Source organism: Hyphomonas sp. (genome assembly GCF_041398465.1).
In the GTDB taxonomy this organism is placed as follows: domain Bacteria; phylum Pseudomonadota; class Alphaproteobacteria; order Caulobacterales; family Hyphomonadaceae; genus Hyphomonas.
The window spans coordinates 281,533-339,203 of the sequence record NZ_JAWKUS010000001.1; the positions used below are offsets into that span (position 1 = coordinate 281,533).

Sequence of the window (57,671 nt, forward strand, 5' to 3'; positions counted from 1 at the left end):
GATTTTCGGTTCCGCCAACGACCGCAAGCTGAAACCCCTGCGAGCCCGCGTCAACCGCATCAATGCCCTCGAGCCGATGATGGAGGCGCTTTCCGACAGCGCGCTCAAAGGCAAGACCGCAGAATTCCGCAAGCGCCTGGCCGATGGCGCAACCCTCGATTCCCTTCTGGAAGAGGCCTTCGCCGTCACCCGCGAAGCGGCCCGGCGTGCCCTCGGCATGCGCCATTTCGATGTGCAGCTGATGGGCGGCATGATCCTCCATTCCGGCGCCATCGCCGAAATGCGCACCGGTGAAGGCAAAACGCTGGTGGCGACGCTCGCCGCCTACCTCAACGCACTTGAGGGCAAGGGTGTGCACGTCGTTACCGTCAACGACTACCTCGCCCGCCGCGATGCCGAATGGATGGGCCAGATTTATGGCTTCCTCGGCATGAGCACGGGCATCATCGTGCACGGCGTCACCGACGAAGAGCGCAAGGCCGCCTACGCCGCAGACATCACCTATGGCACGAACAACGAGTTCGGCTTCGACTATCTGCGCGACAACATGAAATATGCGCTGGACCAGATGGCCCAGCGCGGACACCACTTCGCCATCGTCGACGAGGTGGACTCCATCCTGATCGACGAAGCCCGTACGCCGCTGATCATTTCCGGCCCGACAGACGACCGGTCCGACCTCTACATCAAGATCGACGCGATGGTTCCGCGCCTTGAAGAGGAAGACTACGAACTCGACGAGAAGCAGCGCTCGGTCACCTATACCGAATCCGGCATGGAGAAGATCGAAACCTGGCTGGACGAAGAAGGCCTGCTGGAAGGCTCGCTGTGGGAGCCGCACAACATCTCCCTCGTCCACCACGCCAACCAGGCCCTTCGCGCCCACAAGCTCTACGCCCGTGACAAGGACTATATCGTCAAGGGCGGCGAGGTGATGCTGATCGACGAGTTCACCGGCCGCATGATGGAAGGCCGCCGACTGTCCGAAGGCCTGCACCAGGCCATCGAGGCCAAGGAACGCACCGACATCAAGCCCGAGAACCAGACGCTCGCCTCGATCACCTTCCAGAACTATTTCCGCCTCTACTCGAAGCTCGCCGGCATGACCGGTACGGCCCTGACCGAGGCCGACGAATTCGCCGACATCTACAAGCTGGAAGTCATCGACCTTCCGACCAACAAGCCGATCCAGCGGATCGACGAGGACGATGTCGTCTACCGGACGGCCAAGGCGAAATACGCCGAAATCGTCAAGGAAGTGCGCGAGTGCCATGCCAAGGGCCAGCCGATCCTGCTGGGCACCGCCTCGATCGAGAAATCCGAGATCCTGGACAACCTCCTCACCGCCGCGAAGATCCCGCACAAAGTGCTGAACGCCCGCCACCACGAGCAGGAAGCCCATATCGTGGCCGATGCCGGTGTGCCCGGCGCCGTGACCGTGGCCACCAACATGGCCGGCCGCGGCACCGACATTCAGCTCGGCGGCAATTTCGACATGCGCCTGGAACAGGAAAAGGAAAAGAAAGAAGCCGAGCTCGGCCGTGAGCTGACCGAAGGCGAAACCTCACTCCTCATCTCACAGATCAAGGCCGATATCGAGGTCAAGAAAAAGCGCGCACTGGATGCGGGCGGACTCTACGTTCTGGGTACGGAACGCCACGAAAGCCGACGCATCGACAACCAGCTTCGCGGCCGGACCGGCCGTCAGGGCGACCCGGGCAAATCGAAATTCTACATCTCCATCGAAGATGACCTGATGCGTATCTTCGCTGCCGAACGCATGGACGCCGTGATGCGCCGCCTCGGCATCAAGGAAGACGAGGGCATCACCCATCCCTGGATGAACAAGGCGATGGAGACCTCGCAGCGCAAGATCGAGCAGCGCAACTTCGAGATCCGCAAGAACGTCCTCAAATATGACGACGTGATCAACGACCAGCGCAAGGCGATCTTCGAACAGCGCATGGAATTCATGCGGGCCGACGATGTCTCCGACGTGATCGTCGAGATGCGCGAACATGTAATCGATGCGCTCGTCACCCGCACCATGCCGGAAAAGGCGTATGCGGAACAGTGGGACGTCGCGGGCCTCCGTGAAGCGCTGCGCAATGATTTCGCCATCGACCTGCCGGTCGATGAGTGGGCCGCCGAGGAAGGCGTCGCCAACAAGGAAGTCGCCCAGCGCATCCGCGATGCGGTGGAAAAAGTCTACGAGGCGATCACGGCAGCCGTCGGCGCCGACCAGATGCACCGGATCGAAAAGCAGATCCTGCTTCAGGTCCTCGACATGCGCTGGCGCGAACACCTGCAGATGATCGACCAGCTGCGTTCTGTGATCCACCTGCGGTCCTACGGCCAGCGCGATCCGCTGAACGAGTTCAAGTCCGAAGCGTTCAACCTCTTCCACAGCCTGCTGGAAGAACTGCGCGCCACCGTCACCCGCTCGCTGATGCACATCCGAGTTCAGCAGCAGGCTCCGGCAGACCAGGCGCAACAACGCCCTGCCCAACCCCAGATGGCGCAGCGGCCGGCGCCTGCGCAGATGCCACCCCCTCAAGCGCACGAAACCCACCTCGACCCGGACACCGGCGTGAACGAGATGGACCCATCAGATACGACCCAGCCGCCCGGCCCGGAACTCCATCAGGCAGAAGACGACTGGTTGAACACACCGCGCAACTCCCCCTGCCCGTGCGGCTCAGGCAAAAAATACAAGCACTGCCACGGCGCCCTCTCGCACCAGCGGGTCTAGGCGGACGCAGAAACATCCGGCCTGACAAGGCAAAAGAAATGGGCGCCAGGATTGATCCCGGCGCCCTCTTTCGTGTCGTAGCCTGATTATTTCGCAGCGACGTTCATCACGGCCGTCGTCATGGCTTTTACGCCCGTATCGATGGTAGGCGCGGGGACCGGCGCGAAGAAGGGCGAGTGGTTGCCCGGCGTTTTCATCGGATCCAACGTTTTGTTTTTCTCGCCAAAAAGGGCCGGATCATACACGCCGACCCGGAAATAAACCGACTTGTCGAATGCTTCGAGGAAGTCCCCATAGTCCTCGCTGCCTGTTGTCGGGGCCGCGAAATAGGCTTTGCCGTCCGGGAACACCCTGCTCATCGCGGCAAGCGTGCTGTCTGACAGGTCGGGGTCATTGTACACCGCCGTGCCACCGGGGCGAATGTTGATCTCCGCCTCTGGTGCACCAGCCATGGCAACAATCGCCTCCGCCGTGCGGCGCACGCCTTCCAGCAGCTTCTCGCCGATTTCCGGCTTGTACCAGCGCACGGTGCCACGCACGCGTACCGAGTCCGGAATGATATTGCCAGCGGAGCCGCCATTGATCGCGCCAACGCTGATCACGCCGAATTCCTGCTCCGGCTTTTCGCGGCTGACGATGCTCTGCAGGTCGACCACGAATTTCGACGCCATCATGACCGGATCAATGGTTGTGCTGGGACGCGACCCATGCCCGCCGACGCCATTGAACAGAATGTCGAACCCGCCTGCAAAAGAGTTCATCTGCCCCTTCACGATCTGCACTGTATCATAGGCCGACGGGCCCACATGAAGGGCAAAGCCGTAATCCGGCACGCCGAACCGGTCGAAGATGCCGTCTTCCATCATCTTTCCGGCGCCGCCAATTGCCTCTTCGGCAGGCTGGGCGACGAACATCAGCGTGCCCTTCCATTCCTTCTTCATCTCGGCGAGGGTCTGAGCGGTCGCGAGGAAGATCGCCATGTGCGCGTCGTGCCCGCAGGCGTGCATCACGTATTTCGGCTCGCCATTCCAGTCGGCCTGAACGGTGCTGGCATAGTCGAGACCGGTCTTCTCCTGCATTGGCAGGGCATCCATGTCGGCGCGTACCATCACCAGCGGGCCCTTGCCATTCTTCAGGATGCCGACAACGCCGGTCACCCCGACGCCTTCGGTCACTTCGAAGCCCAGTTCCTTCAGGCGCGCAGCGATGATGCCGGCAGAGCGTGTCTCCTGGAGGCTGAGCTCCGGATGGGTGTGGAAGTCCTTGTAGACCTCGACCCAGTCGTCGAGGTTTTCGTCGACCACGTCCGAGAGCCTGGACTGGAACTTCCTGTCGATGTCCGACGGTTTGGCGCTTGCGGGCGCCGAGACGGCGGCAAAGGCGATCAGGCTGGCCATGCCGGCCTTGGCGAGACGAGATTTCGGGGAAGACGACATACAGGCAGCTCCGGAATTCTATGGCGCAAAGTAAGACACACTCGTCGGGGAGTCGCACCGTCATGTCCAAGGGTTTCGAAGTTTCCTCGCGCCCGGATCTGACAATGCCCCCTTTTCCGGCGCGCTGGGCCGATGGCTTGACTTCGCGGGCAAGTCGGGGGAACGCCAGCATATGACGGCGATTTCCCTCCCCCCGGTTCGCGGCAAGATTCTCGAGAATGCGCCGCTGGCTCCTTACACCTGGTTCCGGGTGGGCGGACCGGCGGATGCCCTGTTCCTTCCTGCCGACGAGAAAGACCTCGAAGCCTTCTTGAAGGCTCTGGACCCTGCCGTGCCAGTCACCGTGCTGGGCGTCGGCTCCAACGTCATCGTCCGCGATGGCGGCATTCGCGGCGTCGTGATCCGCCTGATGGGCAAGTATTGGGGACAGGTCGAAGCGCTGGACGGCCTCACGATGGAGGCCCGCGCCGGTGCTCTGGACCTCTCGGTCGCGAAAGCCGCCGCGCAGAACGGCATTCGCGGACTGGAATTCCTGTCCGGCATTCCGGGCTCCATCGGCGGTGCGACGCGCACGAATGCCGGCTGCTATGGACGCGAGCTGCGTGACACGCTGGTGGCACTGCACGGCTTCCGCCGTGACGGGTCGGCGGCGGCCTATCGCGGGCCGGGTAAGCCGGGTGCCCAACCGGAAGCGCATTTCTCCTACCGTCACACAGACCTGCCGGACGATCTGATTGTCACGCGCCTCATTCTTGAGGGAACCGATACGGACGCGCCGGAAAAAATCCTCGCCGACATCGAACAGCTGCAGGCGCGCCGCGCAGAGACCCAGCCGATCAAGGACAAGACTTCCGGCTCCACCTTCGCCAATCCCGACCCGCCGGGCACGCCCGACCAGCGCTCCGCATGGAAACTGGTCGACGCAGCCGGCTGCCGGGGCTTGAGGGTCGGCGGGGCGCAGGTCTCACCCAAGCATTGCAACTTCCTGATCAATACGGGCGATGCCACCGCGGCAGATCTCGAAGCACTGGGCGAACTCGTCCGCCGCCGCGTTCTGGAAACCCAGGGCGTGGAGTTGCGCTGGGAAGTCCGCCGCATCGGCCAGCTGGCGAGCGAAACCGCCTAGAACGTACCCCGCAATTCGAACAGCAACACCGGACCGAACCTGCGCGTCCGGTCTTCGATGGACGTGATCGGCCCCAGGCGATTGCCCTGATAGATCTCCCGCCGGAAATTGTCTTTCTGGTTCAGCAGATTGCCGATTGAGAAATTACCCGTCAGGCCAAGAATATCCTTGTGCTCGACAAAGACGGACCCATAGCCCGGCGTTGAAATCTGCACACCCCGTTCACTGAGTTGGTAGTAGTGGTTACGTTCGAATCTTTCCAGAAATCCGCCCCATGCCCAGTCCGTTCCCGGAACATCCTGCCGAAACTCGATATTCAAATAGTAATTTGGGCTATCATTGATCGGGCGGGTCTGGCCGGTCAGCGGGTCGGTGACTTCAGAATCGAACCATTCGGCATAACTCGTCAACTCCCCACCAGGAATGCCCAGTTTGGCGAGCTTCAAAGTTGAATCGAGCGTAATCCCGATTTCCCGCGCGGTATCGAGATTGCCGGGCCCATCGCCCATGCCGATGGGCACACGGTCCACGATGTCCTCGATGTCGGAATAGTAGGTGTTCAGAGTGGCCGCGCCCCAGTCTCCGAAATCCTTCTCTGCCTGCAGGCTCCACTTCCAGGCCTGCTGCGGAACAATGTTGGCATTGCCGGAATCACCGCTGTCTGCGTCGAGATTCACAGAGGATATGAAATCGAAGAAATCCAGCTGTCCCACCTCCCGGTCGATCCGCGCTGTGAGTTTCAGCTTCGGGTCGGCCTGCCAGGAAAGGCTGGCAAACCCTTTTGGCCGGGTAAACTCCCGCGCATTCGCATTGTCGCCCGATTGGGTCAGTTCGGAATATTCCGCCCCCAGAGAGACCTGCAGGCGCAAGTCTGCCGACAAGGGGCGGCCATACGTGACGGCCGCTTCCCAACGGTTTTCCTCAACGCGGGAGTTAGCTCCCGGCAAGGATATGACTTCAAAGGGACCGCCGTCCATTGCGATGCTCGACCCCGTTTCGGCGTCAAGGAAATTGAACGCGTTTTCCAGCGAGACCTGCCAATCACGCCCCTGCCCTGTGTTCCAGGCATATTCGCCCCGGCCAATATATTCGCCCTCGTCTATGGTCTGACGGAACCGTGTTTCGGCGAAGTCCGCGCCATCGATTGTGCCAGCGCGGAACGTATCGTTGAACGGACTGTTTTCGCGCCGGGCAAGACCGATGATTTTCAACCGTCCCGGCCCAAAGCCGAATTCATAATCGCCACCGAGTTCGGCATTCCATTCATCCTCCCCACTGAGAAACAGGCGGCGGCCTTCTGGCTCACCGACGGGGAACGTCTTCGAGGTTTCCTTCCGGTCGAACTGATAGATGCCGACCCGTCCGTTGAGATTGGCCACAACACCGCTCGGCGGTTTCCAGGCCAGCGATCCGGACACGGAGACATTGTCGGATATGTTGGTCAGGTCCTCCTTGCGCCGTTCCAGCAGAGCGCCCTCCGGCGTGGTGATTGTTTCCCAGCCGGCATGCGCGCTGCGTCTTGGCAGGCTATTCGCCTCGACGCTCCAGCTCAGGCTTTCATCGCCGCCCGACAATGTCACGACAGCCTCGTGGAAATAGGGCGTGATGCCTTCACGGATGCGGGACCGCCAGCGCCAAGTGCCGGACACACCGCCTTCCCCGTCGGTCGTCACGTTCACGACCTGGCCGGACAGGCCGGGAATATCCAGCGTGGTTCCATCGACCACTTCAATCCGCACCACTTTCGTCGCCGAAATGCGCCCGAGCGCGGCTTCCGCGCCGTTGGATTTTCCGGAAACCCGCTGGCCATTGATCAGCACATTGCCGGTGGCCTGACCGAATCCGCGCGATCCATCATCGTCACGCTGAATGGAGAAGCCAGGAATCCGGTTCACCATGTCGAGCGCGGTCTGCGGATTATACTGGGCAAAATCAGCCGGCGCATAATCGCTTCCAGACGTGATGGGGGTGCCTGTATCCGGTTCCGCCGCCGCTGGAAGGGATGTAAGACCGGCCGCCAGCATAGCGGCGAATCCAGGCAATAGGGTATGGCTGACAGCCACGTGGCGCCTCCTGTTTTCCTTGATTTTCATGAAGAGCACCGGCTCCCCCGCCAGTGACTCGTCTTCTTGTTATTCGATAACGACTACTGTTGTAGTCAATCGAATGCAAGGCACCAATAACATGACTTTTTCGTAATCCTCTTCCCCTTAGCCGCCGGTTTGCCTCGCTTAAGCCCCTATTCACCGGCACGAAGCAGAAATGACGGTTGAAGGCAGGCAAACCCGCTCGAGGTTCGCCCGGCAGGAAGGACATTCAGAATGAAGCGTGTCGCAGTGATCTATGGCGGGTGGTCTTCCGAAAGGGAGGTGTCGCTGTCTTCCGGAACACAGATGCTGAAGGCTGCGCAGGCCGCAGGTTATGACGCGGTCGGCATCGATGTCGGCCGCGACCTTGCCGCCCAACTGACGGAAGCGAAGCCGGACGCGGTGCTGAACGGCCTGCATGGTCCCTGGGGCGAAGATGGCTGCGTGCAGGGCCTGCTTGAGATCATGGACCTGCCCTACTCCCATTCCGGCGTGCTGGCCTCGGCGCTCGCCATGGACAAGCTGAAATCGAAAGCAGTCTACCGTTCTGCCGGCCTTCCGGTGGCAGAGGATCGGCAGGTCACCCGCGCCGAAGCCGCCGCCTCCCACCCTCTTGAGCCGCCCTATGTGGTCAAACCAGTCAATGAGGGCTCTAGTTTCGGCGTCCTGATCGTGCGCGAAGGGGCCAACGGCCCGCCTCAGGAATTGCTGGGCGAGAGCTGGCATTATGGCGACTACCTGATGGCCGAAGAGTTCATTCCGGGCCGGGAACTGACCGTCGCCGTGCTGGGTGATCGCGCTTTGGCCGTGACAGAGATCACGACCTTAAGGGACTATTACGATTTCGATGCAAAATATTCAGCTGGTGGATCACGTCATGTGATCCCGGCAGACGTGCCTGAGCACATAACCGCCATGGCGATGGACTTCGCCTTGCGGGCACATCAGGTCCTTGGCTGCCGGGGCGCGACACGATCCGACTTTCGCTACGACGACAAGAGAGACCGGCTCGTGATCCTTGAGACCAATACCCAGCCAGGCATGACGCCGACCTCACTTGTCCCTGAACAGGCCGCTTTCGTTGGAATGTCCTTCGAAGAACTGGTCGCATGGATGATTGAGGACGCTTCATGCCGAAGATAAGCCGCAACCAGCCCGCTCCGAAACGCAGACGCGAACCGATCACTTTCGTCGATGAAGTGACCGGCGAGGAGGTGCGCGTTTCGTCCGTCCTGTTCGGCTTCGTCATGCTGATCGCCATTATCGTGGCGCTGGCTGCCTGGATGGGCGGGTCCATGTCGCAGATCGAAAACCGTTTCGCAGGCTTCATGGACGACTCGGCCCGCATGGCCGGTGTTTCCGTGAACGAAGTGTCCGTCCTTGGCCTCGAGCAGGATCCCGCCCTGCAGCAGGAAATCCGCGCCGCCGCCATGATCGAGCCCGGCGAGAACATGTTCCGCGCCGATCCCTACATCATCCGCCGCCGCGTCGAAGGCACCCACAAGGTGCTGAACGTGCGCGTGCACCGTCTCTGGCCGGACCAGGTCGTGATAATCGCCGACGCTGCCGAGCCGGTCGCCATCTGGCATGACGGCAAGGACTGGACGGTTGTCGACGGCCTCGGCCGCGTCATCCCCGACGAGCGCGCCAGCGACCATCCGGATCTTGTCCGCGTGGCCGGTCGCGGCGCACCGGAAGCCGCCCCTGCCCTCGTCTTGGCACTGGCCGACGCCCCGGACGTGACAGACGACCTCGCCATCGCGACACGCATCAATGACCGCCGCTGGGACATGCGCCTCATTTCCGGCGCGACAGTCCGCCTGCCGGAAGATGTCGAGCTGACCGCAGCGCTTGGCCGCCTGACCAACCTGCAGGTGCGCACGGCTCTTCTTGAACGCCCGCTGAAAATGATCGACCTGCGCAATGCCGGCCGCGTCTATCTCGGCCCGGTCAACCCGCCGAACTTCCGGGCGCGCGAAATCGCGGCGCGTTCCTGATGGCCAACGTCCAGTCCCGCCGTGCCCCCCGTATGGGCCGCTCAAGCACCGGCACGGTCGCTGCGCTGGATATCGGCTGTTCGAAAATCACCTGCCTGATCGGGCGTAATGACGGCGCCGGTCCGCGCAGCTTCCGAATCCTTGGCGCCGGACGCCAGCAGTCGCGCGGCTTCACGGGCGGCACCATCACCGACATGGAAGGTCTTGAACGGGCCATTCGCCTCGCCGTGGAGGATGCCGAGCGCGAAGCCGGAGAACAGATCTCCAATGTGATGCTGGGCATCACCGGCCAGAAACTCGCCTCGACGCTGGTCACGGCCCGTATTGAAATCGGCGGGCGCGAGATCAACCAGAAGGACGTGCGCCGTATCCAGGCGCAGGCGCTGGCGAAAATACCGGCGCGGGGAGAGGAAACGCTCGCAGCCTGGCCGGTCGCCTATCGCGTCGACGATCAGGAAGGCGTGCGCGAGCCGCAGGGCATGTATGCCCACGAACTCGGCCTGTTGCTCTCGGTCGTCACCGCGCCGAAATCGGTGGTGAAGAACCTCGTTGAATGTGTCGGCCGGGCGCATATCGGTGTGACGGCCCTGATCCCCTCCTCCATTGCGAGCGGCGCGGGCACGCTGATCGACGACGAGATCGAGAACGGCGCCATCTGCATCGACATGGGCGCAGGTGTGACCGCGGTCTCGGTTTACCTGAACGGCTCCCCGGCCTGGCTGGGCCTCGTCCCGGCGGGCGGCGCGCATGTGACCTCCGATCTCGCCCAGGGCCTTGGCACGACTTTCGCCGCTGCCGAGCGCCTGAAGAGCGTCTTCGGCACCGCCAATCTCGAAGGCCCGGGTCTGGCAGAACGAATTGAAGTGCCGCGCCTCGGCGATGACGGGCGTTTGCAAGCTACCCGCATGGAACGCGGTCAACTCGCGGCAATTATCGCCCCGAGGGTCGAAGAGACGTTCGAACTCGTGCGCAAAACGCTCGATTCCAGTGGTGTACGCAAAGTACTCCCCCAACGGATCGTGCTGACAGGCGGCGCATCCCAGCTGCCGGGCGTGCGCGACGTCGCCAGCCGCATCCTGCAGGCACCAGTGCGGCTTGGGCGTCCGACCATCGCGGAATTTCTGGGCGAAACACTGGCAACACCAGCTTTCTCCACAGCCTCCGGTCTGCTACTGTATTCGGAATTGGGGTTTGCGGACGCGGTGAGGGCAACTGCTACGCGCAATGACGGACCAGAGTCGAGAAGCGGCGTGGTGAACAAAGTGTTCCATTGGCTTGAAGAAAATTTCTGAGCCAATTTCACTCCACTTAACTGCTTCTTAGCCGCATCACGCCATCTTGCTCCACGGCAGGGGTCCGCAAGTAGAGTGAAGTGAGGGATGCAATGAATTATGAACTGAAGCCCAGGATCCTGGTCTTTGGCGTCGGCGGTGCCGGTGGCAACGCTGTCGACAACATGATCGAGGCGAACCTGCAGGGCGTCGAGTTCATTGCAGCCAACACCGATGCGCAGGCCCTTTCACGTTCCAAGGCAGACACGCGCATCCAGCTCGGCCCGGTGACAACCTCTGGCCTCGGCGCCGGCGCGCGTCCCGAGATCGGCGAGAAGGCTGCCGAAGAATCCATCGACGAAATCAAGGGCCATCTCGAAGGCGCCCACATGGTGTTCATTGCGGCCGGCATGGGCGGCGGCACCGGCACTGGTGCAGCCCCGGTCATCGCCCGCGCCGCGCGTGAGATGGAAATCCTCACCGTTGCCGTCGTCACCAAGCCGTTCGGCTTTGAAGGCAATCGCCGCATGCATGTTGCCGAAGGCGGGCTGGACCTGATCCGCACGCATGTCGACACGATGATCGTGGTGCCGAACCAGAACCTTTTCCGCATCGCCAACGACCGCACGACCTTCGCCGAAGCCTTCCGCATGGCCGATGACGTGCTGTATTCCGGCGTTCGCGGCATCACCGACCTGATGGTCATGCCCGGCCTGATCAATCTCGACTTCGCCGATGTCAGCGCCATCATGCACGGCATGGGCACGGCAATGATGGGCATGGGCGAAGCCACAGGTGAGAACCGTGCGCTGGAAGCAGCCCGCCAGGCCATCGACAATCCGCTGCTGGACGATGTCTCGATGAATGGCGCCAAGGGCGTGCTGATCAACATCACCGGCGGCTATGACATGACCCTGTTCGAGCTGGACGAGGCCGCCAACGAGATCCGCCGCGAAGTCGATCCGGAAGCGAACATCATTCTCGGCTCGGCATTCGACACGGAGCTGGAAGGCCGCCTGCGCGTGTCCGTGATCGCTGCAGGCGTGGAAGCTGCCTTTGCGGCGAAGCCTGTGGAGCCTGCCAATCCGCAAGCCACTGTTCGACAGCCGATTGCCGCTCCGGTCGAGGCGCCGGCGCCTGAACCCGAACTGGAAGCCGAAACCGAAGCCGCCGAAGACATCGTGGAAACGGCGGTCGAGGACGTGGCAGAGGCAGCTCCCGCCCACGACGAAGACCGTCCGACCATCATTACCCATCGCCCGACTGGCGCCGAAACCGAGACGGCTCAGCTGGACGACGATCACTACGAAGGCTCAGAAGGAGACGAAGAAGTGTCAGCCGATTCCGTATTCTCCGCCCGGCGCGAAGCCCCGGTCACCGACAAGCCTAAAGCCGACCAGAGCGGCTCAGGGTTTGCCAATCTGTTCGGATGGCGCCGCAACACGCCGCAGGGCGAAAACGATGATGCGGCAGAGCCAGCCCCGATCGTCTCGTCACCGGACGACCATCCCGAGCCTGCCCCGTTCGACGATGCAGACCTTGAAATTCCTGCCTTCCTGCGCCGGTCCGCCAATCACTGAGGCGCTCGTCATACGCGGGTCGCGAAGACGTAAAAAATCAGTCTGCCATGGTTAACTTGTTACAATAGAAATCCAATATAAACAGGGCCGTATCTGATGATGCGGCCCGTTTTGTAACACGGCGAAACAAGCCGTGTTTTGCCCCTTCATCCCCCTGCCCCCAAAAAGGGGGTCAGTATCCATGGGGTAGTTGCGAGTAGATTTGACATGGAAATGCAGCAGACCATCGAACGGCCCGCAATGTGCGCTGGCGTCGGCGTCCACAGCGGCGAGAAGGCCAGGCTGGTCCTGAAACCGGCCCCGGTCGGCACAGGCATCGTTTTCCGCCGTACAGACCTTGGCCTGCCGAAAGCTGAAATCCTTGCTCATGCCGCGAACGTCTCCGACACCCAGCTCGGCACGACGATCGCGAACGAAAACGGCATCACCGTCGCTGTGGTCGAACACCTGATGGCCGCCGTCTGCGGCCTCGGCATCGACAATCTGCTGATCGAGATCGACGGGCCGGAAGTCCCGATCATGGACGGCTCATCCGCCGTTTACTGCGAACTGCTGCTGCAAGCCGGCCTGAAACAGCAAACCGCGCCCCGCCGCCGCATCCGCATTCTGGAGACCATCGAAATCGTCGATGGGCCGAAACGCGCCACCCTGTCGCCGTCGGACGACAATCACCTCACACTGCGCGCGCGCATCGAATACGACAACAATGTCATCGGTGTGCAGCAGATGGCCCTGCGGCTCGCGCCCGGCATGTTTGCCCGCGATCTGGCCTTTGCCCGCACCTATGGCTTTGCCCGTGACGTTGAAATGCTGCGTTCCATGGGCCTGGCCCGCGGCGGCTCGCTCGACAATGCCGTCGTGATCGATGACGACGAAGCCATCATGAATCCGGAAGGCCTGCGCATCGAGGATGAATTTGTGCGTCACAAGATGCTGGACGCGGTGGGTGACCTGATGCTGGCTGGCGCTCCGATTGCCGGAGCCTACGACGCCGTGCAGCCGGGCCACGCCCTCAACAACAAGCTGGTGCGCAAGCTGCTGGAATCGCCGGAAGCCTGGTGTTGGGAAAGCGACGCAGACACCGATCTAGTCGCCCGCACCCTCCGGGCCGGGGCTGCACTTTAAGCGCTTATCGGCGCGCTACCCTAAAAAGCCTGTAAGACTCCCCCATCCCGGCCCGTTTAAGGTTTCCGGCATGTGAAAGTTCCTTGGAATTCCGGCGGGGTTCGCGCTAATCAAAGGGCGACAAGAATTGCAGAAAGCGCGCCGGAGCCCATGAAGCCTGCCAAGCCCCTCGCCCTCGCCCTGATTGCCGTGGCTGTCAGCCTTACAGCCTGCCAGAGCCGGGAAAAGCGCCAGCGCGAACTGGCCTATGTCGAACGCCCGGTCGAGCAGCTCTATAATCAGGCCGCCTCCGAACTGGACAGCCGCGACTATGATACCGCGATTTTGCTGTTCAATGAGGTCGAGCGCCAGCACCCCTATTCCGAGTGGGCCCGCAAGGCGATGGTGATGACCGCCTATTCCCACTACAAGCGCCGGAACTATGACGAAGCCATCTCCGCATCACAGCGTTATATCTCGCTGCACCCCGGCGGCACTGAAGCCGCCTATGCGTACTACCTGATTGCCATCAGCCAGTTTGAGCAGATCGTCGATGTCGGCCGTGACCAGGGCATGACCGAACAGACCAAGGTCTCGCTGCAGGACGTGTTGCGCCGCTTCCCGGACAGCGAATATGCCCGCGATGCCCAGCTGAAACTGGACATGGTCAACGACCAGCTGGCCGGCAAGGAAATGGAAGTTGGCCGCTGGTACCTGCGATCCAACCAGACACTGGCGGCAATCAACCGGTTCCGCACCGTGGTGAAGGAGTACGGCACGACCTCTCACTCCGAGGAAGCGCTCTACCGTCTTGTTGAGGCCTATCTCTCGCTCGGCATGCGCCCGCAGGCGACCGAAGCGGCCGCGACGCTTGGCTATAACTATCCGAATTCGGACTGGTACAAGATGGCCTACAATTTGATGACGAACGAAGGCATCCTGCTGGATACGTCGGCACCGAAGCGCACTCTGCTGCAGAGAATCATTCCCGGCGGAAAGTAACCGGCAGGCCGGGGCCTTATGCGCCTTCGATCAAGTCGAACCATTCATCCTCGGTCATCGTCTGCACGCCAAGGTCCTGGGCTTTCTTCAGCTTTGACCCTGCGCCCGGCCCGGCGACCACAAGATCCGTCTTGGCGGACACCGAGCCTGAAACCTTCGCGCCCAACGCACTGGCCCGTGCCTTTGCCTCGTCGCGCGTCATGCGCTCCAGCGTGCCGGTGAAAACGATTGTCTTGCCGGCGACCGGACTGTCGGAAGCGGCTTTGGCCTCATCCTCTATTGTCAGCTCCGAGAGCAAGGCGGCAAGCATCTCGCGATTATGCGCCTCGCGTTCGAAATCGCAGAGCGCATTGACCGCCGTCGCGCCGATCCCGTCGATGCCGGACAGCGCCTCCCAGGCTTCACTGCCCTCCCCTTCCTCGGTGGCAGAGACCACATTCGCCCAGAACACATCCCACTTCAGGAAGGTACGCGCGAAAAGCTGCGACGTGGTCTGACCGACATGACGAATGCCGAGCCCGTTCAGGAAACGCGCGAACGGCACGCTCCGGTGCGCATCAATCGCATCGAACAGTTTCTTCGCCGAGACCTTGCCGAAGCCTTCCCACGCTTCCAGCGGCGGCAGGCCGGCAGTCTCGATCGCATCGGCGAGCCGGAAGATATCCTGCGGGCCTTTCAGCACGCCTTTGTCGTGGAATAGCTGGATCTGCTTCGCCCCGAGGCCATCAATGTCCAGCGCCTTGCGGGAGACGAAATGCTTCAGCCGCTCCACGGCCTGCGCCGGGCAGACGAGGCCGCCCGTGCAGCGGCGGCGCACATCTTCTTCGCCCTTCGCATCGATCTCGCGCACGGCGTCAGAGCCGCAAATCGGGCATTGGTGCGGCATCTGCCAGGGTGTGCCTCCGCCATCCTTCACCACACGGAGGACTTGTGGGATCACATCGCCGGCGCGCTGGATCTCCACCGTGTCACCGGGCTTCACGCCCAGGCGCGCAATCTCGTCTTCATTGTGCAGGGTGGCGTTGGAGACGACCACGCCGCCCACCGTCACTGGCTGCAGCCGTGCCACGGGCGTCAGCGAGCCCGTGCGGCCGACCTGGATGTCGATGTCCAGCAGTTCGGTCGTCGCCTTCTCCGCGGGGAATTTATGCGCAATCGCCCAACGCGGCGCGCGGGAGACGAAACCGAGGCGCTGCTGCCAGTCGAGCCGGTCCACCTTGTAGACGACGCCGTCAATATCGTATGGCAAGTCTGCCCGTTTGGCTTCGATATCGCGATAGGTGGAAAGAAGCTCCTCCACCGTCCCGCCACGGATCATCATGGGGTTTATTGAAAATCCCCAATCGGCGAATTTCTGTACGGCTTCGTGCTGCGTTTCCGCAAACGGGGCGCTTTCGGCTGCCCAGGCATAGGCAAAGAAACGCAGCGGACGGGATTTCGTGATCTCGACATCCAGCTGCCGCAGACTGCCTGCCGCCGCATTGCGCGGATTGGCGAAGATCTTCCTGCCCGCTTCTTCCTCGCGCTTGTTCAGCGCCGCAAAGTCCGCCTTGGTCATGTAGACTTCGCCGCGGATCTCGATCTTTTCGGGCCAGCCCTTGCCGGACAGCTTCTCCGGAATATCGTTCAGCGTGCGCGCATTGGCGGTGACGTCCTCGCCCACTTCGCCATTGCCGCGGGTTGCCGCACGCTTCAGCTTGCCCTTTTCATAAGTGAGGCTGAGGGACAGCCCGTCGATTTTCGGTTCTGCCGTGATCGCGACTTCTTCGTCAGCGCCGAGCCCGAGGAAACGACGGATCCGGTCGGCAAAGTCGCTGACGTCTTCATCCGAAAATGCATTGTCCAGCGACAACATCGGCGCGGCATGGGACGCCTTGGCGAAGCCATCATGCGCGGCCGCCCCCACCCTGTCCGAAGGGCTGTCTTCGCGCTTCAGATCCGGGAAGCGGGCTTCGATAGCCGCGTTGCGCAGACGCGCGGCATCATATTCCGCATCCGTCATCAGCGGGGCGTCTTCCTGATAATAGGCCGCGTCCGCCTCGGCGATCAGACTGGCCAGGCGCTCAAGTTCGACTGCGGCCTCTTCGCGCGTCAGGTCGTCGACCGGGGTCGCCTCGCTCATACATCCTCCAACAGCCTCCCGGCTGCTGCCCGCGCCTCTTCAGTAATCTCGGCGCCGGACAACATGCGGGCAATCTCTTCCTGCCTGTCCGACTCATCTAGCCCGCGCAGGCGCGTGCCACCAGACTTGCCTCTGCCCTTTTCCACAAGCCATTGCGACCGGGCGGCCGCCGCCACCTGAGGGCTGTGCGTGATGGCAAAGACCTGCCGCGCCCGGCCGAGCCGGATCAGCCGCTCACCAATCGCCGCAGCCACCGCGCCGCCGACGCCCTGATCGGCCTCGTCGAAGATCAGCGTGCCCGCACTGCCCGCCTCTGCGAGCGCGCATTTCAACGCCAGCGAGACCCGCGCGAGTTCCCCGCCAGACGCAATCTTCCGCAAAGGCCCGAAGCCCGCGCCGGGATTGGTCTCGGCATCGAACTCCACCCGGTCGGCGCCATGCGCTCCACCGTCTTCACCGAGCGGCGTGACAGAGACGCGGATCACTGCGCGGCCGAGTTTCAGGGGCGCGAGTTCTTTCACGATGGCCTTTTCGAGCTGCGCAGCAGCCGCCTTGCGCGCGACGGTCAGTTTCTCCGCCGCGGCGTGCCAGGCGGCATTGGCCGCGCTCTCGGCTTTTCGGGCGCGGATCAGGGCATCCTCTCCCGCCTCGACCAGGTTCAGGCGCTCGCTGAGCGTTTCCAGGACATCCGGAAGCATGTCGGGATCGACCATATGCTTGCGGGCCACGGCGCGCAGCGCGAAGAGCCGCGCCTCTGCAGACTCGAGCGCGCTCGTGTCATGCTCGACCAGGCTTTCCAGCGCCGCAATCGCCGCTTCGGCCTCGCCGGTCTCGATCAGGGCACGCTCCAGCGCTTCAGCCACCGAACGGGCCGCATGCGCCAGCGGATGATCGGCGCTGTCAAAGCCCGGCAGGCGGCAGATCCGTTCTGCTGCGCGGGAGGCCTTGGAAAGCGCCGTCTCGATCTCTGCATCGGCGAAGGCTTCTTCAGCTTCGGCGATGGCCTCAGTGACCCGCTCGGACTGCATCAGCCGCGTGCGGGTCTCTGTCAGGCGGCCCGCCTCCCCGGTCTGCGGGGCGAGCGTGTCCAGCTCCGCCACCGCTCCGGCCAGCCATTCCCTCGTGCGCAGGGCTTCCTCGGTCTCAGCCTCCAGTCGTTCCCGCGTCGCTCGCGCATCCTGCCGGGCGACATGCGCAGCGGCACAAGCGTCCAGCAAATCCTCATTGCCCGCGAACAGGTCGAGCAGCTTGCGATGAGACGAAGGCCGCATCAGCGCCGAGGCAGCATGCTGGCCATGGATCTCCACCAGTGTCTCGCCCGCCTCTGCCAGAAGGGCGGCGCTGACGGGCTGGTCATTGATGAAGGCCCGCGCCGGGCCGCTGGCCCGCACGACGCGCTTCAGGGTCAGCGTCTCGTCCGGGGTCGCTTCGAAGCCATGCTCGGCGAGCACGTCCCAGACGGGATGGCCCGGCACAGCTGCAAATTCCGCGGCAATACTCGCTTGCTCGGCACCGGACCGGATCAGCGCCCGGTCTGCCGGCGCGCCCAAGGTCAGCGCCAACGCATCCAGGATGATGGATTTGCCGGCCCCGGTCTCTCCGGTCAGTGCGGTGAAGCCTGACCCCGGCTCAATATCGAGACGGTCGATCAGCACGAAATCACGAATGGACAAAGCAAGGATCATGGAAGCACTCCCAACTCTACGGAGTGCGTTCCTAGCATGAGAACAAAAACAGAACAAATAGAATCTGCACGGACAGAATATCAGGAGTCCTTCTGCCCGGGCTCACTTTCAGTATAGCCTGCCAAAAAAGGCGAATTCAGGGAGGCCGCAAGCATGATCGATTACACAGGCACGGTAGCGCTGGTCACCGGCGGAGCATCCGGCATCGGCGCGGCGCTGGCAGCGCAGCTCAGCGACCGCGGGGCGGACGTCGTGGTGGCAGATATCCAGGCGGACCTCGCAAAGGAAGTCGCCGCGAACCTGCCCCGCCCCGGCCTCGCCATCGGTTGCGACCTGTCGGCACCTGACGCGCCCGGCGCGCTCGTGAAAGAAGCCTCCGACTGGAAAAGCCGGCTGGACCTCATCTGCGCCAATGCCGGCTTTGGCCGGCGCAAGAAGATGATGGAGGAGGATTTCGGCCCCGATACCATGAACCTCTTCGCCGTGAACATGTTCGCGCCTTTCCGCATTGCGCAGGCCTATGGCGAATTGCTCTCGCAGTCGGGCGCCCGCGGCCGGCTGATGATCACCGGATCGGAGAATTCCCTCAGCCTGCCGCAGGCCGTGAAGCGCAGCCGTCTCGGCGCGTACGGCGCCAGCAAGCACGGCGTGCTGATCATGGCCGAATGGCTGAAGGAGGAACTCCGCGGGGAGCTGATGGACGTGCACGTCCTGATGCCGGGCGGCGTCTACACGCCACTCATCGCCCGCAACGTACCGGACCCGAAAGACCTGCCACCGGAAATGGGCGTCATCATGCCGGACCGCTGTGCAGAGATCGCGCTGAAAGGACTGGATCTCGGCCTGTTCTACATCCCGACTCATGCCCATATCGGCGACGACATCCGCCCCCGCGCCGAAGGCGTCTGGGATGCTTTGAAGCAATTGGGACTCAATTGACATGACCACGATCCTCATCACCGGCGCGAACCGCGGCATCGGCTTTCACCTTGCCCGGGAAGCGCTGGAAAAGGGCTGGCGCGTCTATGGCAGCGTGCGGACAGACGCCCAGGCAGATGAGACAACGGCGGAACTCGGCTCCGGCTTCACGCCGCTCGTTTTCGATGTGACTGACCACGCAGCGGTGTCGACTGCTGCCGCTTCCCTCGAAGACCCCATCGACATTCTGATCAACAATGCCGGCGCGATCGGCCCGCCGGATGAGGACCAAACGACGCTGAACATGGATTTCGGCGGCTTCGCCCGGACGCTTGAGATTAACACACTCGCCCCGCTGGCCGTTGCGCAGGCCTTCCTGCCGCGAATCAGGAAATCGGAAAATGGACGTATCCTGACCGTTTCCAGCCAGATGTCCTGGATGGGCTATGCCAAGTCGGACCGGATTGCCTATCGCGCCTCGAAAGCGGCGGTGAATAAGGTGATGCAAGGTCTTGCAACGGATCTCGCGTCGGAGGGCATCACGGTCTGCCTGATCGATCCCGGCTGGGTTCAGACTGATATGGGTGGACCCACCGCAAACCTCACGCCAACAGAAGTCGCGCGCGGCATCATCAATGTTGCAGACGGGCTGACACTCGCCCGCACAGGCCAATTCATTGAATGGACCGGGCGGGAACGGGAGTTTTGATGCGCCGCCCTCCCCCGAAAACCGGGAGAGGGCGCCGACTCATCAGATCCGCTTCGTCGCTTCTTTCAGCCAGGCTTTCACATCGTCCGGCAGCTTGCGGTTCAGCAGCTTCCAGACCTGTTTGTGATAGGCGTTGACGTAAGCACGCTCTTCCTTTGTCAGCAGCTTCACGTCGATCAGGTCACGTGCGAGCGGCGCGAAGGTCAGGCATTCGAAGCCCAGCATGTCGATCTCGCCGCCCTCGATGGGGGCTGGCGGGGTGACATATTGCAGGTTCTCGATACGGATGCCGTAATGCCCTTCCCGGTAATAACCGGGTTCGTTCGAGACGATCATGCCCGGCATCAGCGGGACCGCGTTCCACGCCTTGGCGATCCGGTGCGGGCCTTCGTGCACGCCGAGATACACACCGACGCCATGGCCCGTGCCGTGCTGGTAGTCGAGGCCTGCCTGCCAGAGTGCATGACGCGCCAGCGTGTCGAGATGCGTGCCCGTCGTGCCTTCCGGGAAACGCACGGTGGCAAGCGAGATATGCCCTTTCAGCACCAGCGTGTAATGCCGGATCATGCCCGCCGTCGGCGCGCCGATCGGCACGGTGCGGGTGACGTCCGTCGTACCGTCCGGATACTGACCGCCCGAATCGATCAGGTAGAGCGAGCCAAGTTCCAGCGTCCGGTCAGAGGCTTCCGACACGCGGTAGTGCGGCAGCGCGCCATGTTCCACCGCGCCGGAGATGGACGGGAAAGACAGGTCCTGCAGCGAGTCATATTCGTCGCGGAAATTTTCCAGCCGAATGGCCGCTTCGATTTCCGTCACCTTGCCGCTCTGCGCGTCAGTATCCAGCCAGTGCAGGAAGCGGGTCAGCGCCACGCCGTCACGGATGTGTGCGGCCGTCGTGCCTTTCAGTTCCGCCTCGTTCTTGCAGGCGCGCGGCAGGGCGACCGGGTCGCGCTGGCGTACGATCTTGCCGCCGGCGGCTTCCACCGTGTCAAAGAACCAGGCCGAGGCGAGGTCCGGATCGAGGCTGACCGTCTTGCCGGCGAGTTCGCCGAGGCCCGCTTCAATGTCCGCCAGCGGACGGACGGTGACCGTATTGCCGAGATGCTTGCGCAGCTTCGGAGAAACTTTCGCCTCGTCGAGGAAAAGGTCTGCCGTGCCATCCTTATGGAGGATCGCGCGGCCAAGCGGCAGTGGCGTGCACATCACGTCCCCGCCCCGGATATTGAATGCCCAGGCCAGTGACGAGGGAGACGTCAGCACGGCAGCATCGATGCCGTCTTCTTCCAGCGCCTTGCCAATCTCGGCACGCTTTTCATCATGCGCGACACCGGCATATTTCACATGATGCGGCGCGACTTCCGCCATGGGCTGGGGTGGACGGTCAGCCCACGCCTTGTCGATCGGGTTTTCCTCGACGGCGACCAGCGTGGCGCCAGCTTTCTTCGCGGCGGCCTGCAGCGCCGTCACGTCATTCGGGCTCATCAGGCGCGGATCGTAGCCGACCGTCTTGCCTGACAGTTTCTGCTTCGCCAGCCAACCGAAGGCGCCCGGCTCCGGGATCGCCTGACGGTCCCACAGTTCCGGTGCGGTCTGGTCGGCAGCCTGCAGCGTGTAGCGGCCATCGGCAAAGATCACGGCCTTGTCGGTGAAAACGAAGGCTGAGCCGAACGAGCCGGTAAAGCCCGACACCCAGGCCAGGCGCTCATTCGCGTCCGGCAGGTACTCGTTCTGGTATTCGTCGTCGTGCGGCACGTAAAAGCCGTCGAGGCCCATATTGCCAAGCTCCTTGCGGAGCAGCGGAAGGTGCGCCCGCCCATCCTGGGGACCGCCCTTGATATCGAAGGTTTGTCTCATGCCGGAGTCTTACCGCTGCGCCTGACCCAAGGAAAGCGCATTTGAGCTATGCATTTCAGCATGCGTTTTTACTGATCTTCCCTCTTTTTTGTTTACCTCTGAGGCCTATATGGCGCCCTCCGAAGTCATTGTGACCTCCATTTTGAGTTCGGAAAAAGAATGCACAAATAAAATTGCAAGAACAACGAAAGCAAAACTGATGAATACCGACCTGGCGACCTCCACCCGCACCGCCTCTGACGAAATCCGCGGCACGGACGTCAAAGACATCACCCGCGCCATCATTGCCGGCGAAGCCGTGCAGATGCCGGTGAACCGTCCGCGCATCCTGGCGCGCCGTATGGCCCGCTGGGCCCGCCGCGCCGCGCACGCCTGATCACTTCCTGATCCCTGGCCTGCCCAAACCTCCCGGGCAGGCAACCTACCCTGAGTGTAGATTACCTTTCTCCCGCCCATCCCCGGATGCGGCGGGAGATTTTTATCCAGGATTGCAAATTCGCGGTATTCTGGACGGCGCCCCCGGCGAGGTTCATACTTGCAGCATGCCGGACGTTTCGTGCGGCGCACAGAACGTCCGGCTCCAGAGAGGGAGCCTGACAATGAAAAACGAACCCAATCAGATCCGCGACAAAGCCAGGCGCCGCGCCAGCAAGACTGAGCGCCCGCCGCCCCTGCCCGATCCCGCCGAAGCAGACGATGCGACCCACAAGCGCCTGCACCTGCTGGAACGCCGCGGTCATCGCTGGGAACGCCGCAACTCTCACGCCTGACAGATTGTGGACCTCAGCCCGGCTGGCGCATGACCAGCGTCGACCAACCATCCTTGCGGATACGGCGTTCGAACAGAATGCCGTGGCCTTCGAAGGCCTGACGCACCTGCATGGCCTGATGATGCAACAGGCCTGACAGGATGATCGTGCCGCCGGGCGCGGTGAGGCGCGCAATCTCCGGCGCGAGGCCGATCAGCGGCTTCATCAGGATGTTCGCGAACACGGTCTGATACGGCGCAGATTGCCGGATGCGCGGATGGTGCGCGCCCGTCACGTGCATGGCCGTAAAGCCGGTCACATTGTTCTTCTTCGCATTCTCGTTCGCCACGACGACACTGTCGAAGTCGATATCGGTGCCGAGCGCCATCGTCGCGCCGGCCTTCAGGGCGGCAATCGCCAACACGCCGGAGCCTGTGCCGAGATCCAGCACTTTCCCTATCGCGCGGCGGCGGCGGACGTCGTCCAGCGCCAGCAGGCAGCCAAGCGTCGTGCCGTGGTGGCCAGTACCAAAGGCAGGCCCCGCCTCGATCAGTACGGGGATCCGGCCCGGCGCCATCTTTGCCAGGGCATGACTACCGGCGACGAAGAACGGACCAGCAGAGACCGGCGGCAGGCCTTCAAGCGACATGGTCACCCAGTCACGCTCGACGACTTCTTCCACCCGCGCATTCAGTTCGGGGCTGGTCTCCGCGATGATGGCGACGCATTCGTCTGCCTCTTCCTGCGTCTCCGCGAAAGCATCGAGGCGCCAGACGCCCCGTCCATCTTCCTTGCAGTCCACTGCGCCCGCAGGCGACGGGTCTGCCCAGGCCAGGGCATCCCATGCTGCTTCCACCGGCGCCCGCGCGCCTCTTGCCGATATCTGATACATCCGCGGCGCTTAGCAGGACACCGGACCGAAAGGAAGACGCTGCATCAGGGCGCTGCGCCTTCGACGAGGATGAACCGCGAAACGGCATTCTCGATCCGCCCCTGGCGAGCCTCCGTGTACTCCGGCGAGTCGTAGAAGCGCTTCGCTTCCGCCATGCTCGGGAACTCGACAATGACCATCCGGCCAGCCGGTGGAGCGCCTTCCAGCGCCTCGGCCGGGCCGCCGCGCACGAGATACTTGCCGCCATAGGCTGCCACGATCGGTCCGGCCGCCGCCACATAGGCCTTGTAGGGCTCTGGGTTCACCACTTCGATTTCGGCGATGAGGTAGGCCTTCGGCACCACGGCCGCGGCCGCTTCCGGCTCGGCCACCGTGGTACAGGCCGCCGCCACAAAAAGCCCTGCGCAAAGAATTGCGGCGCCGATGCTTTTTTGAATCCACATTTTCTCGTCTCCCCTGATCGCCGGTCTTGTCCCGGTTCTTCAGGAAGGCTCGGAAAGGCCCGCCTGCCAAGGCTTTTCCAGTTCCCAGGCAAAAAATCAGGCACTCTTATCAAGCTGCCCTTGGAATCCCGTTGGAAAACACATATATTGTTTTTCGATAAGAAGGAGACCTTGGGCCATGAGCCTTACAACCGACGACATGATCCTGATCGAGCAACGGGTTGCCAATGAGCGCAAGAGCGCTGGCGCGGCCTATCTGCTCTGGTTTTTCCTGGGTTTCGTGTCGGCCCACCGGTTCTATCTCGGCAAGCCGATCAGTGCGATCCTGCAGATCCTGTCCTATTTCGTCCTGATCGGCTTCGTCTGGTGGCTCCTGGATTTCTTCCTGATCCCCTCGATCATCGAAGACGATATCGACGACAAGCGCGCCCGCATGGCGGGGTACCTGCGCCGCCGGGGGCATTACGCCTACTAGGCAAACCTGCTGCAGCCGCGCCGGATTGGCCCGTAGCGGCGAGGAAAATTTCCTTGTAACCTCCGACACATAGTGAGTGTTGGGAGGCACGCATGTACCAGGTATCGCTGACGGAATCTTATTTTCCGGCTCATGGGGGCCCCGAACCGGCTCCGCGCACAATCGGCGACATGCTGCGCGCCTCGGTCGCCCGCAAGCCCGATCAGCCTGCCCTGAAAGCGCTGGACTATGACGGCTCGGTGCTCCGTACCTGGTCCTACAAGGACCTCCTGTTCGATGCCGAGCGTCTGGCCCGCGCGCTCGCCAGTCGGCACGAGGAAGGCGCCCGTGTCGCGGTCTACGCCAACAATGTGCCCGAATGGGTTCTGCTGGAACTCGCCTGCGGGCTCGCTGGCGTCACCCTTGTCACGGTGAACCCGGCCTACCAGAAGCGCGAACTGAAATACGTGCTCGAACAGTCCCGGTCCGAAGCGATTTATTATGTCGCCGATTTCCGCGGCAACCCGATGCAGGAAATTGCCGACGAGGTCTGCAACGAGATCCCTGCCATCCGCCACCGTATCCTGCTGACAGACCATGCTGCCCTGTTCGACGGCGAAAGCCGGGGCGAGTTGCGCACCCCCCACCCGAACGACCCGACACAGATCCAGTACACGTCCGGCACGACCGGCTTTCCCAAAGGCGCTCTCCTCCACCATAACGGCCTCGTCCTGAACGGGATCGAGGACATGAAACGCGCCGGCCTGAATCAGGGCGACGTGTTCGTACACCACATGCCGCTGTTCCATACGACCGGCTGCGCCATCCTTGTTCTGGGCGGCCTGGGTGTCGGGGCGACCATGCTGCTGGCACCGATGTTCGACCCGGCCATGATCGTCAAGGTGATGGAGCGCGAACGCACCAAATTCATTCTCGGCGTGCCAACCATGCTGGTTGCCCTGATAGAAGAAGTCGAGAAAACAAGGCGCGACGTGTCAGCAACACGGCGCATCATGTCCGGCGGCTCGATGGTGCCACCGGAATTGTGCCGGAAGGCCCGCAAGGTGCTGGGCGCACCGATCCAGATCATCTACGGCCAGACCGAAACCTCCCCCGGCCTCACCCAGGCCTGGTATGAGGACAGCGAAGAAGACCTGACCCAGACCATCGGCCAGCCGGTGCCGTATACGGAGATTTCGATCCGCGACCCGGCAACGAACGAAGTCATGCCGATCGGCGAACAGGGCGAGATCTGCGCCCGGGCCTACTCGGTCATGCTCGGCTACAACGACAATCCGGAAGCCACAGCCGCAACCATCGACAAGGAAAAATGGCTGCACACCGGCGACCTCGGCCGCATGGATGAGCGCGGCTATGTGAAGATCACCGGCCGGGTGAAGGAGATGATCATCCGCGGCGGGGAGAACCTCTTCCCGGCCGAAATCGAGAACGCATTGCTGGAGCATGAAGCGATTTCCGAAATCGCCATCGTCGGCATCCCGGACGAGAAATGGGGCGAACAGGTCGCCTGCTTCATGCGCGGCAATTCAAAACCGCGCCCAAGCGATGCGGACCTGAAGACCTTCATCCGCGAGCGCCTGTCGCCGCAAAAGACGCCTGCCTACTGGATCTGGGTCGACGAATGGCCGCTTACCGGCTCCGGCAAGATCCAGCGCTTCAAACTCGCCGAAGCCTTCGAACAAGGCGCCTACACCGATCAGGTGGAGTAGATTTTGTCGAAGTGCTCCCACAAAGCCTGACGGGTTGAGTTGAAGGCTTCGATCACGAGGGCATCGGTGGCGGCGACGGCGTCGGGGGCGGCTTCCTCGATGAAGATGTGGGAGGTCGGCACGGCCCAGGACGGGTCGTCCAGCGTGCCGGCGCAGAGGATGACAAGGTCTGGCGCAGCCTCGGGAAGGTGCCACATCCGCGTACCGCATTCCGTACACCGCTCAATCGGGATCGTGTGGCCGCTGCCGCCGGTACGCCGGAACGTGTCGAATTTGCCGGAGACCACCGCCAGCGTGTCTTTCGGCACATGCAGGTAGAGCCCGAATGTCGCCCCCGACAGGCGCTTGCAATCATCGCAATGGCAGGCATTCACCGCCTTCGGCCGGGCAGTCATCTGGTAGCGCACGGCACCGCAATGGCAGCCGCCATGGATCGGCCGTGTCGGGATGGGCGGGCGGGTGATATCGGCGCGTAGCATGCGGACGATCCTATCCCGCGCGCGCCGCGCGGCAACTATTCCGTATCTTCATATTTGCTTGCGTCTGGCGCCCTTCCCCGCCAACACTTGTGCCATGCTGAAACGCCTGATCCCCGCCTTCGCCCTGATCGCCGCCTGCCAGACGGCCCCCGCCGAAACTGTGCCGGAACCGGCCCCTGCGCCGGAGGAAAGTTCCTGGCGCCCGGTCGATCCCGAGAACCTGCTTCTCTTCGATCTTGGCGAGGACCGCGTGATCTTCGTGGAACTCCTGCCGGAGGCCGCTCCGGTCAATGCCGCCGCTCTGCGCGAAGCGGTGCGGACCGGCTATTTCGATGGCGAATATTTCTACCGCGTGATCGAGACCCATGTGGCGCAGGCCGGCCGGGAGTTCGACCAGGCCATGGAAGGCGTGGAAGAACTGCCACTGGAAGCCGAGCGTGAAACAAGCTCGGTGGGATTCGACCCGCTTGGAAGTGCGGATCTCTACGCCGCACAGGTCGGTCACCGCAAAGGGTTCCCCGCAGCCCACCAGCGCGGCGGTGAGTGGCTGCTCAATTGCCCGGGCGCCGTCGGCATGGCGCGCAGTGAAGACCCGGACTCCGCCGTGACGGAAATCTACATCCCGCTGTTGCCGCGCCGTTACCTCGACCGGAACTACACCATCGTCGGCCGCGTAATTTCCGGCATGGACACGGTCAACGGCCTTCGCCGGGTGGAGCCATCCACGGAGGAAGAGGCTGAAATCCTGTTCGGCGAAGACCCGGCCGCCGCAGCCGAAGCGGCCGAAGCCCGCGCCGAAAAGCTCGCCCCCAACAGGATCATCGCCGCCCGTGTCGCCGCCGATATGCCGCCTGAAGACCGCCCGGCCTTCGAAGTCATGAAGACGCCAAGCGCCGAATGGACTGCCCTGAAAGAGAGCAAGATCGACTATTCTTCGATCAGCGCCTATGTCCAAACACCACCAAAAGTGCTCGATATTTGTACATTGCCTGTTCCTGTTCGCCCAATTTTTGAGCATAATTGATCCTGTTCGCGAACGGTTAATCCATTTTGCTTGGCGGTTCGGCCCACTCGGATCCTGTTTTCTCCCAAACCAAAAGACGCGAGTGGAGGGCAAGTTCACGCGCGTGAACTAAATGAGGGAGCTGACATTGGTGTACAATTCTAACGCGGCACGCTTCGGCGTGCTTTCGTTGCTGTGCGCGGTATTTTCCGCGCCGGTCTTTGCGGATACGGGAACCAGCGCAGGCGACACAGCCTGGATTCTCACGGCCACCGCACTCGTTCTTTTCATGACCCTGCCCGGCCTCGCCTTGTTCTATGGCGGCCTCGTCCAGGCGAAGAACCTGCTCTCTGTCCTGATGCAGTGCATGGCGATCGCCGCGCTGATGAGCGTGGTCTGGCTGGCCTGCGGATACTCTCTCGCCTTCGGGCCGGGCGACGGCGGTATCATCGGCGGCTTCGCGAAATCCTTCGCCGGAGGCGTCACCGCCGCACCGCTGGACGGACAGGCCATCCCCGAGCCGTTGTTCATGATGTTCCAGATGACGTTCGCGATCATCACCCCGGCGCTGATCGTCGGCGCCTTTGTAGAGCGGGTGAACTTCGGCGCGATGCTTGTCTTCTGCGCGCTGTGGCTGTTGCTCTGCTATGCGCCCGCAGCGCATTGGGTCTGGGGCGGCGGCTGGCTCGCCGGCATGGGCGTCATCGACTTTGCAGGCGGTATCGTGGTGCACACGACCGCTGGCGTTTCCGCGCTCGTCTTTGCGCTGATCATCGGCAAACGGGCCCACTTCCCGCGTGACATGCACCCGCCGCACAGCCCCGGCTTCGTCATGCTGGGCGCGGCCATGCTGTGGGTCGGCTGGTTCGGCTTCAATGCCGGCTCCGCCCTCGGGGCAAACGGAGACGCCGCCCGTGCCATGCTTGTCACCCATACCTCCGCCGCGACGGCTTCGCTTGTCTGGATGGGCATCGAATGGGTCAGCTTCCGCAAGCCGACCCTTGTGGGTATCGCGACCGGCATGGTGGCCGGACTTGCCACGATCACCCCGGCAGCCGGGTCCGTCGGCCCGGCAGGCGCCCTCGTGATCGGCGCAGCCAGCGCGTTCATCTGCTATGGCGCCGTCGTGCTGATCCGCCAGAAGCTGAAGATCGACGACAGCCTCGACGTGTTTGCCGTGCACGGCGTCGGCGGCATTCTCGGCAGCCTCGCCCTTCCCTTCCTCGCCGCCTTCGGCCCGCTGGCGCCCGGTCTGTCGAAGCCGGTGCTCGCCCAGTTCGGGGTTCAGCTGCTGGGCGTCGTGGTCGTGGCGCTGCTTTCAGCCGTCGTGACGGCGGGCTTGCTCTACGCCATCCGCACCGTGATCCCGCTGCGGGTATCGCCTGAAGACGAGGAGGCCGGGCTCGACTCCGCCACGCATGGCGAGACGGCCTATCACCAATAGGCTGCCTTCCGCGCAACTTGACAGGGCGGGCGGGGCACAGCACGCCTGAAGGCATGACTGATACGGCTCCGCCCCCCTTCGAGACCGCCCCCGGCCTGTCTGGCCTGAAGGGCGTGCGCCACGGCTTTTTCGGCCGGAAAGGCGGCGTCTCCACCGGGCTTTATGCCGACCTCAATGCAGGGGCGGGCTCGAACGATGATCCTGCCGCCGTGGCGAAGAACCGCGAGATCATCCGCGCGGCCATGGGCGCCGATGCGCTCCTCTCCTGCCATCAGATCCATTCGGCAGACGTCGTTCACGTCACCGAGGCCTGGGACGAGGACCGCCCGCAGGCCGACGCCATGGTCACCACCATGCCCGGTCTCGGCCTTTGCATCCTGACAGCGGACTGCACCCCCGTCCTTTTCGCGGACGCCGAAGCCGGCGTGATCGGCGCGGCCCATGCCGGCTGGAAAGGCGCGCTTGGCGGCGTGCTGGAATCCACCATCGCCTCGATGACGGAGCTCGGCGCCCGGCCGGGCCGCATCCACGCCGCTATCGGACCGACCATCGGCCAGGCGAGCTATGAAGTCGGCCCGGAATTCCGCGATACCTTCCTCGAAGCCTCCCCGACCAGCGAACACCTCTTCATATCCGGCCAGGGAGACCGCTATCAATTCGACCTGCCGGCGTATTGCGCGGCCAGCCTCGTGGCGATGGATATTGGCCACGTGGCAAATCTCGATCTCGATACCTGCGCACTTGAAGATGGCTATTTTTCCAACCGCAGGCGTAATCATCGCGGTGAGCCGGACTATGGCCGAAATGCCTCAGTTATCGTGCTGACACCGTAAAAAGTTAAATTCTGTGCCAGAGTCCGGTTGCGACTCGCCGCGCCCTGTTACAAAAGCGTCGCCATCCGGGGCAGCACAGGGTCAAAGCCGACATGAAACTTCTCGCCTGCAACGCAAACCGCCCGCTGGCCGAAGCCATTGCCGACTATCTGGACATGAGACTGACCCGCTCGGAGGTGAAATCCTTCGCGGACCAGGAAATCTTTGTCCGAATTGACGAGAATGTCCGCGGGGAAGACGTCTTCGTCATCCAGTCGACCTCCCACCCGGCCAATGACAATCTGATGCAGCTGCTGATCATGATGGACGCGCTGCGCCGCGCCTCGGCCCGCCGCATCACCGCCGTGATCCCCTATTTCGGCTACGCCCGCCAGGACCGGAAGACCGACGGCCGCACGCCGATCTCGGCGAAACTGGTCGCAAACCTGATCTCGACCGCAGGCGCCGACCGCGTCCTGACGGTCGACCTGCACGCCGGCCAGATCCAGGGCTTCTTCGACATCCCGACCGATAACCTCTTCGGCAGCCCGGTGATGATCGACGACATCAAGGAACGCTATGGCAAGGACAAGCTGATCGTCGTCTCGCCAGACGTCGGCGGTGTGGTTCGCGCCCGCTCGCTGGCCAAACGCCTCGATGCAGACCTCGCCATCGTCGACAAGCGCCGCCCGGAGGCAGGCAAGTCGGAAGTGATGAACATTATTGGCGACGTCAGCGGCAAGCGCTGCATCATGCTGGACGACATGTGCGACTCAGGCGGCACGCTGGCCAACGCCGCGGCAGCCCTCAAGGAATCGGGCGCGAAATCGGTCTCGGCCTATGTCAGCCACGGCGTCCTTTCCGGCAAGGCCGTGGAGCGGATCGAGAAATCCGTGCTGGACGAACTCGTCATGACCGACACGATTGCCCCGTCCGACGCCGCGAAGAAATCGAAATCGATCCGCATCCTGCCGATCGCGCCGCTGCTGGGCGAAGCCATCCGCCGCATCGCAAACGAGGAAAGCGTCTCGAAACTGTTCGACCGCTAAACCCGGATCACCCGACACGAAAAAAGCCCGCAGCATCGCTGCGGGCTTTTTGTTTGAGCGTGGATCAGCCTTCGGTGCCGCCCTCGATGAATTCGTGTGGCGGAGCTGGCGGCACCGGAGGTTCAGGCAGGTCTATGGAGGGGACGGGCGGCTTTGGCGGTTTCGGCGGAACCGGGGCCTTGGCGCCTGCGGAGGATGTGATGAACAGGCTGTCTGCCAGGACCAGTCCTTCCTCCGCCTGCGGATCGACCGGCATACCAGCGCGAACGACCTCGAAGTGCAGGTGCGGACCTGTGGCCTGACCGGACTGGCCAAGCGCGCCGATGACATCACCCGGCTTCACCGTATCACCCGGTTTCACTTTCATGGATTTCAGCTGGGCAAAGCGCAGAAGGGTCTCCCCGCCAGCCTGCAACTCGACAAGGTTACCATAGGCACCCTGACTGGCCGCCGAGACAATCACACCCGCAGTGGGCGCATAGACCGGAACGCCTTCGGCCTCGGCAAGATCGACGCCCGCGTGCTGTTTCACTTCCTCCGTGATCGGGTGCAAGCGCATGCCGAAGGCGCTGGTCAGGCGCGCCTTGTCCAGAACGGCATGGCTGTAGGTGACATCTGCGCCGGGTGCAGCAGCCGCGCCCTTGATCAGCATGCCCTGGGCCAGGGCCAAAGGTGCAGCGCAGACAAGGGCAGCAGCCATGACAAGGCCAAGGCGGCGGGGGCGTTGTTTCTCGGTCAGCAATTGGTTGAGACGCATCTTCAGGGTTCCTTTCTTCCGGAGGATGAATGCCGCCACTGGCAGCACCGCCTCATCGCGCGACACGCGCGCAGCAGATGTAAGGGTCCGGGCATAGGCGATCCTGTCGCCGGTAAGCTCCACCGTTTCATCGTCGACAACCGCCTCCCGCCAGAAATCGAGCTGGCCGCGAATCCACCAGGCAAAGGGAGAGAACCAGAAGACATCCGCAATCAGGCGTTCCAGCGGCCTTGTGATCAGGTCACCCCGTTTCAGGTGCACGAGTTCATGCACGATGACCTGTTGCGCCCCTTCCCGGTTGATCAGTGCCGCCGGGACGTAGACGGAGCGTTTCAGGATACCCGCCAGGAACGGCGCGCCCCGCGGGATGACATGAACCTGCGGGGTGCGGGACAGGCCGACCGCCTCTGCCCAGTGTCCAATCGGCCGGTTCGTGCGCATGGCGTGGGCTTTCAGCCGCTGCAGGCGGATCTGGCTGATCCCCCACAGCAGGAAGCGAACAGCCCAGCCGGCGGCAACGATACCAAGGATCAGCGTCGCGGCATCCGGCAGGTTCATCGCCTGCGAAGGCGCGGCAGCAGCGATACCTTCGGCGGGCATCAGCGCCAACGGCTCCATCAGCGGCAGGTCGGCCAGCTGTGCCTCGACCCGGACGGGCAGACCCGGCAGGAAAAGCGACGCGGCGTAAGGCGCGATCATGACCAGCGCGGCGCCGCGCCAGATGGCCTGCGCCAGTTCCGGCGCGGGCTTCATGCGGCAGATGAGGCTGGCACCAGCCCAGACAATGGCGCTCCAGCCAAGGGCGATCAGGACGAGACCGAGCGGGCTCATGACTTGCGTCCCTTCGTTTCGTCTTCCGCGGCATTGATGATGGCGTCCAGTTCGTCCAGCTCGGCGTCTGAAAGATGCGGGCTCTCGGCAAACAGCGCCGCCGGGATCGGCCCGTCCATGTCCAGCACCTGCCGGGCGAGGTGGCGGACAAGGCCGCCCAGCGTCGCGGTCCGGTCCAGCGCGGCGGAGAAGACCGCCATTCCATGCACGTCGGCGCGAGTGACCCAGCCCTTCTCTTCCATCCGTGCGATGACGGTGCGCGTGGTGGAGGGTTTCCACCCCTGCCCCGGCCCGATGGCGTCGTGCACTTCACGCGCGCTCTGCGGCCCGGCAGACCAGAGGTGTTTCAGCACCGCGAGCTCTGACGAATTGGGTTGGGACATGGTGCCTCACTATGTTTGACACCGACTCACTACACTTGTAGCGCACTCGCGTCAAGTGACATGCGCACAAACGCAAACGACCCGTCTGAAGCGGGCCGCGTACATGGTGTATACATGGTCTTTATATGGTGTTTTTCATGGTCCGGAAGCGGACTTATTCCACCGTCCAGCCGCGCGGCGTGCGGCGGGCTTCCAGCGTCACGGTTTCCTGACCAGTGTCTTCCGTCCGGCGACGCGCACGGCGGCTGCCGGCGAATCGCATGACCAGAGCGGTCGTACCCAGAAGCACACCTGCGATCGCGGTCATCACGGCCACGATCCCTGCGGTCAGCACCAGCATCATCCCGATCATCACCTGAAGAAACAGGGCAAGCCCTGCCCGCAACGTGGCGGCAAAATCAAATCCGGCGGGATGGGGCGCTGTCTGGGTCATGGCAAAATCCTTTTGCACAACCAACATGGCGGCATCATGGCCGCCCGTCAACGAAAGCAGCGCGGCGCGTCACGGAAACGTGCAGACTGCTCAGGAATCGTGCCGGATCAGCAGGCCCCGCTCGGTGCGGATCTGCGCATAGGCCGCCGTGATCGCGGCGGCCTTGGCGTGGGCGGCATCCTCGAATTCGCGCGGCGCGCCCATCTGGATCACGCGGTCCGGATGGTGGTCCGCCATCAAACGGCGATAGGCCGCGCGGATGACATCGAACTCCGCATCGTGGGCGACGCCCAGCACGTGATACGGGTCATTCCGGTCCGGCCCCATATGGGCGGCCTTGATCCGGCGGAAGGTCGCTTCGCTGAAACCGAACGCCTCTGACACATTCTGCAGGTAGGTCAGCTCGTCCTGCGTAATGACGCCATCAGCGCCAGCGATCTGGAACAGGCCGTCCATCACCCCTTCCAGCAGGCAGGGCCGGTCGTGGTAGCGCCGCCCGATGCGGCGGGCATAGCCTTCGTAGCCGCGGACAGTCTGGCGGGCGAGATTGAACACCCGGCGCACATTGTCGGCCTCTTCCGGCGGAGCGCGGAAGACGCGGGAGAAGACCATGATCTCCTTGTCGGAGACGGTGCCATCCGCCTTGGCAAGCTTGGCACCGAGGCCGACAACCGCGGCGGTAAAGCCCACATCATTCGGGTCCGGCGCGCACGGAACCTCCCCCGGCTCGCGGGGTTCGTCGTCATGCGTGATGTCGGGGTCAAAAAGGCGTTTGCCGCCCTCAAGAAGTCGCGTCCACAGGCTCATTGTTGACGCCTTATAGCAGGATTTTGTGATCTTGGGAGGCCGCTCTGCTGACAAGTCTGTGAAGCCGTCTTGTCCCGCATCACTCCCCGGGGCCGGACCGGGCCGCCACGGCAGCTTTCAGGTCAGCCACTTCCTGTTGCAGCTGCTTCAGAACAGCCAGAATTTCATTGCGCGCGCCGTCAGCCTCTTCCCGCTCTTCCTCGAATTCCTCTTCCAGTTCCTCAAGTCCCTCTTCCAGAAGGGTTTTCTGCTCCGCTGCCAGTGAATCCACAACCAGGGCGATGAACAGGTTGAGGATCGCAAAACTCGCCACGAAGATGAAAATCAGGAAGAACAGCCACGCCATCGGGTGGCCGTCGTCGATCACTTTCTGCATGACCTCGAACCGCCAGCCATCCATGGTCATCACCTGGAACAGCGACAGGGCCGAGCTTGGCAGGTCACCGAACAGCTGGCGCACTTCCTCGGTTTCGGTGTTGCCGAACATGTTGGTCGCCATCACGGCGGCGACATAGGTGACCAGCGCCAGCACGGCGACGATGGCGCCCATGCCCGGCAGGGCCTTCAAGAGCGCCTCGGTGATCCGGCGCATGACCGGCACGACGTGCAGCAGGCGCAACACACGCAGCACCCGCAAGGCCCGCAGCACGCTGAACGCGCCGCCACCCGGGATCAGCGAAATACCGACAACGATGAAGTCGAACCAGTTCCAGCCGACCCGGAAGAACTGGAAACGGTAGACCACCAGCTTCAGCAGGATCTCCACTGCGAAAACATAGGTGATCCCGTGGTCCATGATCTCAAGTGCAAGGACCAGATCATGCGGCAGTGAATGCCGGTAGGTCAGGACACCCAGGATGGCTGCATTGAAGATGATGAGGCCAGTGATGAAACTGCGAAACCAGGGCCGCTCGATCGAGCGCTCCAGCGCAAAGTTCGCTGTGTCCTGATCGAGTGTCGCTCGCTTCATGCCGGTCCCCTGATCCTGCGGCCGCGCGGAGGCCGCCTGCCGCTTTGTGCCGTCAAAGCCCGGGCCTGCCAAGCCGCCAGCCTGGGGTCATTTCATGGCAGGCCGGTGACCTCACTCAGCCGAGGTCGTCGTGTCGGAGATGATCTTCCACTCACCGCCCATCTTGCGCAGGATCAGCGTGTAGAGCCCCCATGGCGTCCCTTCGCGCCCTTCCAGCTTCCACCGACCATGGGCGACAGCCGCATCCGTGCCCAGCAGCAGGATTTCATAGTCATCGGTCACCAGCGTGCCCATCGTCTCCGGGCCGCCATAGGTATTGTGGTAGCGGGCATTGGTCTCGTCCCAGCCGCGCGTGACATTGCCGCCGGAAGCGAACCGCAGCTCCGGCGATTTCCAGTAGCCATCCATGAAGCCGTCGATGTCGCCCCTGTTCCACGCGGCGTCCTGCGCATCCAGCATGGCCGTGATCGCGGCTATTTCCGTCTCGGCCTGAGAGGTTCCGGCAGCAATAGACGCCCCGGCCTGCGTCGTGCATGCGGTCAGAGGCAAAACGGCGACGGCAGCAGCAGCGAACAGATTTTTCATGAGACGGCTCCGGCATTTGAAGAAGAACGCCGAGCCTAGTGCGCGCCGGTCCGGGGGACCAGCCCTCTTCCCGCTCAGTCCCTGAACTCGCGGAGCATCATGCCCGCGGCAACCAGCCAAAGCCCGTTCGACATAAGGTCGATGCCCAGCAACAAGCCCAGCAGTGTCGCGGCAACCTCCGGCAGGTTCATCAGCACGAACACCGCCAGCAAGATCGAGATGGTTCCGCCGACAACCAGCCAGAGCCAGGGCCGGAACGGTCGCAGATTGGTGCCTGCCAGCACGAGGATTATGCCTTCCAGCATGAACAGGAAGGCGAGGATCAGCGTCAGGGACACCAGCCCGCCCAATACATTCGTTGCCAGCATGACGCCGAGCAGGATCTGCAAAACGCCCATGCCGAGGTCGAACCAGGACAGGCCGAACGGCGAGCGCAATGTGAATGCGACCTGCATCACGCCCAGCAGGATGAACAGGAACGCAACCAGCTGCAGCACAAACACAGAGGCGACGTAGGGGTTCATCAGAGCGAACACGCCGCCCAGCAGCGACAGCACCCCCATCGCCACATAAAGCCACCAATGTCCGCCGAGGCCTTCGGGCCGTTTCGGTTGCATCAGCTGTCTCCCTGATTTGCGGTCCGGGCCTCCCTCGACTGGCGCCACCATTCCAGAATGCTGAGCAGCACCGCCACGCCGCCCAGCCAGAAGGTTATGATGAAGACCGTATAATAGCCCTTTTGTTCGATGATCTCTCCGAGCCATGGTCGGCCCAGCGTTCCGATCAACATCGTCAGGGAGCCAAGCAGGGCGTACTGGACGGCCGCAAAGCGCGGGTTCACGACAGAGGTCAGGTACGCCACGATCGCGACACTGGCGAAGCCCCCGGCCAGGTTCTCACCGGCAATCGCCATCATCAGGCGCGCCAGCCGCGGGCCGGCATCCGCGCCATGCGCATCTGGCGAAATATCTGCTGCGATCGCAGCGAAGGCTCGCAGCGGCTCCCCCATATGGGTGAAATCGAGGAAGGCGTCGATCGCCGCCCCGCCCGCCGCAAGATCTGCAAACAGGAGGTTCGTCACCGCGGCCAGCACAGCCCCGGCCACGAGAACCGGCATGCGGCCAATAATGCCCATGACAACACCGCCAAGCGCGGCCCCGGCCATGATCATCAGGATGCCGAAGAATTTGGACGCGATCGCAACGTCGGCCGTGGAATGATGCAGCGCGCCGAAGCGGTCATCGAGATAGAACGGATAGGCAAAGGCGCCCCAGACCGCATCGGTGAACCGGTAGGTCAGCGCCAGCAGCAACACAAACAGCGCGCCCCAGCCGAGCCGGCCGATCAGGTCCATCAACGGATCGAAAATTGCCCGGAACAGCACACGGACCGTACGGGTCAACCGGCTTGTCCCCGGCGCATCGATCAGCACGGTGCCCGGCTCGCGCCCGTGCCTGAACAGCAGGGCTGCCGCGATGAGTGACGGGAACAGAACCGTGAAGGCCACAATGATGGGCCCCTGCTGGGTCACGAACGCCCGTGCACTTGGCGGCGGGTCCTGCGTCAGGGCCCCGAAGACGAACCACACAATCATGCACAAAGCGGTCAGCCAGCCGGCCGCGATGCCCCACGTCACGAGGTTCCGCTCCGACTCCGGCAGGTTTGACTGATAGCTCGGCCGGGCATTCGCCGGGTCGTCGGACTGCTCTGGTTCGGGCGCCACGAATGTGCCCGCCACCGCGAGCAACATCATCAGGGCGATCATGCCGTAGACCAAGGGCCAGCCAATATATCCGACCAGCAGCAAGGCGACGAAGCCGGTGACAAATCCGGACGCCCGATAGCCAAGCTGGTAGATGGCGGACATCAGATCCTTGTCTTCATCCGACCGCGCCACCTCGATCCGCCAGGCATCCAGTACGATGTCATGCGTCGCCGACAGGAGGGCCGCGCTGAGGGCGACCAGAGCAACCAGACCGATCGCATTTGCCGGATCGCTGAACGCCAGAATGGCAAGCAGGATGGCAATCGGTATCTGGAAGGCCATCAGCCACATCCGCCTCGGCCCCAGCCAGCGGATCGGGAATGACGCATCCTGGAAAGCAGGCGCCCAGAGATATTTAAAGGAATAGCCGAGTGTGATGATCGACAAGGTACCGATGGTCGATGGCTTGATGCCTTCCTGCGTCAGCCAGGCATTCAGCGTGCCAAGCACTGCGCCATAAGGCAGGCCAGCGGCGAAGGCGAGCATCAGCATCGCGGCCATGCGCCGGTCTTTCAGCGCCTTCAATGCCCTCAGCGCGCGCGGCTGATTGTGCTTCGCCTGCTCTGCGCTCGCGCTGGCTTGCGTCATGCGGCGCCGGCCTTGTCTGCAGCACCCGTCCAGCGGATGGCGAGTGCCCGCAAGGCCTGCGGTTCAATCGGCTTGGCGACCACTTCATTGGCCCCGGCTGTCTTTGCCTGACGCTCGATATCGCCGTTCACTTCAGCGGACACGGCAATCACCGGCACGTTCGAACCTTCGGCGCGCAACTGGCGCATGGCTTCGAACCCATCCATCTCGGGCATACGGAGATCCATCAGGACCAGGGCGGGATTCATGCTCTTCGCGGCCTCCAGCGCTTCAATACCTGTTGAGGCGACTGTGACGGTAAATCCGGCCGATTCCAAGGCGCGCCGTGCAATCATCGCATTGACCGGATTATCGTCCGCAATCAGCACGCGGCCTGCACCCGTCAACTTCTCCGGTTCATCCACCGGAAGGCCGCCCGCTTTCATCACGAACACGCGCTCAACCAGTGACGACGCCCTCAGCGGGCGCACCAGCCAGCCAGCACAGCCCATCGCCTTGAAACGTGCGATGGCACCCCGGTCTTCCGGACGCAGCACGATCAGCGCCGGTGCCTTGCGGGCAAGCGCGCGCACGGCCTCTTCAGGCTGCTCTGCCCCGATCAACAGCACGTCGACTTCCGGCGGGACGTATCCTGACGATACATCAATGCGCACAGGACAAGCAGAGGCATTCATCAACGCTGCCGTCGTCGACAAGCAAGTGGCGGGCGGCAAGCCGGCAAGACCCACAACTGCATCCAGGACCGGTAAGTCATGTGTTGCCGGCAAATCAGCCTTCTGAAGGGGCAGGCACACCGAGAAGCAGGTGCCAAGGCCCGGCTCGCCCGTAACTTCTATGTGTCCGCCAAGCAAATCTGTAAGACGCTTGACGATGGCAAGTCCGAGGCCGACACCCCCATCCTTGTAGGCGTCCTGCCGGCTGGTCTGGCGGAAGGCTTCGAACAGGCGCTCTCGATCTTCCGGAGCGATGCCGGGACCTGTATCGATAATTCGGTATTCCAACCCATCCTCATGAGCGAGGATATCCAGCAGGACAGCACCGGTTTCGGTGAACTTCAACGCATTGCCGACCAGATTGAACAGGATCTGGCGGATGCGGCCTGCATCGCCGGAATAGGACGGCATGGGCAGATCCGAGGCGCGCGCTGCTATGTCGAGACCGGCAGCGTGAGCACGGGGGCTCAGCAATTCGACGACCTCGCGGCCTAGACGGACCGGACAGAAGGCTTCGGTTTCAAGCTCGATTGCGGCGGCATCGAGGCGCGCATAGTCGAGCACGTTGTTCAACAGATCCAGCAGGCGCGATCCGCTGAGCCGGATGGCTTCAGCGTATTCCCGCTGGGAGGGTTCCAGTTCGGTTTCGAGCAATAGCGATACCGTGCCGAGAATCCCGTTCAGCGGCGTGCGGATTTCGTGGCTCGCGGCAGCGAGGAAAGTCTCTTCCGGGCGCGATTCGCCCGGCAGCAGGGGTGGCTTGGTCATGAATACATCCTGCAACAGACGCTTTAGGATTTGTTTAAATCCCCGGCGTGTTTCGAGGACGTTTTCCTAACGGGCCATGGCCTGCGCATTGACGCCTTCCCCCTGCCCGGCCGGACGCTGGCGGTAAGAAAGCGCCTCGGCGATGTGAACGCGGCGTACACTGTCAGATCCATCAAGGTCTGCAATCGTCCGGGCCACTTTCAGGACCCGGGAATAGCCCCGCGCCGTCAGGTTCAGGCGGCCCGCGGCATCGGCCAGCAAGGCGGCACCGGGCTCATCCGGCCGGGCGACCTGCTCCAGCTCCGGCAGCGGCGCATCCGCATTGACCGGACGGCGCGTGTCGTCGCCGCTCTCCCCGAACCGGTCGGCCTGAATATCCCGAGCCGTCGCGACCCGGGCACGCGCTTCAGCAGTGCCTTCCGCAGGCGGCGGAAGGGCGAGGTCCACAGCCGTGACGGGCGGGGTGTCATAGTAGAGATCTATCCTGTCCAGGAAGGGACCGGACAGTCGGGATTGGTACTGCTGGGCGCATTTCGGTCCACGCGTGCAGGCTGCCGCGCCCGGCCCGCCACCACAGCGGCAGGGGTTCATCGCCGCGATCAACTGGAACCGCGCCGGATAGCGGACATGCCGGTTGGCCCGGGCAACAACCGCCTCCCCTGCCTCCAACGGCTGGCGCAGGCTGTCCAATACGTGGGAGGGAAATTCCGGCAGCTCGTCCAGGAAGAGCACCCCGTGATGGGCGAGCGAGACTTCTCCCGGCTTCGCCTTGATCCCACCGCCAACCAGCGCCGCCATGGACGCCGAATGGTGTGGCGCCCGGAACGGCCGGGTGCGCGAAAGGCGCCCCCGTTCCAGCAGGCCCGAGATCGACTGGATCTGCGAAACCTCGAGCAGTTCCCGGGCGCTGAGCGGCGGCAAGAGGCCCGGCAGTCGCTGGGCGAGCATGGATTTGCCCGATCCTGGCGGACCGCAGAACAGGAGGTTGTGCCCACCCGCCGCGGCAATCTCCAGAACGCGCTTGGCACCCTCCTGCCCTTTCACGTCGCGCAGATCCGGGCCGGGCGGCGGCTCAGCCAGCAAACCGGCCTTCGGGGAACCGATCGCTTCACGCCCGGTGAAATGATTGATCAATGCGATCAGGCTGCGCGCAGCAACCACGCTGCCGCCAGCCCACGCGGCCTCTGCACCGCAGATTTCCGGACAGATCAGGCGCAAATCCATCGACTCGGCCGCCATGGCGGCTGGCAATACGCCAACCGTCTCACCCAAGCCACCATCCAGGGACAGCTCCCCAATCGCAGCGTAGCCTTCCAGCTGATCTGCTGGGATCACGCCCATGATCGTCAGCATGGCAAGTGCAATGGCCAGGTCGTAATGGCTACCCTCTTTCGGCAAGTCTGCCGGGGCGAGGTTCACGATCACCCGTTTGGGCGGCAGGGCGAGCCCCAAAGACGCAAAGGCGGCGCGTACGCGCTCTCGGCTTTCGCCAACTGCTTTGTCCGGCAGGCCCACAATGTGAAAGTTCGGATTTCCGCCCGTGAGTTGCACCTGAACATCGACGGGCTGCGCCTCGACGCCCTCAAACGCAAATGTGGTGACCCTGCAGACCATCGCCCGTTTCCCTTCCAGCGGGAAAAGGGTTAACACGCGGTCTCGAACAAATAAAGAACAAAATTGGGATCAGGCCGGCGCGCGGTCTTTGACCGCTTCCAGCGCTGCGTCGAGGACTTCCAGTCCTGCACCGGCCCGCGGCGCACGTTCCGACAGGGTGCGCCGCCAGAGGCGCGCGCCCGGCTGGCCATTGAACAGGCCGAGCATGTGACGCGTCATGCCGTGCAGGCCGACGCCCTCTTCCAGTCGCGATGCCATGTAAGGGCGGTAGGCTTCCACCGCGTCGAAGGGCGAGCAGACCTCCCCTTCCCCGAACAGAACCGCATCGACCTCACCAAGAATGGCCGGGGTCTGATAGGCCGCGCGGCCGAGCATGACACCGTCGAAACGCTGCAGGTGTTCCGCACACGCTGCAATATCAGGGATCCCGCCATTCAGGACGATCGTAAGGTCCGGCCGGGCTGCCTTCAGGTCTGCGACCAGGTCATAGTCGAGCGGCGGAATATCCCGGTTCTCCTTCGGCGACAGGCCTTTCAGCCAGGCCTTGCGGGCATGCACCGTGAAGATCTCACACCCGGCCGCGGAGACTCTTTCGATGAAGGTGAAGAGCGTCTCGCGGGCTGGCAGGTCGTCGATGGCGATGCGGCACTTCACGGTCACCGGAATGGACACTGCTGCCTTCATCGCGGCCACACAGTCAGCGACAAGATCTGGTTCCGCCATCAGGCAGGCACCGAACGCACCTGATTGCACACGCTCTGACGGGCAACCGCAGTTAAGGTTCACTTCGTCATATCCGAAGCTTTCGGCGATGCGCGCCGCTTCGGCCAGCTTCTGCGGTTCGCTCCCACCGAGTTGAAGCACGACGGGATGTTCTGCCTCGTCGAAGCCGATCAGGCGCTGGCGGTCTCCATGAATCACGGCATCCGCTGTCACCATTTCGGTCCACAGCAGGGCGCGTTTCGACAGGCACCGGTGGAACGCCCGGCAGTGCCGGTCGGTCCAGTCCATCATAGGGGCAACAGAAAATCTATAGGCTTGATTTATTTGCATTTTTTCAGTAGTTTCAAAGGGCTAAAACAAGAACGTGTGCACTTTTTTGGACCAATTTGCACACGCTTGTACCGGTTTTGATCTGTCTGTGCACACGGAGCGCACACGAAATGGCGACGATTGTAAAACTTCCCTCTGGGAGCTGGCGGGCCCAGGTGCGGCGAAACGGGCGGTATGTCTCGAAGAGCTTCAAGCGTCGCCGTGATGCGGACGGATGGGCCGTGGACATGGAACGCCGCATCGACCGCGGCGAAAGTGTCTCCAAAGCCCGTCCCAAACATCTCAATACGCTTTCTGATCTCGTCGACCTCCACATCGCGGACATGCACGAATCCCGCAAGCCCCTGCGCCGATCTAAGTCCTACTCACTCAACAAGCTGAAACTCGATATCGGCCACATGCGCATCGATCAGATTGATCGCGAAACCGTTGTCGAATTCGGGCGCAATCGATCTCATGAAGGCGCCGGACCTCCGACCATCGCAATGGACATATCCTATCTGAAGACAATTCTTCTGCATGCGAAGGCCGTGCATGGCGTCCATACACCTGTCGAGGAAATCAATCTTGCGCGTGTCGCACTCAATAGGCTCGGCCTGATCGGGAAAAGCCGGGAACGGGATCGCCGACCCTCGCAAGAGGAACTCGACGACCTGTTCAAGTTCTTCGACGCGAATGAGCGATATCGCGCTCCGATGAGCCGGATTGTTCGCTTCGCCATCGCAACGGCAATGCGCCAATCTGAGATCTGCTCAATCGAGTGGGACGACGTGGACATGCGGCGCCGCATCGTCACGGTCCGTGATCGGAAGGACCCCAGACAAAAGGATGGTAATCACCAGAAAGTGCCATTGGTGGATCTCACCGGCTATGACGCCTGGGAGATCATCAATGAACAACGCCGGGCCAGCAACAGAACCGGCCGAGTGTTCCCGCACAATCCGCGTTCAATCGGAACTGCTTTCAGGCGTGCCTGTGTCGACCTCGGGATTGAGGACTTGCACTTCCACGACCTACGCCATGAAGGAACAAGCAGGCTCTTCGAAGCAGGGTTGAAAATTCAACAGGTCGCTCTGGTCACAGGGCACAAGGACTGGAAGATGCTGAAACGCTATACGCACCTGAGTGCGGACTCGATTGTTGCGCTTGCGATGAGCCACTCAGCCTAGATGCCCCGACCAATTCAACTTCTTGGACATGGGGTTCCCCCCAGACGCCAAGCGCAGAACGGCGGCTTTTCCAAAGGCATGGCAAACATCACTTCTTACCTTCAGGGGCCATAGGCTGTTAGAGTAATAGGCTCGCGCACAGCAGTATGAATCCTTAATTAACGATTCCGATCCAGAATTTCAGAGCGGGTCTCCACCATTTAGCAGGCACATAATTCTTCAGAGAACTTATGGAACAAATACAACTTAACATAAATGACCTCTACCTCGACCTGGAGAACCCCCGGATCGTCGAGGCTACGAACCAGTCTGAAGCCCTAGAGGCACTGGTATCGCTCAATCCACGTCATTTTCAGACCATAATGAAGAGTATCCTCGACAACGGACTGGATCCAGGAGACGCGCTTTACGTTATTGAGGAGGACGACCATGAGTTTATCGTTCTCGACGGCAATAGGCGCTTTGCCGCCATTAGCGTTCTTGCCAACCCCGATCTGCTTGACGGGACAAATCTAGACGACAACCTGAAAAAGCGGCTTCACAAACTGGCGCAGGGTTTTGACCGGGCGCGTGTTGAACCCTTACGGTGCATATCCTTTGAGGATCGCGCCACCGCAAATTCTTGGATAGAGCGGCGACACACTGGGCAAAAGGATGGAGAAGGGCGAATCGAATGGGGCCCTCTCGAGATTCAACGCTTTGAAGGTGATCGCACCGTCCTTGACGTCATCGACTTTGTTGGTAGAAACGGCGCCTTCGACCAATCCAGATGGGAAAACGTCCGAGCTGCAGTAGAGAAAAACTCGAGTACGCTTGAACGATTTCTCGATGCGAAAGCCGGCAAGGACATGCTTGGTCTGAGCGTGAAGAACAAGGATGGCGTAAAAAGTCCGTACTTTGCTAGAAAACCCGAAACCGTCGTCAATATTCTAAAGACGCTCTTTGATGATATCGCAAACGGGCATGTGAACTCACGGAGCCACAACAAGGCAGCGGACATCAGAGACTATTTCGAGGCACTGCCTACTGCCTCAAAACCCAAATCAGATGACAAAACGCCGCCGCAAGCCTTTAGCGAATCCAATTTGGTCTCTCCCGGCACAAAAGCCGAGAAGGCTGGATCGAGCAGCGCTCAGAAGACGACGAGAGCGCGCGCACCGCGCCGGTCCCTTGCGCCGAAGAAGTATCCCTTCGCGCAGCCCCCCACCCCCAAAGGACAAGCGTTGTTCAAGGAAGCAGGCAGGGTCAATCTAAATGACACGCCGATGGCGGCAGCGTTCATGTTGCGTGCGGTGTTGGAGCACACAATCGACCATTACATGACCGAGAACGGCCTTCCCTTCAAACGCATGATTAAGACTCGCGTCGTGGATCTTGATCTTGCGACTCGCTTTGAAGATGTTCGTCAACATCTGATCAAAAACAAACTCGCATCGGCCAGCGACCTTCGGGGAGTGACATCAGCGTTGACCACGAAATCAGATCCAACATCCATTCAATCTCTGAACGACTACATTCACAGCTCGTATCGCGTTCCTGCGGCTGACACGCTGCGAAGCGCGTGGGATAATGCGGAGCCGTTCTTTAAGGCTGTATACGGAGAGCCAGAATGAACGACGAAGGCACTCATCGACGAACAATATCTGGGCGATATTCACCCCTTAGGTATCCCGGAGGGAAGGGCAAACTTGCGCGCTTTATGCGCGATATTGTCCGACTGAACGGACTGAGCGACGGGCACTATATCGAGCCTTTTGCTGGCGGCGCTGCGATAGCTTGGGAGCTTCTCCTCACTGGAGTTGTGAAGCGAGTGACAATCAACGATATAAGCCGTCCAGTCTATGCTTTCTGGCGCTGCGTCGTTGACGAAACAGAACATCTCAACAAGCGGATCCAAGACACCGATGTGTCTCTCTCGACCTGGGATCGATGCAAGTCCACATTCTCTGATGCTGATAACCAAGACGATATCGATGTCGCCTTCGCATTCTTCTTCCTGAACAGAACGAACAGGTCCGGGATATTGAATGCGGGCGTGATTGGTGGTCGCGATCAGACAGGGAAATGGAAAATTGACGCCCGCTACAACAAGGCCGAGCTGATACAGCGGATCTCAAAGATTGCCGCCTACGGATCTAAAATCACAGTATGCCAAGAGGATGCAGTCGAATTCATTTCGTCGAGAGCGGACACATTTTCAGACAAGACGCTAGTTTATGTGGATCCGCCATATTACGAAAAAGGTCGCCACCTCTACTACGACTATTATCGGTCAGACGATCATGCCGACATTGCAAAAGCAGTTCAGGCGCTAAACAAAACTCGATGGATCGTTTCCTACGACGACGTCAGACCGATTCACGATCTTTATGAACCTTCTTCCTGGATGCAGTACACGATCAATTATAGCGCCAGGAACAAGCTGCGTGGACGTGAAGCAATGTTTTTTAGTGCGGGCCTGGAGGTCCCCCAGCTTGATACCACAATGATCGAACTGGATCGTGGCGAGGGATACACGGGGGATGATGGTATTCCAGTGAATGATAGAACCATCCCAGATTTGCCCAAGCCAAAAGATGAAAAAAAATCAGCGTAGGCCCATTACAGCTATCACACCCAGTGTTGGCCACCTCGGTACTGTTCCACCCATTCGCTGAAGTGACCGAACGCGTCTGTACCTTCAGAGGTGATCTCATTATTGGCAATAAGTGCTTCGGCTAGATGGGCGAGCTGGCACAGTCGAAGACGCGACATGATGTGACCAAGTCGCAGGGTTTCCCAATAACTATCCTGTTTGGATAGGATGAAAGGAATAATGTGGTACGCAGTCCGCTGAGAGGCGGGAGGGCGCGAAAACCAAAATTCGAAGAATGCATTGTCCACCATTGTGCGAACGGATTTATCTTTCCAATTTGCTCCCGTAGCGACCTGCGCCATTGCCAATTGAAAGCCAGGCATACGATCATCATGCGGTCGCGCCGCAACCACGTCGATCTCACAATCCTTGACGGATTTTGGCGCATCAGCAGGCGGAGGATCGTGAAGCGTTCCATCACCAATTGCGCGCCACACTTGGTTCATCTTCGTGTGGAAACCCGATTGATCCGGCCTGGGCCAACCGAACGCCCAGCCCTGCCCTCTCAATTCAGCTGCGAGCGCAGAAGCGGCCATCTGTTGAAACCAATTTCTCAAATTGCTGACTGACGCCGCATTCGGGGCGCGTTCAACTTGCCGAAGTACGTCCGTTACGGTCGACAGATGCGAAAGTACGAGTGAGATCAAGTAGGATTTGTGCCCCCAGTTCTCGATGCCTGTGTATGTCAGCCGAGCACCCGTCGAATCCAGTGAAAATGGATAGCCCTCCCCACCAAGGTGTTCGCGATCAGTCAAAACTGATGCGGCCGCCTCAATTACAAGGTCGCTTTCGCGGTTTTGCGCATCGACATCATCGTACTCGTCTTCGCCTATTTCGATGTCATTGCGCAGGTCCGAAAGTAAAAACCGCTTATCGTCAGCAAAGAATGCCGACAATTCGGCAATATCTGCCGCGAGAGCTCCATCCGGAGAGGGCCCCGCTAACAGGTCATGAGGAATGTAAACAGCCGCCGACATTATTCGTTGCCTAGCCCTTTGCTTCGGACTTCTTCCGCATGCGGTCATGTAACAGGTCGGCTTGTTCCTTGATTTCGGACGCGACATCTAACAGCCCGCGATCCGCACCATCAAATGCATGAACGCTGCTTACTGCATCATTGATCGCTCGCCTCGCGGTTATCAGAGCTGACGAGAATCGGGTATCCGCCGGTCGCGTTTGCTCCCATGCAATTTCAAGATCACGCCGGTCGTTTAGGGTCGCAATTGCGACTGTCGAGGTTAACACTTCACCGAGCCGCTTGATATCTGGATTCTGCGAGGAAATGATCGAGTCTAAGCCGTCGGGTTTATATCCGAATATCCAGTGCAAAACCTCCTCGAGGCGAGTTAGGCGATTCTGAGGGATAGGATCTTCTGTGGGGACCCAAGCGCTCCAGCTATCATCTATTCCCAGGTAGGACATGTATTCTTTTCGGGAGAGCGCAGTGTAGAGGTGTGAGAATGGAAAGCGCTTTGTTGACCGGTCATCTACTGTGAAGATGCCATTTCGGTCTGCCTGCTCGAGCACCAATATTGCAGCAACCATGCGCTTAATCGTTGCGTGCTTATCACCAATGCGGTCAGCTATTGCATCAAGTGTCGCGTCCGGATTGTCATCTCTGGTTTCTTTAAACCACCGCGCAGCGTATTGAGCCTTCGCATATGAATTCCAGCGGTGCGGACCATTTATGTGCTTAAACGCAATAAATGTTCTCGCTTCAGCGCGCGATTCTACGCGGATAACCCGGACTTTCTCCATTGTTGTCCGCAGTAGCTTGTCCATCTCAGGAACATTAATGCCAAGCGTTTCCGCGCGTTCTCGATCCGTCAAAAGCCTAATTGCTGCTAAGCGTCGATTTCCCTCGAGGACGGTGTATGGCGCGCTTGGGTCTTCATCGAGAACGACCAAAGGCTCGAAATCCAGATATCCATTGGCCGCTATAGATGAAAGTAGTTCATCCAGTTCATCTTCAAGGTGCAGCTGCTGAATAATCGTATCTTCGCCAGGCGTTTTTCGCGAGGACAATATCAATCTAGGATTTTGGCTATCAAGCCGTAACTGGTTTGGCTCAATAAGCGTCGGTTCGTTCAGTTCGAGCGGTGTTTTCACTGGCTTTGGCATATCGCCCTCACTTTAGCCCTCTATTAGACGATTCACCAGCAAGTGCCAGATTGAACTGGATGTAGATCAACGACAATCAAAGGTTCGGATTTATCGACAACCAAGCCTAGGTTGTGCTGCGTGAGGCAATGACGAGAGGCAACGATAATCAAATTTGCAACTCCCCTGCCCGTGCTCTTGAAGGGCAGCATTCCAGATGCCGCAATACCAAAATGAAAGCACCACAAAACATGCCTGCGAGATTCCAAAGATATACAAGCGAACAAGCCTCGGCTGATGAAAAGGAAAGCTTCATAGAATTAGTTCGATCACGTGAAGCCGTTCAGGAAGAGTTTGTACGGGCGGGTATAGAAAGAAGAGGCGCACTGTTGATCTTTGGCTTTGTTGGAGAAAGCCTTGCAGGAGTTGCAGCATTGAAGGTGCCGTCAAAAAGTTATCGGAGCGGTCTCAGCAGACCGCAAAAATCTGGATATCCCCTACCACAACAACATTTTCCATTCGAATTAGGTTACGTCGCCGTTGCAAAAGATCATGAAGGCCGTGGGCTCGGGACTGATTTAGTCCGTGAGGTTGTGGAAGTATCTGGAGGCAAAGGACTATTCGCAACAACCAGCAATGTAGGCATGCTTGAACACATTTTGCCGAGGTTTGGCTTTAAGCGCGTCGGCCAGTCCTGGGCTGGCCAGCAAAGCTCTGAGCCCCAAATCACTTACAATTTACATCTACTCGTTCGACACGCGAAAAACTGATCGACGCAGTGCGTGAAGCTAAAGTGCTTTTCGCAACAGCCTGCGTATCAATAATTCACGCGCTCACTTAAACTACCTTCTGAGCGAACTTTTCGCACTACCTGCTCAACAAAATAATCAAAGCGTCGCTGTCCAAGCGCATGCGCTGCTTCCCGCTCCCCTTCCGGAAGAGGATCTGTCCGCGTCAGCCAATAGAGAACAAACTGACCAAGCGCCTCGAGCGTAAAGCCGACATCTCGTTCGATTTCACCCTGCCGAATATCAAAGGCATCCAAGCGTGCCAGAATTCGGTCCTCCAACTCAGATTTTGCCTCAGGATCAAAGTACTCTCTAAGCGCCTGCTCGATGATTGCTGACTTCGTGGCACCAGGTCTTTGCGTTGCCCCATCAAGTCTGGCGTAGATATCGGCCGCAAGGCGAAGATTGATCCGTGGCTTCGGCATGGCTCAGAAATCCGGCAAGGTATCAGGGTCTGCCAGATCGAGCGCCGCCGCTCTGCGGACGGTTTCGAGATGACGTGCCTCGAATGGATCGGAACCATCTTCATCAGACACCTCGGGATCAAGTTCCAGATCAGGGTTCGCTTTCTCAGACGGCTCGACAAAATCTGGCGCCAGTTCAAGCCCACCCTCACCTGCATCCATTGGAACAACGTTATCAGCGAACGCCAGCGTGCCCCCTTCAAGCAATCCAGACCAGTTGTCCGCACCATTCATCGAAGCAATTTCAACACCAGCCGCCGGCAACACCCGGCGTGTAAAGTTCCGATCTTGGAAGTAGCGCAGTTTCCTGGCCTGAACGGGCGGCGCGCCCGACACCATGACAATCGCATCACTCGCCGGCAGCTGCATGACCTCTCCAGGCGTCAGCAACGGCCTCTGCGTTTCCTGGCGGGACACCATCATGTGGCTGAGCCAGGGGGCGAGCCGGTGGCCGGTATAGTTCTTCTGGGACCGGAGCTCCGTCTTTGTGCCGAGTGCGTCTGATATCCGTTTGGCCGTGCGCTCGTCATTTGTCGCGAACGCGACCCGGACATGGCAATTGTCCATGATCGAATTGTTCGGTCCGTAGGCCTTTTCGATCTGGTTGAGCGATTGCGCGATCAGATAGGCTCGGATGCCATAGCCTGCCATGAACGCAAGCGCAGACTCGAAGAAATCGAGGCGACCGAGTGCAGGAAACTCGTCTAGCATCATGAGCAGCTTCCGCCGGTTCGGTTCCGGCAATTTCTCTGTCAGGCGCCGCCCGATCTGATTGAGGACCAAGCGCATCAGAGGTTTCGTCCGCGACATGTCCGAGGGCGGACAGGCGAGGTAAAGCGATGCTGGCCTTTCGGCGTCCACAAGATCCATGAGGCACCAATCACTGCCTGACGTCACAGCAGCGACGACCGGGTCACGGTAGAGCGCAAGGAAGCTCATCGCGGTCGACAGCACGCCGGAGCGCTCATTTTCGGACTTGTTCAGGAGGTCTCTCGCGGCTTCAGCCACTACGGGATGGACGGAACGTTCTCCCGCCTCATCTGTGAAATGCTTCGTCCGCATCATTCTTGTGAGCGTTGCCGTGAAGGTCCGATCCGGATTGGACAGGAACTTCGCACACCCCGACAACGTCTTGTCCGTCTCGGCGTAGAGGACATGCAGGATCACGCCGACGAGCAGCGAATGCCCGGTCTTTTCCCAGTGATTGCGGCGTTCAAGCGAACCTTCCGGATCGACCAGAATGTCGGCGATGTTCTGTACATCCCGCACTTCACACTCGCCGCGCCGGACTTCAAGCAGCGGATTGTAACGCGGGGAACGGCGATCGGTCGGATCGAACCGGATGCAGGTCGAAAAAGTCGAGCGCCAGCCGGATGTCAGTTCCCAATTCTCTCCCTTGATATCGTGAATGACGGCACTGCCGGACCAGGACAACAAGGTCGGAACAACCAATCCCACCCCCTTCCCTGAACGGGTGGGCGCAAAGGCCATGACGTGTTCCGGTCCGTCATGGCGGAGATAGGCGTGCCGGACCTTGCCGAGAAACACGCCATCACTTGCCAGCAGACCATGTCGCTTCAGTTCATGCGGCTTAGCCCAGCGCGCCGAACCATAGGTCGTAACATTCGCGGCGTCCCGGCTCCGGATCACCGAACCGACGACGGCAGCGAAGATGCCGAGCAGTCCACCGCTTGAAGCAATGAGGCCCGCGCGTGCAAACACGTCCGGCGCATAGGCCTCATAGGCATACCACCACTGGAACAGGCGCCAGGGTTTGTAGACCGGCATGTCGCGTACGAAAAACCAAGGGTGCCCAAGGGCCGGCTGGTATCCGAACATGTAGGCCGTCCACTGCGTCGCTCCCCAGATCGTCAGAACAATCAGGATGAAGACAATGAGGACTTGACCGAGCAGGATTTTTCCGGGGCGCATGGCGAGGTCCTTTGCGTCGAACGAAGAGATCGCCATCTTCGATCAGCCACCGGCTCCTCCGACAGTCGGACGCGATGGCAAGCTCGGCAGTCTCATCCAACGGTATGCAAGTGCCTAGCGAGACAGGCCGCGCTGCCGGCTCATTCCGATCGTCCATGACACGCCCTGGGCGGTCCGTTTGACGACCAGCTCGCGTCCGCGATGACGCTCGATCTCCGGCCGCCATGGGACCAGTGCAAATTCTTTCGCATTGCCGATGACGGCAACCCGCCCAGAACCAAGATTGATTGCGCGCTCATATTTTCCTGTGATCGTGTCACCTGTCTGAAGCTCCAATTTCTGTCGCCCGGACTGTTTGGCAATTCGCGCGACAACTGCAGCATGTTCGCTTTGCCTGAGCCGGCCCTGGGCTTCTGCATCGAGCGTATTTGCATCCGGCGCCAACAGTCCCTGTTCCCGCAGCCACGCGATCCGGGCTTGTCGAACAGACCGCAACCGGCTTCCGTCCTTGTCCCCGTGTCCTTCATCCAGCCAGGTCACACCCCGATGCGTGACCTGCTCTTCCAGTGTGAGCCAGGACAGGGTTTTCAGGCTGACACCCCCTGCCCGATCCGCTTCAAACGCGAGCGCCTTCTCAAGATAGTCATTCGGAATAGCCCAGCTCCCATCCTGAATCCGTTCGACCAACCCTCCACGCCGGAGTGCTTCCAGGCGTCTTACATGAGCTTGCCGGAACGTGGCCGAGGAGGATGGATCAGCCTCCGCATGTAGACGCTCGGAATAAATCCCGCCCGTGCCTTCGGCGATATTCGCGATTACTCGGTCCGAACTCCTCGCTTTCGCTGTGCGCAGCCCGACCTCGACCACCACCCCTTCAGGAGGAATGGAACCCGGCTCCGCCTCCCCTAAATCGACAAGCCGTCGTCGCCCATCAAAATCCTCCACAACAATCGATCGGCGATCACGCAGCTCATCGTCCGGAAATATCGCCAGAACAGTGCCTGTGAGCTTGCCGCCAGCTGTTCGAGTCGGATCGAAGCTCGTAAGCCGTTCCACACCGTCCTTCTGGCCGAACCTATGTGCCAAGGTTGCGATCACATCATTCCGGCGCCCCATATCCGCGAGCGTCCTGTCCCAGTCTGGCTTCATCTGCCAGCGGCCATCCTCCATCTGTGTGGCCAGGCCCAGCTGCTCCAGATGGCTGAGCCGCTGAAGGCGAAGGTTACGATCAAAGCGATCGGCTTCACTTGAAGCGGTTCCACTGATCGCCAGTGCACCCCCTTCAACATCTCGCAACATGGCCCGATCAATTGCCGTCAGCCTGTCCCGCTGAACCTCTGAATGCCGAGCTCTTGCAATCTCAAGATCGCGCCGCGGTCCCAGCCTTTCCGTGACCAGGTCCGAAGCGCGCTGCCGGAGACCGGATTTCAGATAATCCGGTGCAATGATGAGATCCTTGCCCCGCACATCCCTTCCGCGAACGACAATATGCGTGTGAGGGTGGCCGGTATTGTGGTGATCCACGGCAACCCAGTCGAGGCGCGCGCCGAGATCGCGTTCCATTTGGGTCATCAGTGCCCGTGTGTGCTCGCGCAGATCACCGAGTGCCACCCCGTCTTCGGGTGAGACGATGATGCGGAACTGGTGCCGGTCATCTTCGCTGCGTTCGAGAAAGTCTGGGGCGCTCGGTGTCTCACCCTCACGCCCGTAAAGCTCACCGCCTTTTCCGTCCCGCTCAACGCCATCACGCTGTATGTAGTGAAGATGCGCACGGAAGGATCCATTTCCGGCCAACCGTCCGGCGCGCGATATGTGGAATTTGACAACGACCCGCCGCATGCGGAACGCAGCTATTCTACTGCGCTGAAATTCCAGCTGCCTCGCCGTAGCCGATCCCCGGCCCAGACTGCGCCCCGAATAGCGGCTTGCCTTACCCTTCGGGGCAAGCCTCGCAGCAGCATTTCGCAAGCGCTTGGAAAGCCGCTGACCACCTGCCTGTCCACGATCCCTGATGCGGCCCAGATGTGGGGTGAAGTCATCATCCACTGGCAAGACCGCCTCCTACTACCTGGCGCCCCCACAATCTCCAATAAATACGGGGGACTACGTCCGTTCGCCGAGCGTCTCGAAACCGCGCAAAGGGCGCCTGAAAATCGATGTGCAGACAGGGTGTTAGGCAGGGCCTGGCGCCAAGTGTTTTATCTTGCCCTACCGGGTCCGCCTCAGAATTCCTGGCTGCGCTCTGCATCGCCTTGCACCGACATGTCCCCAGTCCGTCCATCCGGGCTCCAGAGGAGCACAAGAACCCCGCCGAGATCGCCGACCTTAGTCGGTCCGAAATAACGCCCATCAACCGATCGCGGATGTTGATTGAGCAGAAAAACTTCGCCTCCTCCCAATACCTGGCAGCCTTCCCAAACCGGCATCGCACGCCCCAGCGTGTCGGCACCCAAAGCCTCCGCGACATGGATTCCTTCCACCAATACAGCGCTACCGTCCCGGCAAATTTCATCGCCCGGAAGCCCGGCAATCCGCTTGATGAGGGGCCAGTCCCTCCCGACGTAACCGCGCGCAGCAGCCCAATCCGCTTCACCGCTCCGGGCTGAGACGATGACCCAATCGCCTCTTGTGAATGGGTCATCGCTCAGCCCGTAGAGCCCTATCGGCGCGCTGCCTGTCCGGTTCCAGAAGAGACGGGTACCCGGATCAAATACCAGTCCTGCAACGGCCGCCAGAATTCCGGCGGCCGTTGCGGAAACCCAGTGCACCTTCACTTCTTTTTCTCGACGCGAGTAGACGTGGACGAGAACATCTGGCGCTCGGACCATGCCATCAGACTGGCACGCGTGTAGAAGACGCGCGCGCCATGCTTTCGATAGATCGGGCCCCTACCTTCACAGCGATAGTGGTCAAGCGTCGAACGTTTGAGGCGGAGAAAGTTCGCTGCCTCCACCACGTTGAAGAGGTCGTTGTCGTTCGCCGCCTGAGGCGCCGTTGTATCTGCATCGCTCATTGTTGTGCTCCTTTCACTGATATCTGTGCGATGCGATGAGACTGCGCGATCCTGCGCAGGATTTGAGAGGAAAAATGCGTGGCCCGGATTTTTCCCCTCCCCTGTTCACCATGCTTCTGACATGCCGAAAGCCGCCCCGGAGGCTTGCTCCGGGGCGGATCGAAGGGGGGCTTGGAACCGTCAGTCTTTCGGGTTCCAGAGGATCACGTGGCGGCCTTTCTTACCCTTGATCGGGGCGAGGTTCGCGTAGATCCGGCGGGGACCGATCTGCGGGTCGGCGAGGGTCAGAGAGACGTATTCGCGTCCCGAAGACTTCGCCTTGCGCATCCAGCCGCCGCCAATTTCGGTCGAGGTTTCTCCGGCGAAGATGCGGAAATCCGGCTGGCCTTCTGCGGCTTTCTCGCCATTCTTCTCGATACGGATGGCGGTGTTCAAGTTCATCATGGCGAGAGTGCCTTCGAAACCGGCCTTGGTCTCGCTGACATATCCGAGTGCGTTTGCCATTGGGGTTCTCCTTTTCGTTCCTTTGGCTTGTCTCCGGGGACCCCTTGTCCCCGTCGACGCCGGACCGAAAGGACGCGCTGAGCCGGGCCTGAACCGCATGCGGGCGCAGCAAAGCGGAGCACCGGACGAGCGGGGAATTTTGCTGCGCGAGGAAGCCGCGTAGCGGCGGGGAAAATTCTTCGTTTGTCTGGTTTCAGGGCCGGGTCAGCGCGTCCAGGTCATACGGCAAGAGACGGGAACAAGGGGTCCGAAAACCGCTGCCGATGGAAGGGAGGAACCTCATCCAGCATGCGCTTCGAAATGTCCACCGAGACCCTGAGACGGGCGATTTTTCGGCAGGCATTTTTGCCATGACGAACCGCAATTGCACCGCCGTCTGCATTGCTGAACCCGAATGTGAAAAGCCGCCCGATGCCAGGCACCGGGCGGCTCGCAAACTGCCGGAGGGGAGGAGACAAACCTCAGACAGCGGCGTTTTCGCAAGGCTCTGCAGCGGGCTGGGACGTGTCTACGTCTTCACCCTCGAACAGGCCCGCAATCCGTTCCCAAGTCTCGACTGTGGCGCACCCCGCATTTTCGACAAGGCGGGTCGGCGGCACCTGCATCCAGCCGGGACGCCAGCCGGGATTTGTGGTGCAGTCCACGCCTTCGATCCGGTTCCGGATCAGTGCCTTCTGGACCTTGCCGCTCTCCTTGGCGACACTCTCCGCCACACTCGGGGAAGCAATGTCCGCGACCATCGCATTGATCGCCCGCTTGTCTCGGAGCAGGTCGAAGAAGGCCTCGTCCGGTGACCAGCAGGAACCGAGATCGGTCCCACAGACATGCAACACAGCCTCGACCACCGGCCCGCCCGCTTCGAGAGTTTCGGCCATCGTCAGCGCAAGTACTTGCATGACTTCCTCGTCCGACATGGCCAGCAGGGCGGAGAAGGTTTCGCAGAGTGAATAGGCATCGCCATTGGCGCGCGGACGCATCGCGCCGAGCGCACTGAACAGAGCGTCTACCTGTTCCGACACAGCGTCGATTTCGGCCCGTGCAACGGACGTCGCCACACTCTCATGCGTCTCGTTCTTTCGCGCGCCGCAGTCATGCGGGCGGACGTTCCAGAGCGACGATCCGGTGATCGCATGGGCCACCATCAGGCGAAGGGAAATGGCGGGCGCAACCAGCAGGCTGGCGGCGGCAGCGCCATGCCGGTGAAGACCGATATAGTCCGCCATCGGGCCGGACATTTCGGGCTTGGTGTCAGCTGGTGCTGAGGCGGCTCCATCTACGCTCTGACGCTTCGCGCGGCGGACGTCGGAGGCTTTGAGCCACCCCTCATGGAAGGTCACTGTGCCGTCATGGCGCTGCTCAACATAGACTTTGCCGCCCTTCTTCTTGGTGGTCTGGACGTACTCCCAGCGCTGAAAATACGTCCCCCGCTCAAGGCAGGCCACATCGACCCAACCACGGGCCAGGTATTGCTCGATCCGGGCTGACACTTCCGCTGCCTGAGCCTTCCAGAAAACCTCGGCGTCCGCAAAGATGGCGCGTTCCCCGAACAGGTCTGCGATGACCGCACCTTCATGCTGATCAAGATCGAACAAGGCCTTGTCGGTGGTAATGGTGCTGCCACCAGTGACCCACGCCTTGCAGGCGCGTCCGAACGGTGCGCGCTCGGTTTCGCTGTTCCAGAGTTTCAGCCACTCGGCCTGTTGGGCAGGCGTGGCCAGCGTCAGCGCGCGGATGGTCTCGCGGTCGATTTCATCCTCGGCGTAGAGTTTGCGGATCGGTGCGGAGAGGCCCGCAAGGGCGAGGACACGGCGCACCAGAAGCTCGGTCACGCCAAAGAAGGTTGCGATGTCAACCGGTGGCTTGCCCTCATCCGCGAGCTTTTTGAACGCAACATACTGTTCCATCTCGGTGGCAGGCAGGCGGGCGACGTTTTCGATGATCGAAGCCTCGATGGCGGAGGCCGCATCTTTCTCAGGCATTACTGCGCACGGCACGAGCGGATTGGTGCCAGTTTCCTTGGCGATTTCGAGCAGGGCGAAGTAGCGGCGGCGGCCTGCGATGACGCCGAAGCCATCGCCTTCGCGGCGCACGAGCAGCGTCTGGCGGATGCCCTTCTCGCGGATGGACGGCAGGATGTCGGACACGTCCGGTTTCTTGCGGCCATGCCGCATGTTGAGTTTCGACACACTCAATTGGTCGAGCGGGATATGGGTAAGGTCGGGCTGTGCCATGGGGGTCTCCTTTTCTGGCGGGTAAAGGGAGAGGCCAAGCGCCCATGCCGGGCCGCTCCAGAGAATGTCGGAATAGGGAAAGCCTTCGCGGTCGAAGGCCGGGGCCGGGTCTGTCCGGCCCCAGTCGTAGTCGCGGATCGCAATGCGCGGTGCGCGGCCTGCGACCCAGATTTCGACAACGCGGTCGTCCTCAACGACCAGCGTCATCTCCGGGCGCGGACCCAGAATCCGCTCGCTCTCCGAGAGGGCGCGGCTCATGTCACCGCGTCCAGAAGATATGGACTTCATCGAAGCCGGTCTGGAAGACGAGGATTTCGCCGTTGAGCGCCATGTCGCGGGCAAGTGCTTGCCAGTCGATGTAATACTCAAGCGAAGGCGGGATTTCGGTGCAGGTGTCGCGAGTCAGTTCCTCGGCGAAGTCGGCTGCGGAGCGGTATGCCCCGGCATAGTCTTCGAACGCGGCCACGGCTGCACTGAGGTCATTGCCGAAATAGCCATAGACCTTCGCGCCAAGGCGTCCATGCTCTCCGATGAACTCCGCCAGCGCGCACACGGTATCGAACGAAGCGTATTCCGAGAGGCTCGCACCTTCGAACCCCTCATAGTCATGGATCGCCCATTCCTCGGCCCCGGGCAGCGGGGAGTCCGCCAGCACGGCGCGAACCTCGTCCATGATCTCATCCGGCGTCGTCGCATCAATCCAGCGGCCATGTAGGCAGCCGTTATTGTAAGCGGCGAGGCAGGCCACGTAGATGCGGGGGCGGTCTTCAGGCGGCAGTGCGGTAGCTGTTCCAAGGGGCGCAGGGGTTGCGGGTTCGCAGGGCATGTCGGGTCTCCTTCTCCTGCCGCGTCCTGCCCGCGACAGGCGGG

The 57,671-nt window shown here is 61.3% G+C and carries 51 protein-coding genes (1 of these 51 running past the window's edge); 22 read left to right on the forward strand and 29 right to left on the reverse strand.

Going from position 1 to position 57,671, the window contains the following annotated elements; all coding sequences use genetic code 11:
- Positions 1–2,752 carry the 3' portion of a preprotein translocase subunit SecA gene (gene secA, locus R3C98_RS01345; protein ID WP_371312320.1) on the forward strand. 20 nt of this gene lie to the left of the window's left edge, so only the last 2,752 of its 2,772 coding nucleotides appear in the window; its start codon lies beyond the left edge, outside the window; its stop codon occupies positions 2,750–2,752.
- Between the two features lie 86 nt (positions 2,753–2,838).
- Here secA and R3C98_RS01350 read toward each other — a convergent pair whose 3' ends face one another.
- On the reverse strand, positions 2,839–4,188 hold the full coding sequence (locus R3C98_RS01350; RefSeq protein WP_371312321.1) for an amidohydrolase: 1,350 nt from the start codon (positions 4,186–4,188) through the stop codon (positions 2,839–2,841).
- Between the two features lie 172 nt (positions 4,189–4,360).
- On the opposite strand from R3C98_RS01350, the gene murB reads away from it, so the two are divergent.
- Positions 4,361–5,314, forward strand: a complete 954-nt coding sequence (murB, locus tag R3C98_RS01355) for a UDP-N-acetylmuramate dehydrogenase (protein WP_371312322.1) — start codon at positions 4,361–4,363, stop codon at positions 5,312–5,314.
- On the opposite strand, the gene R3C98_RS01360 is transcribed toward murB, so the two are convergent.
- A complete protein-coding gene (locus tag R3C98_RS01360; RefSeq protein ID WP_371312323.1) occupies positions 5,311–7,377 on the reverse strand; it encodes a TonB-dependent receptor plug domain-containing protein in 2,067 nt (688 codons plus the stop codon). The two genes, murB and R3C98_RS01360, sit on opposite strands and share 4 nt — an antisense overlap.
- Positions 7,378–7,635: 258 nt before the next feature.
- On the opposite strand from R3C98_RS01360, the gene R3C98_RS01365 reads away from it, so the two are divergent.
- The 6 genes from R3C98_RS01365 to R3C98_RS01390 all read left to right on the forward strand — a co-directional run bounded on the left by R3C98_RS01365 (position 7,636) and on the right by R3C98_RS01390 (position 14,355).
- Positions 7,636–8,544 carry a D-alanine--D-alanine ligase gene (locus R3C98_RS01365; RefSeq protein WP_371312324.1) on the forward strand — a complete coding sequence of 303 codons (909 nt, stop codon included), beginning with the start codon at positions 7,636–7,638 and terminating at the stop codon, positions 8,542–8,544.
- Complete coding sequence (locus R3C98_RS01370; RefSeq protein ID WP_371312325.1) at positions 8,532–9,398, forward strand: cell division protein FtsQ/DivIB; 867 nt, start codon at positions 8,532–8,534, stop codon at positions 9,396–9,398. Before R3C98_RS01365 ends, R3C98_RS01370 begins: the two co-directional genes overlap by 13 nt.
- Positions 9,398–10,690 (forward strand): cell division protein FtsA, encoded by a 1,293-nt coding sequence (ftsA, locus tag R3C98_RS01375; protein WP_371312326.1) that lies wholly within the window; start codon positions 9,398–9,400, stop codon positions 10,688–10,690. Before R3C98_RS01370 ends, ftsA begins: the two co-directional genes overlap by 1 nt.
- Before the next feature lie 92 nt (positions 10,691–10,782).
- Positions 10,783–12,249, forward strand: a complete 1,467-nt coding sequence (gene ftsZ / locus R3C98_RS01380; RefSeq protein ID WP_371312327.1) for a cell division protein FtsZ — start codon at positions 10,783–10,785, stop codon at positions 12,247–12,249.
- Between the two features lie 207 nt (positions 12,250–12,456).
- Positions 12,457–13,374, forward strand: coding sequence for a UDP-3-O-acyl-N-acetylglucosamine deacetylase (lpxC, locus tag R3C98_RS01385; RefSeq protein WP_371312328.1), 918 nt, complete (start codon positions 12,457–12,459; stop codon positions 13,372–13,374).
- Between the two features lie 150 nt (positions 13,375–13,524).
- Positions 13,525–14,355, forward strand: a complete 831-nt coding sequence (locus R3C98_RS01390; RefSeq protein ID WP_371312329.1) for an outer membrane protein assembly factor BamD — start codon at positions 13,525–13,527, stop codon at positions 14,353–14,355.
- A gap of 16 nt (positions 14,356–14,371) precedes the next feature.
- On the opposite strand, the gene ligA is transcribed toward R3C98_RS01390, so the two are convergent.
- Both ligA and R3C98_RS01400 read right to left on the reverse strand, forming a co-directional pair.
- Positions 14,372–16,477, reverse strand: coding sequence for an NAD-dependent DNA ligase LigA (ligA, locus tag R3C98_RS01395; protein WP_371312330.1), 2,106 nt, complete (start codon positions 16,475–16,477; stop codon positions 14,372–14,374).
- Positions 16,474–18,162: a DNA repair protein RecN gene (locus tag R3C98_RS01400; RefSeq protein ID WP_371312331.1), complete on the reverse strand. Its 1,689-nt coding sequence runs from the start codon at positions 18,160–18,162 to the stop codon at positions 16,474–16,476. Before R3C98_RS01400 ends, ligA begins: the two co-directional genes overlap by 4 nt.
- A gap of 153 nt (positions 18,163–18,315) precedes the next feature.
- Here R3C98_RS01400 and R3C98_RS01405 point away from each other — a divergent pair, with 153 nt between their 5' ends.
- Both R3C98_RS01405 and R3C98_RS01410 read left to right on the forward strand, forming a co-directional pair.
- Positions 18,316–19,101, forward strand: a complete 786-nt coding sequence (locus tag R3C98_RS01405) for an SDR family NAD(P)-dependent oxidoreductase (RefSeq protein WP_371312332.1) — start codon at positions 18,316–18,318, stop codon at positions 19,099–19,101.
- 1 nt (position 19,102) lies between these two features.
- Positions 19,103–19,789: an SDR family NAD(P)-dependent oxidoreductase gene (locus R3C98_RS01410; protein ID WP_371312333.1), complete on the forward strand. Its 687-nt coding sequence runs from the start codon at positions 19,103–19,105 to the stop codon at positions 19,787–19,789.
- Between the two features lie 42 nt (positions 19,790–19,831).
- Here R3C98_RS01410 and R3C98_RS01415 read toward each other — a convergent pair whose 3' ends face one another.
- The gene (locus R3C98_RS01415) at positions 19,832–21,643 is read right to left on the reverse strand and encodes an aminopeptidase P family protein (RefSeq protein WP_371312334.1); all 1,812 of its coding nucleotides are present in this window, start codon (positions 21,641–21,643) and stop codon (positions 19,832–19,834) included.
- A 109-nt stretch (positions 21,644–21,752) separates the two neighbouring features.
- On the opposite strand from R3C98_RS01415, the gene R3C98_RS01420 reads away from it, so the two are divergent.
- Positions 21,753–22,019 carry a hypothetical protein gene (locus tag R3C98_RS01420; protein ID WP_371312335.1) on the forward strand — a complete coding sequence of 89 codons (267 nt, stop codon included), beginning with the start codon at positions 21,753–21,755 and terminating at the stop codon, positions 22,017–22,019.
- 223 nt (positions 22,020–22,242) lie between these two features.
- Positions 22,243–22,413 carry a hypothetical protein gene (locus R3C98_RS01425; RefSeq protein WP_371312336.1) on the forward strand — a complete coding sequence of 57 codons (171 nt, stop codon included), beginning with the start codon at positions 22,243–22,245 and terminating at the stop codon, positions 22,411–22,413.
- Between the two features lie 13 nt (positions 22,414–22,426).
- On the opposite strand, the gene R3C98_RS01430 is transcribed toward R3C98_RS01425, so the two are convergent.
- Both R3C98_RS01430 and R3C98_RS01435 read right to left on the reverse strand, forming a co-directional pair.
- Complete coding sequence (locus tag R3C98_RS01430; protein WP_371312337.1) at positions 22,427–23,284, reverse strand: 50S ribosomal protein L11 methyltransferase; 858 nt, start codon at positions 23,282–23,284, stop codon at positions 22,427–22,429.
- Positions 23,285–23,328: 44 nt separating this feature from the next.
- Positions 23,329–23,727: a DUF1330 domain-containing protein gene (locus R3C98_RS01435; RefSeq protein ID WP_371312338.1), complete on the reverse strand. Its 399-nt coding sequence runs from the start codon at positions 23,725–23,727 to the stop codon at positions 23,329–23,331.
- A gap of 178 nt (positions 23,728–23,905) precedes the next feature.
- Between R3C98_RS01435 and R3C98_RS01440 the strand changes: the two genes are divergently transcribed.
- On the forward strand, positions 23,906–24,202 hold the full coding sequence (locus tag R3C98_RS01440; RefSeq protein ID WP_371312339.1) for a TM2 domain-containing protein: 297 nt from the start codon (positions 23,906–23,908) through the stop codon (positions 24,200–24,202).
- A gap of 92 nt (positions 24,203–24,294) precedes the next feature.
- Positions 24,295–25,911 (forward strand): class I adenylate-forming enzyme family protein, encoded by a 1,617-nt coding sequence (locus R3C98_RS01445; protein ID WP_371312340.1) that lies wholly within the window; start codon positions 24,295–24,297, stop codon positions 25,909–25,911.
- Here the strand turns inward: R3C98_RS01445 and R3C98_RS01450 are convergent.
- Positions 25,899–26,390: a GFA family protein gene (locus tag R3C98_RS01450; protein ID WP_371312341.1), complete on the reverse strand. Its 492-nt coding sequence runs from the start codon at positions 26,388–26,390 to the stop codon at positions 25,899–25,901. The genes R3C98_RS01445 and R3C98_RS01450 overlap by 13 nt on opposite strands.
- A gap of 94 nt (positions 26,391–26,484) precedes the next feature.
- Here R3C98_RS01450 and R3C98_RS01455 point away from each other — a divergent pair, with 94 nt between their 5' ends.
- From R3C98_RS01455 to R3C98_RS01470, 4 genes are all read left to right on the forward strand, one after another.
- Positions 26,485–27,414, forward strand: coding sequence for a peptidylprolyl isomerase (locus R3C98_RS01455; RefSeq protein ID WP_371312342.1), 930 nt, complete (start codon positions 26,485–26,487; stop codon positions 27,412–27,414).
- A 127-nt stretch (positions 27,415–27,541) separates the two neighbouring features.
- The gene (locus R3C98_RS01460) at positions 27,542–28,837 is read left to right on the forward strand and encodes an ammonium transporter (RefSeq protein ID WP_371312343.1); all 1,296 of its coding nucleotides are present in this window, start codon (positions 27,542–27,544) and stop codon (positions 28,835–28,837) included.
- A 53-nt stretch (positions 28,838–28,890) separates the two neighbouring features.
- On the forward strand, positions 28,891–29,670 hold the full coding sequence (gene pgeF / locus R3C98_RS01465; protein ID WP_371312344.1) for a peptidoglycan editing factor PgeF: 780 nt from the start codon (positions 28,891–28,893) through the stop codon (positions 29,668–29,670).
- A gap of 92 nt (positions 29,671–29,762) precedes the next feature.
- Positions 29,763–30,698: a ribose-phosphate pyrophosphokinase gene (locus R3C98_RS01470; protein ID WP_371312345.1), complete on the forward strand. Its 936-nt coding sequence runs from the start codon at positions 29,763–29,765 to the stop codon at positions 30,696–30,698.
- 64 nt (positions 30,699–30,762) lie between these two features.
- Here the strand turns inward: R3C98_RS01470 and R3C98_RS01475 are convergent, their stop codons facing one another.
- From R3C98_RS01475 to dusA, 11 genes are all read right to left on the reverse strand, one after another.
- On the reverse strand, positions 30,763–32,286 hold the full coding sequence (locus R3C98_RS01475; RefSeq protein WP_371312346.1) for a peptidoglycan DD-metalloendopeptidase family protein: 1,524 nt from the start codon (positions 32,284–32,286) through the stop codon (positions 30,763–30,765).
- Positions 32,283–32,669 carry a BlaI/MecI/CopY family transcriptional regulator gene (locus R3C98_RS01480; RefSeq protein WP_371312347.1) on the reverse strand — a complete coding sequence of 129 codons (387 nt, stop codon included), beginning with the start codon at positions 32,667–32,669 and terminating at the stop codon, positions 32,283–32,285. Before R3C98_RS01480 ends, R3C98_RS01475 begins: the two co-directional genes overlap by 4 nt.
- A 154-nt stretch (positions 32,670–32,823) precedes the next feature.
- Positions 32,824–33,102: a hypothetical protein gene (locus R3C98_RS01485; protein WP_371312348.1), complete on the reverse strand. Its 279-nt coding sequence runs from the start codon at positions 33,100–33,102 to the stop codon at positions 32,824–32,826.
- 90 nt (positions 33,103–33,192) lie between these two features.
- A complete protein-coding gene (locus R3C98_RS01490) occupies positions 33,193–33,909 on the reverse strand; it encodes a TerB family tellurite resistance protein (protein WP_371312349.1) in 717 nt (238 codons plus the stop codon).
- A 79-nt stretch (positions 33,910–33,988) separates the two neighbouring features.
- Entirely contained in the window at positions 33,989–34,879 is an 891-nt protein-coding gene (locus tag R3C98_RS01495) for an ion transporter (RefSeq protein WP_371312350.1), read from the reverse strand.
- Between the two features lie 111 nt (positions 34,880–34,990).
- Positions 34,991–35,464, reverse strand: coding sequence for a DUF4440 domain-containing protein (locus tag R3C98_RS01500; RefSeq protein WP_371312351.1), 474 nt, complete (start codon positions 35,462–35,464; stop codon positions 34,991–34,993).
- Between the two features lie 74 nt (positions 35,465–35,538).
- The gene (locus R3C98_RS01505) at positions 35,539–36,081 is read right to left on the reverse strand and encodes an HdeD family acid-resistance protein (RefSeq protein WP_371312352.1); all 543 of its coding nucleotides are present in this window, start codon (positions 36,079–36,081) and stop codon (positions 35,539–35,541) included.
- Complete coding sequence (locus tag R3C98_RS01510) at positions 36,081–37,817, reverse strand: MFS transporter (protein WP_371312353.1); 1,737 nt, start codon at positions 37,815–37,817, stop codon at positions 36,081–36,083. The genes R3C98_RS01505 and R3C98_RS01510 overlap by 1 nt, the downstream gene beginning before the upstream one ends.
- Positions 37,814–39,298 (reverse strand): response regulator, encoded by a 1,485-nt coding sequence (locus R3C98_RS01515; protein WP_371312354.1) that lies wholly within the window; start codon positions 39,296–39,298, stop codon positions 37,814–37,816. Before R3C98_RS01515 ends, R3C98_RS01510 begins: the two co-directional genes overlap by 4 nt.
- 66 nt (positions 39,299–39,364) lie before the next feature.
- Entirely contained in the window at positions 39,365–40,912 is a 1,548-nt protein-coding gene (locus R3C98_RS01520; protein WP_371312355.1) for a YifB family Mg chelatase-like AAA ATPase, read from the reverse strand.
- A gap of 69 nt (positions 40,913–40,981) precedes the next feature.
- Positions 40,982–41,965, reverse strand: a complete 984-nt coding sequence (dusA, locus tag R3C98_RS01525) for a tRNA dihydrouridine(20/20a) synthase DusA (RefSeq protein ID WP_371312356.1) — start codon at positions 41,963–41,965, stop codon at positions 40,982–40,984.
- A 227-nt stretch (positions 41,966–42,192) separates the two neighbouring features.
- Between dusA and R3C98_RS01530 the strand changes: the two genes are divergently transcribed.
- The 3 genes from R3C98_RS01530 to R3C98_RS01540 all read left to right on the forward strand — a co-directional run bounded on the left by R3C98_RS01530 (position 42,193) and on the right by R3C98_RS01540 (position 45,730).
- On the forward strand, positions 42,193–43,134 hold the full coding sequence (locus R3C98_RS01530; protein WP_371312357.1) for a site-specific integrase: 942 nt from the start codon (positions 42,193–42,195) through the stop codon (positions 43,132–43,134).
- A 230-nt stretch (positions 43,135–43,364) separates the two neighbouring features.
- Positions 43,365–44,747 carry a hypothetical protein gene (locus tag R3C98_RS01535; RefSeq protein WP_371312358.1) on the forward strand — a complete coding sequence of 461 codons (1,383 nt, stop codon included), beginning with the start codon at positions 43,365–43,367 and terminating at the stop codon, positions 44,745–44,747.
- Positions 44,744–45,730 (forward strand): DNA adenine methylase, encoded by a 987-nt coding sequence (locus R3C98_RS01540; RefSeq protein ID WP_371312359.1) that lies wholly within the window; start codon positions 44,744–44,746, stop codon positions 45,728–45,730. Before R3C98_RS01535 ends, R3C98_RS01540 begins: the two co-directional genes overlap by 4 nt.
- 14 nt (positions 45,731–45,744) lie before the next feature.
- Here R3C98_RS01540 and R3C98_RS01545 read toward each other — a convergent pair whose 3' ends face one another.
- Both R3C98_RS01545 and R3C98_RS01550 read right to left on the reverse strand, forming a co-directional pair.
- The gene (locus tag R3C98_RS01545) at positions 45,745–46,746 is read right to left on the reverse strand and encodes a hypothetical protein (RefSeq protein WP_371312360.1); all 1,002 of its coding nucleotides are present in this window, start codon (positions 46,744–46,746) and stop codon (positions 45,745–45,747) included.
- Positions 46,747–46,756: 10 nt separating this feature from the next.
- Positions 46,757–47,890, reverse strand: coding sequence for a ParB N-terminal domain-containing protein (locus R3C98_RS01550; RefSeq protein ID WP_371312361.1), 1,134 nt, complete (start codon positions 47,888–47,890; stop codon positions 46,757–46,759).
- 212 nt (positions 47,891–48,102) lie between these two features.
- Between R3C98_RS01550 and R3C98_RS01555 the strand changes: the two genes are divergently transcribed.
- Positions 48,103–48,639, forward strand: coding sequence for a GNAT family N-acetyltransferase (locus R3C98_RS01555; RefSeq protein WP_371312362.1), 537 nt, complete (start codon positions 48,103–48,105; stop codon positions 48,637–48,639).
- 47 nt (positions 48,640–48,686) lie between these two features.
- Here the strand turns inward: R3C98_RS01555 and R3C98_RS01560 are convergent, their stop codons facing one another.
- The 8 genes from R3C98_RS01560 to R3C98_RS01595 all read right to left on the reverse strand — a co-directional run bounded on the left by R3C98_RS01560 (position 48,687) and on the right by R3C98_RS01595 (position 57,627).
- Positions 48,687–49,082 (reverse strand): ribbon-helix-helix protein, CopG family, encoded by a 396-nt coding sequence (locus R3C98_RS01560; protein ID WP_371312363.1) that lies wholly within the window; start codon positions 49,080–49,082, stop codon positions 48,687–48,689.
- Between the two features lie 3 nt (positions 49,083–49,085).
- Complete coding sequence (locus R3C98_RS01565; protein WP_371313324.1) at positions 49,086–51,053, reverse strand: conjugal transfer protein TraG; 1,968 nt, start codon at positions 51,051–51,053, stop codon at positions 49,086–49,088.
- 114 nt (positions 51,054–51,167) lie between these two features.
- Positions 51,168–52,892, reverse strand: coding sequence for a DUF3363 domain-containing protein (locus tag R3C98_RS01570; RefSeq protein ID WP_371312364.1), 1,725 nt, complete (start codon positions 52,890–52,892; stop codon positions 51,168–51,170).
- A gap of 383 nt (positions 52,893–53,275) precedes the next feature.
- Positions 53,276–53,821: a S26 family signal peptidase gene (locus R3C98_RS01575; RefSeq protein WP_371312365.1), complete on the reverse strand. Its 546-nt coding sequence runs from the start codon at positions 53,819–53,821 to the stop codon at positions 53,276–53,278.
- Between the two features lie 2 nt (positions 53,822–53,823).
- On the reverse strand, positions 53,824–54,066 hold the full coding sequence (locus R3C98_RS01580) for a helix-turn-helix domain-containing protein (RefSeq protein WP_112062485.1): 243 nt from the start codon (positions 54,064–54,066) through the stop codon (positions 53,824–53,826).
- Positions 54,067–54,246: 180 nt separating this feature from the next.
- Positions 54,247–54,570, reverse strand: a complete 324-nt coding sequence (locus R3C98_RS01585; RefSeq protein WP_371312366.1) for a DUF736 domain-containing protein — start codon at positions 54,568–54,570, stop codon at positions 54,247–54,249.
- 461 nt (positions 54,571–55,031) lie between these two features.
- Complete coding sequence (locus R3C98_RS01590; protein ID WP_371312367.1) at positions 55,032–57,059, reverse strand: ParB/RepB/Spo0J family partition protein; 2,028 nt, start codon at positions 57,057–57,059, stop codon at positions 55,032–55,034.
- Between the two features lies 1 nt (position 57,060).
- Positions 57,061–57,627, reverse strand: coding sequence for an antirestriction protein ArdA (locus tag R3C98_RS01595; protein ID WP_371312368.1), 567 nt, complete (start codon positions 57,625–57,627; stop codon positions 57,061–57,063).
- Positions 57,628–57,671: the final 44 nt, after the last annotated feature.

Coding starts and splice junctions, on each gene's coding strand:
- R3C98_RS01555 (WP_371312362.1), top strand. CDS start 48,103: ATGAAAGCACCACAAAACATGCCTGCGAGATTCCAAAGATATACAAGC.
- R3C98_RS01455 (WP_371312342.1), top strand. CDS start 26,485: ATGCTGAAACGCCTGATCCCCGCCTTCGCCCTGATCGCCGCCTGCCAG.
- R3C98_RS01510 (WP_371312353.1), bottom strand. CDS start 37,817: ATGACGCAAGCCAGCGCGAGCGCAGAGCAGGCGAAGCACAATCAGCCG.
- pgeF (WP_371312344.1), top strand. CDS start 28,891: ATGACTGATACGGCTCCGCCCCCCTTCGAGACCGCCCCCGGCCTGTCT.
- murB (WP_371312322.1), top strand. CDS start 4,361: ATGACGGCGATTTCCCTCCCCCCGGTTCGCGGCAAGATTCTCGAGAAT.
- R3C98_RS01470 (WP_371312345.1), top strand. CDS start 29,763: ATGAAACTTCTCGCCTGCAACGCAAACCGCCCGCTGGCCGAAGCCATT.
- R3C98_RS01415 (WP_371312334.1), bottom strand. CDS start 21,643: ATGAGACAAACCTTCGATATCAAGGGCGGTCCCCAGGATGGGCGGGCG.
- R3C98_RS01400 (WP_371312331.1), bottom strand. CDS start 18,162: ATGATCCTTGCTTTGTCCATTCGTGATTTCGTGCTGATCGACCGTCTC.
- R3C98_RS01500 (WP_371312351.1), bottom strand. CDS start 35,464: ATGAAAAATCTGTTCGCTGCTGCTGCCGTCGCCGTTTTGCCTCTGACC.
- R3C98_RS01530 (WP_371312357.1), top strand. CDS start 42,193: ATGGAACGCCGCATCGACCGCGGCGAAAGTGTCTCCAAAGCCCGTCCC.
- R3C98_RS01485 (WP_371312348.1), bottom strand. CDS start 33,102: ATGACCCAGACAGCGCCCCATCCCGCCGGATTTGATTTTGCCGCCACG.
- R3C98_RS01520 (WP_371312355.1), bottom strand. CDS start 40,912: ATGGTCTGCAGGGTCACCACATTTGCGTTTGAGGGCGTCGAGGCGCAG.
- R3C98_RS01595 (WP_371312368.1), bottom strand. CDS start 57,627: ATGCCCTGCGAACCCGCAACCCCTGCGCCCCTTGGAACAGCTACCGCA.
- R3C98_RS01445 (WP_371312340.1), top strand. CDS start 24,295: ATGTACCAGGTATCGCTGACGGAATCTTATTTTCCGGCTCATGGGGGC.
- R3C98_RS01410 (WP_371312333.1), top strand. CDS start 19,103: ATGACCACGATCCTCATCACCGGCGCGAACCGCGGCATCGGCTTTCAC.
- R3C98_RS01560 (WP_371312363.1), bottom strand. CDS start 49,082: ATGCCGAAGCCACGGATCAATCTTCGCCTTGCGGCCGATATCTACGCC.
- ligA (WP_371312330.1), bottom strand. CDS start 16,477: ATGAGCGAGGCGACCCCGGTCGACGACCTGACGCGCGAAGAGGCCGCA.
- R3C98_RS01435 (WP_371312338.1), bottom strand. CDS start 23,727: ATGTGGATTCAAAAAAGCATCGGCGCCGCAATTCTTTGCGCAGGGCTT.
- R3C98_RS01450 (WP_371312341.1), bottom strand. CDS start 26,390: ATGCTACGCGCCGATATCACCCGCCCGCCCATCCCGACACGGCCGATC.
- R3C98_RS01590 (WP_371312367.1), bottom strand. CDS start 57,059: ATGAGCCGCGCCCTCTCGGAGAGCGAGCGGATTCTGGGTCCGCGCCCG.
- R3C98_RS01480 (WP_371312347.1), bottom strand. CDS start 32,669: ATGTCCCAACCCAATTCGTCAGAGCTCGCGGTGCTGAAACACCTCTGG.
- R3C98_RS01425 (WP_371312336.1), top strand. CDS start 22,243: ATGAAAAACGAACCCAATCAGATCCGCGACAAAGCCAGGCGCCGCGCC.
- R3C98_RS01420 (WP_371312335.1), top strand. CDS start 21,753: ATGGCGCCCTCCGAAGTCATTGTGACCTCCATTTTGAGTTCGGAAAAA.
- R3C98_RS01570 (WP_371312364.1), bottom strand. CDS start 52,892: ATGCGGCGGGTCGTTGTCAAATTCCACATATCGCGCGCCGGACGGTTG.
- ftsA (WP_371312326.1), top strand. CDS start 9,398: ATGGCCAACGTCCAGTCCCGCCGTGCCCCCCGTATGGGCCGCTCAAGC.
- R3C98_RS01565 (WP_371313324.1), bottom strand. CDS start 51,053: ATGCGCCCCGGAAAAATCCTGCTCGGTCAAGTCCTCATTGTCTTCATC.
- R3C98_RS01535 (WP_371312358.1), top strand. CDS start 43,365: ATGGAACAAATACAACTTAACATAAATGACCTCTACCTCGACCTGGAG.
- R3C98_RS01440 (WP_371312339.1), top strand. CDS start 23,906: ATGAGCCTTACAACCGACGACATGATCCTGATCGAGCAACGGGTTGCC.
- R3C98_RS01430 (WP_371312337.1), bottom strand. CDS start 23,284: ATGTATCAGATATCGGCAAGAGGCGCGCGGGCGCCGGTGGAAGCAGCA.
- R3C98_RS01495 (WP_371312350.1), bottom strand. CDS start 34,879: ATGAAGCGAGCGACACTCGATCAGGACACAGCGAACTTTGCGCTGGAG.
- R3C98_RS01580 (WP_112062485.1), bottom strand. CDS start 54,066: ATGAGCGATGCAGATACAACGGCGCCTCAGGCGGCGAACGACAACGAC.
- R3C98_RS01405 (WP_371312332.1), top strand. CDS start 18,316: ATGATCGATTACACAGGCACGGTAGCGCTGGTCACCGGCGGAGCATCC.
- dusA (WP_371312356.1), bottom strand. CDS start 41,965: ATGCAAATAAATCAAGCCTATAGATTTTCTGTTGCCCCTATGATGGAC.
- R3C98_RS01545 (WP_371312360.1), bottom strand. CDS start 46,746: ATGTCGGCGGCTGTTTACATTCCTCATGACCTGTTAGCGGGGCCCTCT.
- ftsZ (WP_371312327.1), top strand. CDS start 10,783: ATGAATTATGAACTGAAGCCCAGGATCCTGGTCTTTGGCGTCGGCGGT.
- R3C98_RS01365 (WP_371312324.1), top strand. CDS start 7,636: ATGAAGCGTGTCGCAGTGATCTATGGCGGGTGGTCTTCCGAAAGGGAG.
- lpxC (WP_371312328.1), top strand. CDS start 12,457: ATGGAAATGCAGCAGACCATCGAACGGCCCGCAATGTGCGCTGGCGTC.
- R3C98_RS01390 (WP_371312329.1), top strand. CDS start 13,525: ATGAAGCCTGCCAAGCCCCTCGCCCTCGCCCTGATTGCCGTGGCTGTC.
- R3C98_RS01585 (WP_371312366.1), bottom strand. CDS start 54,570: ATGGCAAACGCACTCGGATATGTCAGCGAGACCAAGGCCGGTTTCGAA.
- R3C98_RS01550 (WP_371312361.1), bottom strand. CDS start 47,890: ATGCCAAAGCCAGTGAAAACACCGCTCGAACTGAACGAACCGACGCTT.
- R3C98_RS01350 (WP_371312321.1), bottom strand. CDS start 4,188: ATGTCGTCTTCCCCGAAATCTCGTCTCGCCAAGGCCGGCATGGCCAGC.
- R3C98_RS01370 (WP_371312325.1), top strand. CDS start 8,532: ATGCCGAAGATAAGCCGCAACCAGCCCGCTCCGAAACGCAGACGCGAA.
- R3C98_RS01490 (WP_371312349.1), bottom strand. CDS start 33,909: ATGAGCCTGTGGACGCGACTTCTTGAGGGCGGCAAACGCCTTTTTGAC.
- R3C98_RS01475 (WP_371312346.1), bottom strand. CDS start 32,286: ATGAGCCCGCTCGGTCTCGTCCTGATCGCCCTTGGCTGGAGCGCCATT.
- R3C98_RS01505 (WP_371312352.1), bottom strand. CDS start 36,081: ATGCAACCGAAACGGCCCGAAGGCCTCGGCGGACATTGGTGGCTTTAT.
- R3C98_RS01515 (WP_371312354.1), bottom strand. CDS start 39,298: ATGACCAAGCCACCCCTGCTGCCGGGCGAATCGCGCCCGGAAGAGACT.
- R3C98_RS01540 (WP_371312359.1), top strand. CDS start 44,744: ATGAACGACGAAGGCACTCATCGACGAACAATATCTGGGCGATATTCA.